55 protein-coding genes and 1 other RNA gene (2 of these 56 only partly in view) are annotated in these 55,105 nt (G+C 65.9%); 36 read left to right on the top strand and 20 right to left on the bottom strand.

Annotation, left to right across the window (positions count from 1 at the left end; genetic code table 11):
* The 4 genes from K7H93_RS04265 to K7H93_RS04280 all read left to right on the top strand — a co-directional run.
* A protein-coding gene (locus tag K7H93_RS04265) for a hydrolase (RefSeq protein ID WP_230782636.1) crosses the window boundary here: on the top strand, window positions 1–119 show its end. The gene continues 1,093 nt to the left of window position 1, outside the view; 119 of the gene's 1,212 nt are visible here — the last part of the coding sequence; the start codon falls outside the window, past its left edge; its stop codon occupies window positions 117–119.
* On the top strand, window positions 116–1,129 hold the full coding sequence (locus K7H93_RS04270) for an arginine N-succinyltransferase (protein WP_230782637.1): 1,014 nt from the start codon (window positions 116–118) through the stop codon (window positions 1,127–1,129). Before K7H93_RS04265 ends, K7H93_RS04270 begins: the two co-directional genes overlap by 4 nt.
* 115 nt (window positions 1,130–1,244) lie before the next feature.
* Window positions 1,245–2,495 (top strand): N-succinylarginine dihydrolase, encoded by a 1,251-nt coding sequence (locus K7H93_RS04275; protein ID WP_230782638.1) that lies wholly within the window; start codon window positions 1,245–1,247, stop codon window positions 2,493–2,495.
* Between the two features lie 123 nt (window positions 2,496–2,618).
* Window positions 2,619–2,870, top strand: a complete 252-nt coding sequence (locus K7H93_RS04280; protein WP_197637759.1) for a hypothetical protein — start codon at window positions 2,619–2,621, stop codon at window positions 2,868–2,870.
* Between the two features lie 193 nt (window positions 2,871–3,063).
* Here the strand turns inward: K7H93_RS04280 and ssrA are convergent.
* Window positions 3,064–3,418: a transfer-messenger RNA gene (gene ssrA / locus K7H93_RS04285) on the bottom strand.
* 130 nt (window positions 3,419–3,548) lie between these two features.
* A complete protein-coding gene (gene mscL, locus K7H93_RS04290; RefSeq protein ID WP_230782639.1) occupies window positions 3,549–4,049 on the bottom strand; it encodes a large conductance mechanosensitive channel protein MscL in 501 nt (166 codons plus the stop codon).
* A gap of 157 nt (window positions 4,050–4,206) precedes the next feature.
* Between mscL and K7H93_RS04295 the strand changes: the two genes are divergently transcribed.
* The 6 genes from K7H93_RS04295 (at window position 4,207) to K7H93_RS04320 (ending at window position 8,373) form a co-directional block, all read left to right on the top strand.
* Window positions 4,207–4,890 (top strand): LemA family protein, encoded by a 684-nt coding sequence (locus tag K7H93_RS04295; RefSeq protein ID WP_230782640.1) that lies wholly within the window; start codon window positions 4,207–4,209, stop codon window positions 4,888–4,890.
* Between the two features lie 11 nt (window positions 4,891–4,901).
* Window positions 4,902–5,414: a TPM domain-containing protein gene (locus tag K7H93_RS04300; RefSeq protein WP_054526235.1), complete on the top strand. Its 513-nt coding sequence runs from the start codon at window positions 4,902–4,904 to the stop codon at window positions 5,412–5,414.
* Entirely contained in the window at window positions 5,411–6,241 is an 831-nt protein-coding gene (locus K7H93_RS04305; RefSeq protein WP_230782641.1) for a TPM domain-containing protein, read from the top strand. Before K7H93_RS04300 ends, K7H93_RS04305 begins: the two co-directional genes overlap by 4 nt.
* Window positions 6,241–6,912: a TPM domain-containing protein gene (locus tag K7H93_RS04310; RefSeq protein WP_230782642.1), complete on the top strand. Its 672-nt coding sequence runs from the start codon at window positions 6,241–6,243 to the stop codon at window positions 6,910–6,912. The genes K7H93_RS04305 and K7H93_RS04310 overlap by 1 nt, the downstream gene beginning before the upstream one ends.
* Window positions 6,913–7,033: 121 nt before the next feature.
* Window positions 7,034–7,606, top strand: a complete 573-nt coding sequence (locus K7H93_RS04315; RefSeq protein ID WP_230782643.1) for an NUDIX hydrolase — start codon at window positions 7,034–7,036, stop codon at window positions 7,604–7,606.
* The gene (locus tag K7H93_RS04320; RefSeq protein WP_230782644.1) at window positions 7,591–8,373 is read left to right on the top strand and encodes an SDR family oxidoreductase; all 783 of its coding nucleotides are present in this window, start codon (window positions 7,591–7,593) and stop codon (window positions 8,371–8,373) included. The genes K7H93_RS04315 and K7H93_RS04320 overlap by 16 nt, the downstream gene beginning before the upstream one ends.
* Window positions 8,374–8,445: 72 nt before the next feature.
* Here the strand turns inward: K7H93_RS04320 and K7H93_RS04325 are convergent, their stop codons facing one another.
* From K7H93_RS04325 to K7H93_RS04335, 3 genes are all read right to left on the bottom strand, one after another.
* A complete protein-coding gene (locus K7H93_RS04325) occupies window positions 8,446–8,661 on the bottom strand; it encodes a PspC domain-containing protein (RefSeq protein ID WP_230782645.1) in 216 nt (71 codons plus the stop codon).
* A 151-nt stretch (window positions 8,662–8,812) separates the two neighbouring features.
* Window positions 8,813–8,926 carry a hypothetical protein gene (locus tag K7H93_RS04330; RefSeq protein ID WP_010234194.1) on the bottom strand — a complete coding sequence of 38 codons (114 nt, stop codon included), beginning with the start codon at window positions 8,924–8,926 and terminating at the stop codon, window positions 8,813–8,815.
* Window positions 8,927–8,979: 53 nt separating this feature from the next.
* Window positions 8,980–9,099, bottom strand: a complete 120-nt coding sequence (locus K7H93_RS04335; protein ID WP_010234192.1) for a hypothetical protein — start codon at window positions 9,097–9,099, stop codon at window positions 8,980–8,982.
* A 239-nt stretch (window positions 9,100–9,338) separates the two neighbouring features.
* On the opposite strand from K7H93_RS04335, the gene recF reads away from it, so the two are divergent.
* Complete coding sequence (recF, locus tag K7H93_RS04340; protein WP_230782646.1) at window positions 9,339–10,424, top strand: DNA replication/repair protein RecF; 1,086 nt, start codon at window positions 9,339–9,341, stop codon at window positions 10,422–10,424.
* Between the two features lie 13 nt (window positions 10,425–10,437).
* Here recF and K7H93_RS04345 read toward each other — a convergent pair whose 3' ends face one another.
* Together K7H93_RS04345 and K7H93_RS04350 are read right to left on the bottom strand one after the other, a co-directional pair.
* Window positions 10,438–10,887 (bottom strand): DUF805 domain-containing protein, encoded by a 450-nt coding sequence (locus tag K7H93_RS04345; protein ID WP_338080278.1) that lies wholly within the window; start codon window positions 10,885–10,887, stop codon window positions 10,438–10,440.
* Between the two features lie 188 nt (window positions 10,888–11,075).
* On the bottom strand, window positions 11,076–13,757 hold the full coding sequence (locus K7H93_RS04350; protein WP_230782648.1) for a TonB-dependent receptor: 2,682 nt from the start codon (window positions 13,755–13,757) through the stop codon (window positions 11,076–11,078).
* Window positions 13,758–14,170: 413 nt separating this feature from the next.
* Here K7H93_RS04350 and typA point away from each other — a divergent pair, with 413 nt between their 5' ends.
* A complete protein-coding gene (typA, locus tag K7H93_RS04355; RefSeq protein ID WP_010234183.1) occupies window positions 14,171–15,997 on the top strand; it encodes a translational GTPase TypA in 1,827 nt (608 codons plus the stop codon).
* Between the two features lie 6 nt (window positions 15,998–16,003).
* Here the strand turns inward: typA and K7H93_RS04360 are convergent, their stop codons facing one another.
* On the bottom strand, window positions 16,004–18,991 hold the full coding sequence (locus K7H93_RS04360) for a class I SAM-dependent DNA methyltransferase (RefSeq protein ID WP_230782649.1): 2,988 nt from the start codon (window positions 18,989–18,991) through the stop codon (window positions 16,004–16,006).
* 323 nt (window positions 18,992–19,314) lie between these two features.
* On the opposite strand from K7H93_RS04360, the gene putP reads away from it, so the two are divergent.
* On the top strand, window positions 19,315–20,811 hold the full coding sequence (gene putP / locus K7H93_RS04365; protein ID WP_230782650.1) for a sodium/proline symporter PutP: 1,497 nt from the start codon (window positions 19,315–19,317) through the stop codon (window positions 20,809–20,811).
* Here the strand turns inward: putP and K7H93_RS04370 are convergent.
* Genes K7H93_RS04370 through K7H93_RS04380 form a run of 3 tightly spaced genes read right to left on the bottom strand, consistent with a single transcriptional unit; the run spans window position 20,808 to window position 22,763 of the window.
* Window positions 20,808–21,782 carry an alpha/beta hydrolase gene (locus K7H93_RS04370; protein ID WP_230782651.1) on the bottom strand — a complete coding sequence of 325 codons (975 nt, stop codon included), beginning with the start codon at window positions 21,780–21,782 and terminating at the stop codon, window positions 20,808–20,810. The genes putP and K7H93_RS04370 overlap by 4 nt on opposite strands.
* Before the next feature lies 1 nt (window position 21,783).
* Window positions 21,784–22,452, bottom strand: a complete 669-nt coding sequence (locus K7H93_RS04375; protein WP_230782652.1) for an SdpI family protein — start codon at window positions 22,450–22,452, stop codon at window positions 21,784–21,786.
* A complete protein-coding gene (locus tag K7H93_RS04380; protein ID WP_010234167.1) occupies window positions 22,449–22,763 on the bottom strand; it encodes a metalloregulator ArsR/SmtB family transcription factor in 315 nt (104 codons plus the stop codon). The genes K7H93_RS04375 and K7H93_RS04380 overlap by 4 nt, the downstream gene beginning before the upstream one ends.
* Before the next feature lie 310 nt (window positions 22,764–23,073).
* On the opposite strand from K7H93_RS04380, the gene K7H93_RS04385 reads away from it, so the two are divergent.
* On the top strand, window positions 23,074–23,244 hold the full coding sequence (locus K7H93_RS04385; protein WP_230782653.1) for a VOC family protein: 171 nt from the start codon (window positions 23,074–23,076) through the stop codon (window positions 23,242–23,244).
* A gap of 87 nt (window positions 23,245–23,331) precedes the next feature.
* Window positions 23,332–24,342 (top strand): DUF4424 family protein, encoded by a 1,011-nt coding sequence (locus K7H93_RS04390; protein WP_230782654.1) that lies wholly within the window; start codon window positions 23,332–23,334, stop codon window positions 24,340–24,342.
* Window positions 24,343–24,345: 3 nt separating this feature from the next.
* On the opposite strand, the gene budC is transcribed toward K7H93_RS04390, so the two are convergent.
* Window positions 24,346–25,131: a meso-2,3-butanediol dehydrogenase gene (budC, locus tag K7H93_RS04395; protein ID WP_230782655.1), complete on the bottom strand. Its 786-nt coding sequence runs from the start codon at window positions 25,129–25,131 to the stop codon at window positions 24,346–24,348.
* A 135-nt stretch (window positions 25,132–25,266) separates the two neighbouring features.
* Between budC and K7H93_RS04400 the strand changes: the two genes are divergently transcribed.
* Window positions 25,267–25,932, top strand: coding sequence for an extensin family protein (locus tag K7H93_RS04400; RefSeq protein WP_230782656.1), 666 nt, complete (start codon window positions 25,267–25,269; stop codon window positions 25,930–25,932).
* On the opposite strand, the gene K7H93_RS04405 is transcribed toward K7H93_RS04400, so the two are convergent.
* The 3 genes from K7H93_RS04405 to K7H93_RS04415 all read right to left on the bottom strand — a co-directional run bounded on the left by K7H93_RS04405 (window position 25,933) and on the right by K7H93_RS04415 (window position 27,975).
* Window positions 25,933–26,760, bottom strand: coding sequence for an esterase/lipase family protein (locus K7H93_RS04405; protein WP_230782657.1), 828 nt, complete (start codon window positions 26,758–26,760; stop codon window positions 25,933–25,935).
* Window positions 26,761–26,846: 86 nt separating this feature from the next.
* Window positions 26,847–27,365, bottom strand: a complete 519-nt coding sequence (locus tag K7H93_RS04410) for a DUF3617 domain-containing protein (RefSeq protein WP_226661187.1) — start codon at window positions 27,363–27,365, stop codon at window positions 26,847–26,849.
* Between the two features lie 52 nt (window positions 27,366–27,417).
* On the bottom strand, window positions 27,418–27,975 hold the full coding sequence (locus K7H93_RS04415) for a DUF3617 domain-containing protein (protein WP_230782658.1): 558 nt from the start codon (window positions 27,973–27,975) through the stop codon (window positions 27,418–27,420).
* A 119-nt stretch (window positions 27,976–28,094) separates the two neighbouring features.
* Between K7H93_RS04415 and uvrB the strand changes: the two genes are divergently transcribed.
* The 6 genes from uvrB (at window position 28,095) to K7H93_RS04445 (ending at window position 34,094) form a co-directional block, all read left to right on the top strand.
* Window positions 28,095–30,272, top strand: a complete 2,178-nt coding sequence (gene uvrB, locus K7H93_RS04420; RefSeq protein ID WP_230782659.1) for an excinuclease ABC subunit UvrB — start codon at window positions 28,095–28,097, stop codon at window positions 30,270–30,272.
* 562 nt (window positions 30,273–30,834) lie between these two features.
* A complete protein-coding gene (locus K7H93_RS04425) occupies window positions 30,835–31,122 on the top strand; it encodes a type II toxin-antitoxin system RelE/ParE family toxin (protein WP_230782660.1) in 288 nt (95 codons plus the stop codon).
* Window positions 31,091–31,411, top strand: coding sequence for a HigA family addiction module antitoxin (locus K7H93_RS04430; protein WP_230782661.1), 321 nt, complete (start codon window positions 31,091–31,093; stop codon window positions 31,409–31,411). Before K7H93_RS04425 ends, K7H93_RS04430 begins: the two co-directional genes overlap by 32 nt.
* Window positions 31,412–31,425: 14 nt before the next feature.
* Complete coding sequence (locus K7H93_RS04435) at window positions 31,426–31,956, top strand: CIA30 family protein (RefSeq protein ID WP_230782662.1); 531 nt, start codon at window positions 31,426–31,428, stop codon at window positions 31,954–31,956.
* 60 nt (window positions 31,957–32,016) lie between these two features.
* Window positions 32,017–33,528, top strand: a complete 1,512-nt coding sequence (locus K7H93_RS04440) for a S10 family peptidase (RefSeq protein WP_230782663.1) — start codon at window positions 32,017–32,019, stop codon at window positions 33,526–33,528.
* Window positions 33,528–34,094 (top strand): hypothetical protein, encoded by a 567-nt coding sequence (locus tag K7H93_RS04445; RefSeq protein ID WP_230782664.1) that lies wholly within the window; start codon window positions 33,528–33,530, stop codon window positions 34,092–34,094. The genes K7H93_RS04440 and K7H93_RS04445 overlap by 1 nt, the downstream gene beginning before the upstream one ends.
* Here K7H93_RS04445 and K7H93_RS04450 read toward each other — a convergent pair.
* Window positions 34,030–36,105 (bottom strand): protein-disulfide reductase DsbD family protein, encoded by a 2,076-nt coding sequence (locus K7H93_RS04450; RefSeq protein ID WP_230782665.1) that lies wholly within the window; start codon window positions 36,103–36,105, stop codon window positions 34,030–34,032. The two genes, K7H93_RS04445 and K7H93_RS04450, sit on opposite strands and share 65 nt — an antisense overlap.
* Window positions 36,106–36,159: 54 nt before the next feature.
* Here K7H93_RS04450 and K7H93_RS04455 point away from each other — a divergent pair, with 54 nt between their 5' ends.
* Window positions 36,160–37,383, top strand: coding sequence for an FAD-dependent monooxygenase (locus tag K7H93_RS04455; RefSeq protein WP_230782666.1), 1,224 nt, complete (start codon window positions 36,160–36,162; stop codon window positions 37,381–37,383).
* Window positions 37,384–37,429: 46 nt separating this feature from the next.
* Here the strand turns inward: K7H93_RS04455 and K7H93_RS04460 are convergent, their stop codons facing one another.
* The 3 genes from K7H93_RS04460 to hemC are packed head-to-tail and all read right to left on the bottom strand — an operon-like array spanning window position 37,430 to window position 40,153.
* Complete coding sequence (locus K7H93_RS04460) at window positions 37,430–38,416, bottom strand: MICOS complex subunit MIC60 (RefSeq protein WP_230782667.1); 987 nt, start codon at window positions 38,414–38,416, stop codon at window positions 37,430–37,432.
* A gap of 56 nt (window positions 38,417–38,472) precedes the next feature.
* The gene (locus K7H93_RS04465) at window positions 38,473–39,213 is read right to left on the bottom strand and encodes a uroporphyrinogen-III synthase (protein WP_230782668.1); all 741 of its coding nucleotides are present in this window, start codon (window positions 39,211–39,213) and stop codon (window positions 38,473–38,475) included.
* Between the two features lie 10 nt (window positions 39,214–39,223).
* The gene (gene hemC, locus K7H93_RS04470) at window positions 39,224–40,153 is read right to left on the bottom strand and encodes a hydroxymethylbilane synthase (RefSeq protein ID WP_082379143.1); all 930 of its coding nucleotides are present in this window, start codon (window positions 40,151–40,153) and stop codon (window positions 39,224–39,226) included.
* A 45-nt stretch (window positions 40,154–40,198) separates the two neighbouring features.
* On the opposite strand from hemC, the gene tsaD reads away from it, so the two are divergent.
* The 11 genes from tsaD to K7H93_RS04525 all read left to right on the top strand — a co-directional run bounded on the left by tsaD (window position 40,199) and on the right by K7H93_RS04525 (window position 51,414).
* Window positions 40,199–41,227: a tRNA (adenosine(37)-N6)-threonylcarbamoyltransferase complex transferase subunit TsaD gene (gene tsaD, locus K7H93_RS04475; protein ID WP_230782669.1), complete on the top strand. Its 1,029-nt coding sequence runs from the start codon at window positions 40,199–40,201 to the stop codon at window positions 41,225–41,227.
* Window positions 41,227–42,216: an NAD(P)H-dependent glycerol-3-phosphate dehydrogenase gene (locus K7H93_RS04480; protein ID WP_230782670.1), complete on the top strand. Its 990-nt coding sequence runs from the start codon at window positions 41,227–41,229 to the stop codon at window positions 42,214–42,216. Before tsaD ends, K7H93_RS04480 begins: the two co-directional genes overlap by 1 nt.
* A 65-nt stretch (window positions 42,217–42,281) precedes the next feature.
* Entirely contained in the window at window positions 42,282–43,754 is a 1,473-nt protein-coding gene (locus K7H93_RS04485) for a lipopolysaccharide biosynthesis protein (protein WP_230783157.1), read from the top strand.
* Between the two features lie 87 nt (window positions 43,755–43,841).
* Window positions 43,842–45,566 carry a vWA domain-containing protein gene (locus tag K7H93_RS04490; protein WP_338080280.1) on the top strand — a complete coding sequence of 575 codons (1,725 nt, stop codon included), beginning with the start codon at window positions 43,842–43,844 and terminating at the stop codon, window positions 45,564–45,566.
* A 51-nt stretch (window positions 45,567–45,617) separates the two neighbouring features.
* Window positions 45,618–46,358 (top strand): OmpA family protein, encoded by a 741-nt coding sequence (locus K7H93_RS04495; protein ID WP_230782671.1) that lies wholly within the window; start codon window positions 45,618–45,620, stop codon window positions 46,356–46,358.
* Window positions 46,359–46,537: 179 nt separating this feature from the next.
* On the top strand, window positions 46,538–47,140 hold the full coding sequence (locus tag K7H93_RS04500) for a hypothetical protein (protein ID WP_230782672.1): 603 nt from the start codon (window positions 46,538–46,540) through the stop codon (window positions 47,138–47,140).
* A gap of 128 nt (window positions 47,141–47,268) precedes the next feature.
* Window positions 47,269–47,685: a response regulator gene (locus K7H93_RS04505; protein WP_054523588.1), complete on the top strand. Its 417-nt coding sequence runs from the start codon at window positions 47,269–47,271 to the stop codon at window positions 47,683–47,685.
* Between the two features lie 94 nt (window positions 47,686–47,779).
* Window positions 47,780–48,955, top strand: a complete 1,176-nt coding sequence (locus K7H93_RS04510; RefSeq protein WP_230782673.1) for an acyl-CoA dehydrogenase — start codon at window positions 47,780–47,782, stop codon at window positions 48,953–48,955.
* Between the two features lie 175 nt (window positions 48,956–49,130).
* The gene (gene maiA / locus K7H93_RS04515) at window positions 49,131–49,781 is read left to right on the top strand and encodes a maleylacetoacetate isomerase (protein WP_230782674.1); all 651 of its coding nucleotides are present in this window, start codon (window positions 49,131–49,133) and stop codon (window positions 49,779–49,781) included.
* Complete coding sequence (locus K7H93_RS04520; RefSeq protein WP_230782675.1) at window positions 49,778–50,788, top strand: fumarylacetoacetate hydrolase family protein; 1,011 nt, start codon at window positions 49,778–49,780, stop codon at window positions 50,786–50,788. The genes maiA and K7H93_RS04520 overlap by 4 nt, the downstream gene beginning before the upstream one ends.
* A gap of 80 nt (window positions 50,789–50,868) precedes the next feature.
* A complete protein-coding gene (locus K7H93_RS04525) occupies window positions 50,869–51,414 on the top strand; it encodes a DUF421 domain-containing protein (protein WP_230782676.1) in 546 nt (181 codons plus the stop codon).
* Here the strand turns inward: K7H93_RS04525 and K7H93_RS04530 are convergent.
* On the bottom strand, window positions 51,402–53,486 hold the full coding sequence (locus K7H93_RS04530; RefSeq protein ID WP_230782677.1) for a TonB-dependent receptor: 2,085 nt from the start codon (window positions 53,484–53,486) through the stop codon (window positions 51,402–51,404). The genes K7H93_RS04525 and K7H93_RS04530 overlap by 13 nt on opposite strands.
* Before the next feature lie 37 nt (window positions 53,487–53,523).
* Between K7H93_RS04530 and K7H93_RS04535 the strand changes: the two genes are divergently transcribed.
* Together K7H93_RS04535 and K7H93_RS04540 are read left to right on the top strand one after the other, a co-directional pair.
* Window positions 53,524–55,047 carry a flavin-containing monooxygenase gene (locus K7H93_RS04535; protein WP_230782678.1) on the top strand — a complete coding sequence of 508 codons (1,524 nt, stop codon included), beginning with the start codon at window positions 53,524–53,526 and terminating at the stop codon, window positions 55,045–55,047.
* A 7-nt stretch (window positions 55,048–55,054) separates the two neighbouring features.
* Window positions 55,055–55,105, top strand: the 5' end (the start) of a protein-coding gene (locus K7H93_RS04540) for a competence/damage-inducible protein A (protein ID WP_010234094.1). It continues 708 nt past the right edge of the window; the window shows 51 of its 759 coding nt (coding positions 1–51); it begins with the start codon at window positions 55,055–55,057; its stop codon lies beyond the right edge, outside the window.

Consider the following 55,105-nt stretch of genomic DNA (forward strand, 5'->3'; position numbering starts at 1 on the left):
GCGTGCGTGGCGGCAAGATCCACTCGCCAGATGAATTCATGATTGCGCCAAGCCTTGCAGAACGCGCCGCGCTGGCGGCGATGGTCCTGCACGGGCTTGCTACGGAGGATGTGCTGTGAGTTTCGTGATCCGCCCGTCGCGCGAAGACGACCTTGAACACCTGTACGAAATGGCCAAGCTGACCGGCGGCGGCTTCACCAACCTGCCCGCCGATCGCGATGCGCTGACGGGCAAGCTTGAACGATCGGCCAAGGCCTTCGCCAATACGGGCGACGAGCTGGTCGACGAGACCTTTCTGCTGGTGCTGGAGAATACCGAGACCGGCGCGGTGCGCGGCACTTGCCAGCTGATGACGCAGGTCGGCCAGCAATGGCCGTTCTATTCCTACCGCCTCAACACGCTGACCCAGTACAGCCAGGAACTGGACCGCACGGTGCGCGCAGAAATGCTGCATCTGGTGACCGATCTGGAAGGGTGCAGCGAAGTCGGCGGGCTGTTCCTCCACCCCAATGAACGCGCCGGAGGCCTCGGCCTGCTGCTCGCGCGCAGCCGCTACCTGTTCATCGCGATGCACCGCCAGCGCTTTGCCGAGCGCGTGCTGGCGGAGCTGCGCGGGATCATCGACGATCGCGGCGGATCGCCCTTCTGGGACGGGGTCGCCGGGCGCTTCTTCGGGATGACCTTCCAGGAGGCCGACTATTTCAACGCGATCAACGGCAACCAGTTCATCGCCGACCTGATGCCCAAATATCCGGTCTATGTCGCAATGCTGGACGACGATGCACGCGAGGTGATCGGCCTGCCCCACCCCACCGGCCGCGCGGCGATGCGGATGCTGGAGAAGGAAGGCCTGCGTTTCGAAGGCTATGTCGACATCTTCGACGGCGGTCCGACCATGCTCGCGCGGACCGACGATGTGGTCTCCGTCGCCGATGCCGCGCCGCGCACACTCGGCAAGACCGGGCTCGATGGCGGCGAGCGCGCGCTGCTCGCGTCCGGCAAACTGACCGATTTCCGCTGTTGCTACGGATCGCGCGAGCTCGCTGACGACAGCGTCGCAATCGACGCTGCGGGCGCGGATGTGCTGCAGGTCGGCGAAGGCGATACGGTGTGGAGCGTGGCGAAGTAGCGCGCCCCAACCAGACCCGTTCGGGCTGAGCCTGTCGAAGCCCTGCTCTTTTTCGGGCGCGGGTCCAAATGTCAAAAACAGCCCTTCGACAAGCTCGGGGCGAGCGGAGTCTGGAATGCCTCTCAAAGAGATCAATTTCGACGGGATCATCGGCCCCTCGCACAATTATGCGGGGCTGAGCCTCGGCAATATCGCCAGCGCGAGCCATCGCGGGCAGACCAGCCACCCGCGCGAGGCGGCGTTGCAGGGTCTCGCCAAGATGCGCGGCAACATGCAACGCGGCCTGCCGCAAGGCTTCCTGCTGCCGCTCCCGCGCCCCAATCCGGTGCTGGCAGATGCTCTCGCGCTCGACGAGACTGCCGATCCCGCGCTGCGCGCCGCGCCGTGGTCCGCCTCCAGCATGTGGACCGCCAATGCGGCGACCGTCAGCCCTGCGCCCGACACCGCCGACGGGCGCTGCCACCTGACGCCCGCCAACCTGATCACCATGCTCCACCGCGCGCAGGAGTGGCAGGACACCAAGGCCCAGCTCGATATCGCCTTCGGTGACCCGAAGCACTTTGCCGTGCACGATGCAGTGCCGCCAACCTTCGGCGACGAGGGCGCGGCCAACCACATGCGCCTGTGCGAGAGCCACGGCGAGGCGGGCGTCGAGGTGTTCGTCTATGGCAAGCCGGGCGGCAAGTTCCCCGCGCGCCAGCACGAACAGGCCAGCCGCGCGGTCGCGCGCATGCATGGGCTCGATCCGAAACGCACGGTGTTCATCGAACAGAACCCCGAAGCGATCGAGGCGGGCGCCTTCCATAACGACGTGGTCGCGGTAGCGAACGAGCGCGTGCTGTTTACGCATGCGCGCGCCTTCGCCGATCCGCAGGGGGCCTACGGCGCGATCCGCGAGGCTTTCCCCACGCTCGAACTGATCGAAGTGCCCGAGAGCGCGGTGAGTCTCGAAGAGGCGATCCGCACCTATCTGTTCAACGCGCAGTTGCTCACCCTGCCCGACGGCACCATGGCGCTGGTCGTGCCGAGCGAGTGCCGCGAGTCGACAAGCGTGTGGGGCTTCTGCGAGCAGATGACCGCGGGCAATGGCCCCATCCGGCAGGTGATCCCGGTCGATGTGCGCCAGTCCATGGCCAATGGCGGCGGCCCCGCCTGTCTGCGCCTGCGCGTGGTCGCCGACCCCGCGACGGTCGATCCGCGCTTCCTGCTCGACGAGGCGAAGGCGAGCCGAATCGAGGCGGTCATCGCCGAGCATTGGCCCGAAGCGATCGAACCGGCCCAGCTTGGCACCGATGCGCTGAGCGAACAGGTCCGCGCGGCACGCGGCGCGCTGCTCGACGCGCTCGATCTCACCGAATTAGGGTAAACGCTCTGGTTACCCTGTCGGGTAAGCTTACAACGGCCCGCGCGTTAACCAGCACGGGCCGCAGGAACCCTCATCTGGCACAGGCTTTGCGTAGGTAATCCGCCGGCCGCGTTAAGGATGAAGATGCTCCGCAAGATTTCCCGCCTGTTCGTGATCAAGACGCGCTTCGAGGCGTTCCTGATCATCTACGCGCTCGCGCTGGGCGCAACCGCGCGCGGGGCCAACTATCTGGAGCAATATCCCGGCTGGGGCGGCAAGCTGCTGTTCCTCGCCTGCTCGGCTGCGGTGTTCATGGCGGGGGCAAAGATCCTCGACTGCCTGAGGCACGAGAAGGCTGCGAAGGAGGCGCAAGGCCAATCCACGCAGGGGGGCTGAGATGCCGATAGCGGATTTTCATCATCTTTGGTCGAGATCGAGCCGAGAATGGTGATCGGCGAGAACCGGCGCGCAGCGACCATCAAGGTCGTGAGCACCGGAAGCGCAGCCGGTTGCCGTTCGCAGGCCGATATCGATCGAAGAGGGGGAAATCCAAGGTGGGGGATTCTGTTGCTAGGCTCCCCCGGGCCCCCGGTATCCGTTCTGTTGCCCGGTCGGTCCAACCGCGCTTTAGCTTTGTAAATTCAGGCCGTTAGGCCATCAAATTACGCAGCGAGAGCGAGTGCTTCGTTATCGTTGGCACTTGTGAAATAAGCTTTTTACGGAGTGCTCATTCCGGGCAAAAACGATGCCTTTCAACGCATGTCGATCCTGGTTCGGCCCCATCAGGAAGCCCGCCCCTCTCGCTATCGGGACCGGGCCTTTTGGTGGAGCCGCCGGGTACTGCCCCCGGGTCCATTGCGTCTATTATACACCGCCATTTATCACCATAGCCGGCCGAAACCGGCACCGACCTATATAGGCGCTGCGCGCTGAATGTGAAGTGTACCCGAACACCGTCACCCCCGCGAAGGCGGGGGCCCAGCTCCTTCGGTCGGAGACGCACATGCGCGGGTGATGGGCTCCCGCCGTCGCGGGAATGACGAATTCGGCCAAAGTAGCTCCTCGGCTTCCCCCTCAGCCCATCGGCCCCTTGTCCGGCGCGTAGTCCGCCCCGCCCCGCTCCGCCTTCAGCTCGGCCAGAATCTTCTTCAGCACATCGAGCTGCGGGTCGGTCGGCACGTCGTCGCTCTTGGAGCTATCCTCCACCTCGGCCTGCTTGCGCTGCATTTCCTCGGTCACGCGGTTCACGCCGCGCACCAGCAGGAACAGCGCGAAGGCGACGATCAGGAAATTGATGATCGCGGTGATCAGCGCGCCGTAGCCGATCATCGCGACGCCCGCTTCCTTCAGCTGCTCGTAATTGTCGAGCGAGCCTTCATAGCCTTCGGGCACCTGGCTCAGCCGCAGGAACCAGTTGGAAAAGTCGATATCGCCGAACAGCCAGCCGATCAGCGGCATCAGCACCCCGTCGGTCAACTGCTTCACGATCCCGCTGAACGCCGCGCCGATCACCACGCCGACCGCCAGATCGATCACGTTGCCACGCGCGATGAATTTCTTGAATTCCTTGAACATGCGAGAGGTGCCCCCTTGGTCTAGCGCTCCGTTGTCGCCCTTTTGCACAGAGGCCCGGCGCGCGACAATCTTGCCCCCGATTGCACCCACAAATCCTTGCACCGGCGGGGGCGTGTCGTATATTGGCAATACACCATTTTTCCGGAGAGATAATTCGATGGCGTTCCGCAATCTCGTTCGATCGATCCTGCTCGCGCTCGGCCTCGTGTCGCTTAGCGCATGCGGCATCAACTCGGTCCCCACGGCAGAGGAAGAGGCAAACGCCCGCTGGGCCGACGTGCAGAGCGCGTATCAGCGCCGCGCAGATCTGGTCCCCAACCTCGTCAACACGGTGCGCGCTGCCGCGGCGAGCGAAGAAGACATCCTCACCCAGGTGATTCAGGCCCGCGCCAGTGCCACCCAGACGCAGCTGACCACGGACGATCTCAAGGATCCGGCGGCGATCCAGCGTTTCGACCAGGCGCAGAGCCAGCTGGGCGGCGCGCTCAGCCGCCTGCTCGTGACGGTCGAGAAGTACCCCGAGCTGCAGAGTCAGGCGCGTTTCGCGGACCTGATGACCCAGCTGGAAGGCACGGAAAACCGGATCGAAGTGGCGCGCAACCGCTACAACGAGGCGGTGCAGAAATATAACACCACCATCCGCACCTTCCCCGCGACGATCGCCGCCAACGTGATCTACGGTGCGGAGCCGATGGAAGGCTTCAAGGCGCAGGCTGGCAGCGAGATCGCGCCCGAAGTGAACTTCGACGACATGAGCAGCCCCAGCGCCGCCGCGCCCGCCAACGACAACGCGGCAACCGGCGCTGCTCAGAACGGGGCCGCGACCGGCACCGACAATTGATCGGGCGGCTTATGCCTGCCCGCTGTGTCGCCATTGCGCCGCTGCTGCTGGCCGCCTGTTCGCTGCAAAGCGCAGCGACGCCGGTGGCGCAGCGGCCCGATGGCCCCGTACTGGACGAGGCCGATGTTTTCGCGCCCGAAGCCGAGGCCGCACTCGACCAGGACCTGACCGAGTACTGGCGCACATCGGGCGTTGCGTTGGTCGTTTTCACCGACGCATCGCTCGGCGGCGAGTCGATCGAGCACGTGGCGAACGAGACGTTCAACGAATGGGGCATCGGTGACGAGACAACCAAGTGCGGCCTGCTCGTCCTCGTCGCACCCGCCGAGAGGACGGTACGGATCGAAGTGGGCCTCGGGCTGGAAGGCGATGTCAGCGACGTTCGCGCGAAGCGCATCATCGAGAATGCGATGATCCCTCTCTATCGCGCAGGCGACATCGCCGGAGGCACGCTGGCCGGGGTCGAGGAACTCAAGCGCGCCGCCCCCAATCCCCCGCAATGCCGTGAAGGTGCCCCCTCGTGACCCTGCTTAGAACCCTGCTCCTGTTCGCCCTCGCGCTGCTCGCGCTCCCCGCAGCGGCGCAGGAGCTCCCGCCGCGCCCCGAAGGGCCCGTCTATGACGGCGCGAACATGATCGACGCCGCGACAGAGGCCAAGCTCGACGAGGAACTGCGCGCCTATAACAAGGCGACCGGCCGCGCGGTGACCGTCGCGACCGTTCCCAGCCTCGATGGCGAGACGGTCGAAGGCTATGCGGTCAAGCTGTACGAGACCTGGGGCATCGGCGGCGAGCAGACCGACGAGGGCGCGCTGCTGCTGGTCGCGAAGGAAGAGCGCAAGATCCGGATCGAGGTCGGCTATGGCTCCACCCCCACGCTGACCGACGCGATGTCCGGGCGGATCATCCGCAACACGATCACCCCCGCCTTCAAGCAGGGCGATTTCAGTGGCGGGATCGCGGCAGGCGTCGCGCAGATGATCGAGGCGCTCGACATGGACCCGGCAACCGCCAGGGCGATCGAGGAAGCGGAGGCCGCCGCGCGCGCGCAGGAGGGTGACGAGGTGACCGGCGCAACCATCGGCGGCGCGTTCGTGTGGCTGATCCTGATTTTCGCCTTCATCGCCATCTTCGGGCGCGGCAAGAAGGGTCGCAGGCGGCGGCGCTACGGCGCAGGCAGCGCGGTGGGCGATGTGCTTCTGTGGACCGCGATCAACTCCGCACTCAACTCGGGTGACGGCGACGGCTGGGGCGGCGGTGGTGGCGGCTTCGGCGGTGGCGGAGGCGGCGGTGGTTTCGGCGGCTTCGGCGGCGGCATGTCCGGCGGCGGCGGCGCGAGCGGAGGCTGGTGATGCAGATAACCCACGCAGATAGCGAAGCGGTGACCCGCGCGGTCGCCGAAGCGGAGCTGAAAACTTCGGGCGAGATCGTCACGGTCGTGGCGCAGGAGAGCGACGGCTATACCGACGTCGCACTGGCGCTGTCGGCCTTCGTCGCCTTCACCGGGCTGGTGCTGCTCGCCTTCTTTCCCGATCCCGTCACCGGGCTGGTGGATACGCTGTCGGGCGGATGGAACAGCGAATGGACCGCGTCGGGCCTGCTGGGCCTCGCCAGCGCGATCACCATCGTGCTGTTCCTTGCGACCTTTGCACTGACGCTCAGCCCCGCGGTGCGCTTCGCTCTCATCCCGGGCCGGGTGAAGACGTTGCGGGTGGAAGACGCCGCGATCCGGCATTTCAAGGTCGGCGCGGAACGGCGCACGCATGGCCGCACCGGGGTGCTGATCTTCGTCTCCTTGCGCGAACACCGCGCGCAGATCGTCGCCGATTCCGCGATTGCCGAGCAGGTGCCGCCCGAAGTGTGGGGCGATGCGATGGTCGACATGCTGCGCGAGATCAAGGCGGGCCAGCTGGGCGCCGGGATCGCGGCGGGCGTGCGCGACGTAGGCGAAATCCTCGCGCCCCATTTCCCCCGCGCCGACGACGACCAGAACGAGCTGCCCGACCGCCTGATCCAGCTTTGATGGCGGTGAACTCCCCTCCCTGTGGGGAGGGGCCGGGGGTGGGGGTTCGACCTCTCGGCCCCGAGTACTCCCTCCCCACCCCCTTCCCTTAAGGGAAAGGGCGTTTTAGGGCCCGCCTGACATGAGCTTCCCCCCCGATCACGACGCGCCCGAGGAAATCCGCTGGCAGGGCGACTATATCGTCGCGAAGCAGCGGGGCCGGTGGGAATATGCCAGCCGCCCGCGCAATATCCGCGCCGCCGCGATCATCGCGATCGACGCCTCCGATTCCGGGGCACACGTGCTGCTGGTCGAACAGTACCGCGTACCGCTGGGCCGCCGCTGCCTCGAAATCCCCGCCGGGCTGGTCGGCGACGATGACGGTGCGTCGGACGAAAGCGCCATCACCGCCGCGCACCGCGAGCTGGAGGAAGAAACCGGCTACCGCGCGGCCAAGATCACCGATCTGGGCGAGTTCTTCTCCAGCCCCGGGATGGTCTCGGAAGGGTTTTCGCTGCTGCGCGCCGAAGGCCTGACCAAGGTCGGCGATGGCGGCGGCGTCGATGGCGAGGATATCACGGTCCACCGCGTAAAGCTGGCCGAGCTGGCCGCTTTCGTGGACGAGAAACGCGCAGCAGGGGTTGCTCTCGACGTGCGCCTCGCCATGCTGCTGATGACACAGAAAATTGGAGAGAACGGATGGCTGGACGGGTAGCGGGCAAGCTTGCCCTGATTACGGGCGCGGCGCAGGGGCTTGGCGCTCAGGCCGCGACCACGCTGGCGCGCGAGGGTGCGCGGGTGCTGTGCACCGACATCAACGGCGACGGCGCGCAGGCGACCGCCGATGCGATCAACGAAGAGCTTGGCGCGGACACCGCCTTCGCAATGACGCACGACGTGACCCAGCCCGACCAGTGGGATGCGGCGATCGAGATGGCGGAAGACAAGCTCGGCGGGCTGAGCATCCTGCTCAACAATGCCGGCATCGGCGTGCGCGGCAATATCGAGACCTGCACGCTGGAAGACTGGCGCCGCGGCTTCGCGATCAATGTCGATGGGCCGTTCCTGGGCTGCCAGAAGGCGCTGAAGCTGATGAAGGACAATCAGCCCGGCTCGATCATCAATATCAGCTCGATCGCGGGGTTGATCGCGAGCGACACCATGCCCGGCTACAATGCCAGCAAGGCGGCGGTGTGGATGCTGACCAAGTCGGTCGCGCTCTATTGTGCGAAGATGGGCTGGAATATCCGCTGCAACTCGATCCATCCGACCTTCGTCGATACGCCCATTCTGGATGGGATCGGCAAGAATGCCGGGCTCGACAAGGAAGTGGTGATGGGCAAGCTGGCGCGTCAGATCCCGCTCGGGCGGGTCGGCAAGCCGCAGGAAATCGCCAATGGCGTGCTCTATCTCGCCAGTGACGAGAGCAGTTTCATGACTGCGGCGGAGCTGCGGCTGGATGGCGGCATTTCGGCAATGTGAAGAAGGCTTGGTGCGGGGGCGATCCACTCGCCCCCGACCGGGAGTTGTGGCCGGAGTGGGCCTCCGGCCGGGTCAGTCGGCGATCGCCCACAGGATGAGATAGGCGATCAGCGGGGCGCCGGTCAGGAAGATGGTCGTCAGCACGAAGGCGAGGCGGACCATGGTGACGTCCCAACCGAAATACTTGGCGATCCCTGCGCAGACCCCGGCGATCGAGCCGCGCTGCCTGTCGAGGCGGAACTCGCGGGCGGGCCGCGATGCGTGGCGGTCGGTGTCGAGCTGGCTCATGCGACCATCCCGGCAGTATCGACCATCACGGGCACGATGGCGAAGGCGAAGGCGAGGCCGGTGAAGGCGAGTGCCCCGGCGGCGGCGAGCAGGTTGCGGGTAAGCGATTGCATGGTGTCAGTCTCCAGTGAAAAATCTGTGGTGGGGTGGCTCAGGCGATGACCAGGCCGGTCGGGCTGGCAGGGATGATCGCGGTGGCGAAGAACATGGCCGAGATGCCGACTGCGAAGACGGCGGCGAAGGTGTTGCGGGCGATGGATTGCATGGTGAGTGTGTCCTTTGAAAAGCGGTTGGTGAGGTAGGTCAGACTGTGGCGGCTCAGGCGATAACGAGGCCGGTGGGGCTGGCAGGGACGATCGCGGTGGCGAAGAAAACGGCGGAGATACCCAGCGCCATAACGGCGGCGAACATGCGGCTGCGGAGGTCGGTGGTGGTCATGTGAGTAGTTCCTTTCACGTTTCCGGGGGACCATCCCGCCGGATATCGACTACTTTGCAGGAGCCGTGCCAAGTTGAAGAAATGGCGAAATTGCGTGGTTCTGAGGTGAGCCGGACGACAACCACTCGTTCACCTTTCCGAAAGCTTGGGAATTTTTCCCAACTCTTGGAGCCGGGCTTCTCGCGCATTCCGCTGGCCTGCATCCGCGCACCGCGCTAGGCCGGATTTCAAAGGCCCCCATGGCGCTCGACCGCATCTCGATCCTCGATTTTCGCAACCATCGGCAGACCGCGCTGGAAGACACCGCGCGGTTCAATCTGCTCGTGGGTGCGAATGGTGCGGGCAAGACCAATGTGCTCGAAGCGCTCTCCCTGCTCGCCCCGGGCCGCGGGTTGCGGCGGGCGAAACTGCCCGAGATGGCGCGGATCGACGGGCCCGGCGGATTCACCGTCGCCGCACGGCTCCAGCCTGCCGACGGCGCGGAGCCGGTCCAGCTGGGCACCGTGGTCGATGCGGCACAACCCAATCGCCGCCGGGTGCGTGTCAACGGGGCGGAGCGCAGCGCGCTGGGCCTGTCCGAATGGCTCTCGGTCCGCTGGCTGACCCCGGCGATGGACGGGCTCTTTACCGACAGCGCGGGCGCGCGGCGGCGCTATCTCGACCGGCTGGCGCTGGCGACCGCGCCCGGCCACGCCGCGCTCTCCAACCGCTACGAAACCGCGCTGCGCAACCGCAATCGGCTGCTGTCGGACGACGCGCCGCCCGATCCGCAATGGCTCGATGCGCTGGAGGCGCAGCTGGCGGAGCACGGCACCGCGATCGCCGCCAATCGCCGCGCGCTGGTCGAGGAGTTGAACCGCGAGCTGGAGGCGCAGGCCGATGCGCTCTTCCCCCGCCCTCTCCTGGCGATCGAGCCGACCGGGCCGGAAGAGCATGCCGCATTGGCCGATGCCCTGCGCGGCAATCGCCGGACGGAACGCCGCGCAGGCCGCACGCTGATCGGCCCGCATCGCGCGGAACTGGCGGTGACGCTGGCCGACAAGGGCGTACCCGCCGCCCGCGCCTCGACCGGCGAGCAGAAGGCGATGCTGATCGCGATCACGTTGGCGCACGGCGCGCTGGCGACACGCGGGCGCGCGGGGCTACTGCTGCTGGACGAGGTTGCCGCGCATCTCGACCCGCAGCGGCGCGAAGCACTGTTCGCGCGCCTCGCCGCCAATGGTGAGCAGGTGTGGATGACCGGAACCGAGCGGATGCCGTTCGACCCGATCCTGCCCGACGCCGCCGTGTGGGACGTGTCTGGCGGTTCGCTGCGGCGGATCTGAGGCCGCCGGTCGCTTACTCGAAGGTTTCTGCAGTGACATGTTCCTTGGGGCTGGGTCCGTACTTGTTCGGCCCCGGCGTGCCCGGCAGCGCCATCACCACGATGAAGGCTATGGACGCTATCAGGCCGAGCAGCGGAATAGCGCTCAGGATAATGAAACCCAGATACCACCAGCCGGTCATCTCGCGATCGTGCAGGCGGCGCACCGACACCGCAATGCTGGGGATCAGCACGACCAGACCCCACACGATAAACAGCATCCCGAAGCCGCCGAAGAGGATCGAATAGACCGATGCAGGATCGTTCGGGTCTGCCGCCCCCAGACGGTCCGCAGTCGAGCCGGTGGTCACGATCAGAATGCCGATGACCGCGTAGACGATCACGTTGAGCAGCGCGAACATCCAGAATTCGAGCCGCCTCGAACGGCCTTGAAAATCGAAGTACCGCTTAAACGGCAGGATCATCCACTGCATCATTCTTCCCCCAAGGCATTGGGCGTGCACCTGCCCGCCCGGACGTTACCCGGCGATATTGTGCATGGCCGCAACGCTGCCGCAAGGCCGAACACCGCCGCTTCCATGCATCTCGACGCAAAAAAGAGGCCCCGCAACGGGGGCCTCTTCTCCTGGTGTCCAATTCTCTTGCGAGAGGCTTAGAACTTGAAGCGCACGGTGCCGCCATAGGTGCGCGGCGCGCTGGGATAGCCGGAAACCGAGCCAGACTGCGCAACGCTGGGGAAGACCGTCAGGATGTAACGGTCGTTGGTCAGGTTGCGGACATAGCCGGCAATCTCGATCCCGTTGGCGAGCGCCAGCGTGAGCGAGGCGTTGACCAGGTTCACTTCGCGGCGGAAGTTGTTGTCACGCACCGACGAAAGCCCGTTGTTCACGAACACGTTGCTCTCGTGGTTGTAGTCCACACGGGCGATCAGCTGGTTGCCGCTGTAGCCGAAATCGTGGGTGTACGTCGCCGAGGTCGAGATCGCGAACTCGGGGATGCCACCCGGCCGCATGCCGGTCAGGTCGCCAACCGGGGAGTTGGCGAAGCTGTCGTACGTCGCGTCGAGATAGGTCATCGCGAAGGTGATCGCCAGCGGGTCCGCCGGGGTGATGACCGTGTCGAACTCGAACCCGCGGGTCGACTGCTGTTCGGCGTTGGACAGCGCGAAGCCGGTGCCGGTGAACAGGTTCGACTGGAAGCCCTTGAGCGTCTGGTCGAACAGCGCGAGGTTGAACGAGATGCCCGGGTAGTTACCCTTCAGACCGATTTCATACACTTCGGCATTTTCCGGCCCGGCGAAGCGGGTGCCGACCGTCAGGTTGGTGATCGGCAGGCCCGCATCGCGGATCGGCGAGGACGGCGAGAGGAAGCGGCTGCCGCCGACCACGCCCGGCACACCCGCAGGGAGCGTGGCGGGAATGTAGTCACCGAACACCGGCCGGCTGTCACGCGACAGGTTGATCGAACTTGCCTTGAAGCCGGTCGCGTAGGTCACATAGGTGTTCAGCTCCGGCGTGATCTCGAACGAGGCACGCAGGGTGTAGGTGAACTTGTCGTCGTGGGTCTTGCCCGGTTCCACCGCGTTGGGGACGCCAAGGAACGGCGGCAGGAACTGCAGCGCGGCGAGGCCGAGCAGCGGGTTACACACCGCCGGGTTGGACACGCCGGTGGGGCACGGCGTCACCGCCAGCTGCGACACCTGGCCGAACACGGCCTGCCCCAGAGGGGTGCCGACGAAGGCATTGAACTGGGCCGGGTCGGTCGCGTCGATCCCGGCCGCATTGGCCAGGGCGCCGACGATATAGGCATCCGCCAGGTTGACGTTCGCCAGCGGATCGAGCGAGCGCTGCGAAAGCTGGAAGTCCTTGCGGTCGTCGGTGTAGTTGAAGCCCGCACTCAGGGTCAGACGATCGTCGAGCATGGTGAAGTCGAGCGTGCCGAAGACCGACCAGCTCTCGTTCTGCATCGCGAAGCTTTCCCGCGTGCTCGGGCCCGCAGCGAAGCTCGAACCCACCGGCAGACCAAGCTGGGTCTCGACCGCCGCGAGCGTGCCCGGGGTGCCGCCACCCGCCAGCAGATCGAAGAACAGGCGACCATCCGCGCCGTTGGTGATGCCGCTCTGCTGGGTGACGTCGTCGTTGTAGTAGAAGCCGCCGAGCAGGAAGTTGAACGGGCCGTCGAAGTCCGAGGCGACCCGCACTTCCTGCGTGAAGGTCTTGGCCTTCTGGTCACGGAACTCGCGGATGAAGTCGAGCCCGGTGAAATCGACGTCCTGGTTGAAGAAGTTGTCGAGCACACGATACGCGGTGATCGCGGTGACCCCGATCGTATCCAGATCGAGGTCGGCCTGCCACGAGAGACCGTAGCTTTCGACTTCGTTGACCGGCAGGAGGTTGAGCGCCGCGGTATCGCCGAAGAAATCATTGGTGATGATGTTGCCGCCTGCGGCGAACACCAGCGGCGTGGTCGGCCCGGCGACAAGGTTGTTCACCTGGCAGCAGATCTCGTCGATCTTGGAATAGTCGCCGATCGCACGCATGCGCAGCGGGCCGCCATTGTCGAACAGCAGGTCCGCACGCGCGTTCCAGCGGTTGCGATCGTTCAGCTTCTCATCGAAGCCGATCACTTCGGCGTAGCCGTCGCGCTTGTTGAGCCCGCCGGAAATCGCGAAGGCCAGATCGTCGGTCAGCGGACCGGTAAGATCGCCCTTCAGCACGAACTGGTTGAAGTTGCCGTAGGTCGCGCTGACCGAACCGCCGAAGTCGAACTGCGGCTCGCGCGTGATGACCGAGACGACACCGGCGCTCGCGTTCTTGCCGAACAGGGTCGACTGCGGACCGCGCAGCACTTCGATGCGGTTCACATTGGCAAGGTCGCCGATGGCGCCGGCAGAGCGCGACCGGAACACACCGTCGATGAACACACCGACCGACGGCTCGACACCGAAGTTGTTGTCGCCGTTACCGAAACCACGAATGATGAAGGTGGTGGTGGAAGAGTTCTGCAATTGGCTGACGCGCAGCGACGGGGTGACCGTCTGCACGTCGATAAGGTCGCGGATCTCGGCGCGCTCCAGCGTTTCGCCAGTGGTCACGCTGACCGAAACGGGCGCTTCCTGAAGGGTCTGTTCGCGCTTGGTCGCGGTGACGACGATGGTGTTGCCACCCAGCGCCTGCTCCAGCTCTTCCGCGGTCTCGACATCCTCGCCGTTGTCGGACTGGCCGGCAGGCGCGTTGTCCTGCGCGTGGGCTGCGACCGGCAGCGCGAGCGCGGCAACACCGGCAAACAGGGCGTGGCGGGAAAATCCGGCGATGCCGGAGGACGAATGAGCCATCGAGTGCTTCCTCTCTCATGTGGTTTCGGTGCGCATGGTTTGCGCTTGGTTTCACCAGTAAACCGCGAGTTTCCCGCACTCAACTCCGAAAAGCGCAGAATCCGGCGGGCTCGCGCACAAGTGTTGCTCAAACGGCACAGGAAATGGCGCACGCTCGTGCATGCCGTAACGGAATGGGGCAGGTCGCCAAATGCTTTGCGATGAGCCGAAATCCTTGTCGCAGCACCATTTCCGTCCGATTCGCAGGCACGAGAGCACGACCGACCTCACACAAAGCCTCACACAGGCGTGGCCTAACCCGCCTGCACGCGGGTTTAACGCGCGCATCACTTGCTGCATCGCACCAAGGCGGCTAAGGGCGCGGCGCAACAGCGCCCCGCGCGCGTCTCCCTCCCCGAAAGCGAACCTCTCCCATGTCCCTGCGCAATATCGCAATCATCGCCCACGTCGACCACGGCAAGACCACGCTGGTCGACCAGCTGTTCCGCCAGTCCGGCACCTTCCGTGAAAACCAGCGCGTCGAAGAGCGGGCGATGGATTCCGGCGACCTCGAAAAGGAACGCGGGATCACCATCCTCGCCAAGTGCACCAGCGTCGAATGGCAGCACGGCGACGAGACCACCCGGATCAACATCGTCGACACCCCCGGCCACGCCGACTTCGGCGGTGAGGTGGAGCGTATCCTGAGCATGGTCGACGGCGTCATCCTGCTGGTCGATAGCGCCGAAGGCCCGATGCCGCAGACCAAGTTTGTCACCGGCAAGGCGCTGGCGCTGGGCCTGCGCCCGATCGTGGTCGTCAACAAGATCGACCGCGCCGACGCCCGCCCGCAGGAAGTGCTCGACGAAGTGTTCGACCTGTTCGCCAATCTCGACGCCACGGACGAGCAGCTCGAATTCCCCAGCCTGTGGGCCTCGGGCCGCGACGGTTATGCGAGCGAGGACGAGAACGCACGCGAAGGCGATCTCCAGCCGCTGTTCAAACTGATCGTCGACCACGTGCCCGCACCCGGCCTCGACACCGACGGCCCCTTTGCCTTCCTCGCCACCCTGCTCGACCGTGACAACTTCATGGGCCGTGTGCTCACCGGCCGCGTCCAGCAGGGCAAGATCAAGGTCAACGACCCGATCCACGCGCTCGATCGCGACGGCAAGGTGATCGAAGTCGGCCGCGCGACCAAGCTGATGAGCTTCGACGGGCTCGACCGCGTGCCCGTGGAGAGCGCGCAGGCGGGCGACATCATCGCGATGGCCGGCCTCGAAAAGGCGACCGTCGCCAACACCATCGCCGACCCTGCGGTGAAGGAACCGATCGCCGCGCAGCCGATCGACCCGCCCACGCTCGCGATGCGCTTTGCCGTCAATGACTCGCCTCTCGCGGGCCGTGAGGGCGACAAGGTGACCAGCCGCATGATCCGCGACCGCCTGAACCGCGAAGCGGAAACCAACGTCGCCATCCGCGTGACCGAAGCCGACGACAAGGATAGCTTCGAAGTCGCGGGTCGCGGCGAACTGCAGCTGGGCGTGCTGATCGAGACGATGCGCCGCGAAGGCTTCGAACTGGGCATCTCGCGCCCGCGCGTGCTGTTCAAGGAAGAGAACGGCCAGCGGCAGGAGCCTTACGAAACCGTCGTGATCGATGTGGATGACGAATTCTCCGGCACGGTCGTCGAGAAGATGCAGCGCCGCAAGGCCGAGCTGACCGAGATGCGCCCGTCGGGCCAGGGCAAGACGCGCATCACCTTCTCCGCCCCCAGCCGCGGCCTGATCGGCTACCACGGCGAATTCCTGTCCGACACGCGCGGCACGGGGATCATGAACCGCCTGTTCGAGAAGTACGACGCCTACAAGGGCCCGATCGAAGGCCGCCAGAACGGCGTGCTGATCTCGATGGTGCCGGGCGAGGCCGTGCCCTACGCGCTCAACGCGCTGGAAGACCGCGGCGAGCTGTTCATCGGCGGCGGCGCGAAGATCTACGAGGGCATGATTATCGGCGAGAACGCCAAGCCCGACGATCTCGAAGTCAACCCGATGAAGTCGAAGCAGCTGACCAACTTCCGCTCGACCGGCAAGGACGACGCCATCCGCCTCACCCCCCCGCGCGTGATGACGCTGGAACAGGCGATCGCCTATATCGACGACGACGAGATGGTCGAAGTCACCCCGCAGAACATCCGCCTGCGCAAACGCCACCTCGACCCCCACGAGCGCAAGCGCCACAAGCGCAAGATGGACTCGTAAGCAGCTTCAGGCGGAGGCTTCGGCCTCCGCCCTTTCCTGATTGAGCCGGAACAGGCGGGCGAGGATTTCGTCCTCCGCCCCGTCGATCCATTCCGGCAGCGCGTCCGGTGACGCCTTGTTCTTGAACAGGTTACCCCAGCCATAGGCATCGGCGACAGCTACATCGAGCGCGCGATGCGCGTTGTCGAGCCATGTCGGGCGAGCATTGTACAGGTTGGTGAGGGTGCGTTTCTTCAACTCCTTCGCCGCAGCCTCATCCTTCGGCAGGATGCGGTCGGGATAACCTTCAACCACCTCGGGCACACGCTCGATCCACTCCGGCGGGTTAAGCCAGTTTTCCCGCAGTTCGTTGAGCCGTGCCGCCGCTGCCGCAATGGCGTGCGCGCGCGGATCAGCGGCATAGTCGGCAGCGGGAATGTCGGGCGTCAGGCCTTCGGGGAATGGGAAAGTCTCGAAGGTTGTTGAGGGCGTGTAGCGAGGACGATCCTCGAGCGCCGTACCCATGCGCAATGCCCATAGCTCGTGGAAACGACTGTGCAGAATACCGAAGGTCGTGTCGTCATCGCGGGCTATTGCCACCGTGGCAGAGTCAGCAACGACCGCAGATGCGCGCCAAACAAATAGGCGGTGCTTCGATACCCTTGGAGTCACGATCTGTCTTTGCAAACCGCAAAGGGCGCCCCTGAGTTCAGGGCGAGCGCGCCACAGGCGCCACCAATATTTGTTGAGAGCCTCATTATCGCGTTTTGCCCTGAAGGGCTTCACCCGTTCAGCAGCTATAGTCCAAGGCCGTTCGTATAAAGATGCTGTTGTCTCGGTCGCGTCGTCCGCAAACGCAATGATCCATTGATCCGACGACCGGCGCGTAATGTCCTGCCCATTTGTCCACGGCCTAACCACATCACGATTAAATGATCCGTCCGGATTGCTCGGCTGCTGGACCAACTGCCGCGCTTCATCACCTGATATTTGGAATGGGCCATAGCTTATGACACCCTGAAACGCACACTCGCTATTTGAGGACAACTTTATTGCCTTGGTCAAATCGACGGTCTCAATTCCGCCAGTGAGGTCCGAATAGATTTGAGGAACTCGACAGCCATTAAGCAGCCCGGGCTCGCCATGAACCTTGTCGAAGCACACAATCGAGACTCGAACGGCAGCTCCATCGACTGTCCATTTTTCATCACTCAAGGCCTCGAAAACCCGCCCTCCGGCGACCACCGGCTTCAGAACTTCGCGGTTAGCACCGCCTCTGATTGAATTGGTTGCAACCAAACCTGCCCGCTCGAGTCGATTATCTCTTATCCTCTCCCATGCCTTAGCAAACCAATAGCAAACAAGATCGGCACCGCCTGGTACAGTGCCAGAGTATGCGTGTCGCAAACTTTCCGCATACTTCGCGCCCAGTTCAGGGACGATCTTGCGATCCCCGAGAAACGGTGGATTCCCGACCACCACGTTCGCTTCTGGCCATTCCGCTCGGCAAGGCCTACCCTCTTCATCCAGCACGGGGTCGCCCTGCTTGTCCGTCACCAGCACGGCATCGCGGTTCTCGATATTGCCGAGCGGTTTGAGAATGGGATTCTTCGCCGCTTCGAAGCCGTTCCGCCGCATCCACTGGATTTCGCCTATCCAGACAGAAACCCGCGCCAGCTCCGCCGCGTAGGTGTTCAGCTCAATGCCCAGCACACATTCTGGACCCACCGTAGGTGAGAACCGGCCTAAACCAAACTGTTCGGCTTCCAAGTTGACGAGGTGCTCAATATCCTTGAGTGCCAAAAGTGCCAGATACAGAAAATTTCCCGACCCACACGCTGGATCGAGCACACGAAAATTGCGAAGCCGGTCGATGAACGCTCCGTGCAACTCTTGTGCGCCTTTTAACGCCTTAGCCTCCGCCCGTCGCGCAGCGGCGTAGACTTTTTTCGCTTCACTCTGTCTGGCCGGAGTCCGGCTTCTGGCTTCTTCAGCTTTACGGATATTCGCTTCGATTTCGTTACGAATAGCCTCCCAATCAGCCGTGAGTGGACGAACAATCACCGGCTCTACGATCTGCATAATCTTGTCGCGGTCGGTGTAGTGCGCCCCCAACTGGCTGCGCTTGTCAGGGTCCAGCCCACGCTCGAACAAGGTGCCGAGGATTGAAGGGTCGATTTCCGACCAGTCCAGCGCGGCAGCGGCAATCAGGTTGTCAATGTCCGCGCGCTCCAGCGGCAAGGCGCTGTCATCGTCGAAGAGGCCACCGTTGAACCAATCGATGGGAGTAAAACCGACGCGCCCGTTCTTCTTGGCCATGGCCCGGAAAAGCTGGCTGGCATTCTCCGTGAAACTATCCGCATCGCCGATGCTTGCCTTCAGCATGGCGGTGAACATGTGGCCGGGCAGTAACCCGACGTCCTCGGCAAACATGCAGAAGACCAACCGGTTTACGAAGTGCGCGACGGCATGGGCCTCGTGCCCCCGCTTGCGCAGCCGCTGCGCCAGTTCGGAAAATTCCTCGGCAGCTTCCTCGGTTAGCATCTGCCGCGTCTTGGCAGGCTTCAATTGCTCGGGGTCGAGGAAGCAATTGCGCAGGAGGTCGCGCGTCGCGCCGTCCCGCAGATCGTCCAGCCGAACTTCGTGGACCTCCTGAACCGTGTTGGTCCAGTTCGTGTGAATGCGAAAGCGATCCATGTCGCACACGATCAGCAGCGGCGGATTTTCCAGCGCGATGGCGTATTGCTGAAGCTGCGCAAAGGCGCGGTCGAGGTCCTTCTTCTTGCCCTTGTATTCCCAGGCAAAGCATCCCTTGCGCCAGACATCGGCCCAACCTTCGCCGCCGCCGGTCTTCGACGCGCCCTTCTCGAAGGTGAACCACTCCCCCTTCGGGTCGACGCTGGCGGGCTTGGGGATGTCCAGCAGTTCGCATAGGTCGAGGAAGTGTTCCTGCGCCGCGCTACGCTCTTTCAGCTCTGCGGCGTGCCACTTCTTGATAAACTCGGTCGGTGTCACTCGCGTCTCCCTAATCTGGAAGTCTTAGCGCAGCGGAGTCGCCGGACAACCCGATGATTTTCCTACTCCCCCGCGCGGCGCTATAGCTGGCATTGCTCTTTGTCCGCTCTTTGTCATCGTCCCGCTCCGGCGTTCCTCGCCCCTCCCGCGCGTTGATCGAACCGCTCGATCAGTCGCGCACCGCTGATCGGTTTGATTTCTCCCTTTAGACACTGTGTCAGGTGTGTCAGGCCTCGGATCGACGCGCGCTCCGGTGGCCGCTTGCGGGGCACTTTCCAGCCCACGGTGGCCAAAGCGCTCAGCATCCGTTAACCAGCGCCGCCATGCAGACAGGCGTACTCATCTCACTCGCAGCCTATTTCGTCCTCATGCTGGCGATCGGGCTATTTGCTTGGAAGAAATCGACCGATACCTCGGAAGGGTATCTGCTCGCCGGACGCGGGCTGTCGCCGGGGGTGGCGGCGCTCTCCGCCGGGGCGTCGGACATGTCGGGCTGGCTGTTGCTGGGCCTGCCCGGCGCGCTCTACGCCGCCGGCCTGGTCGAAGCTTGGATCGGCATCGGCCTGTTCCTGGGCGCGGTGCTCAACTGGACGATCGTCGCGCCGAGACTGCGCGAACAGACCGAACGGCTGGGCAATGCGCTGACCATTCCGGAGTTCATGGCCAACCGCTTCCCCAGCCGCGCGGTGGCGCTGCGGGTGGTCTCCGCGATCGTGATCGTGGTGTTCTTCATGGTGTACTCCGCCGCAGGCCTGGTCGGCGGCGGCAAGCTGTTCGAAACCGCCTTCCCCGCGCTGCTGCCCGATACGGGGTTGAGCGACTACATGATGGGCGTGTGGATCACCGCGGGCGTGGTGCTGGCCTACACGATGGTGGGCGGGTTCCTCGCGGTGAGCCTGACGGACTTCGTGCAGGGGGTGATCATGCTGCTGGCGCTGGTGGTGATGCCGCTGGTGGTGATGTTCGGCCCCGGCGGGAGCGCGGGCGACAGCCTGACCGAGATCCAGCCCGGCTTCCTCAGCCTGACGCAGGGGCTGACCGCGATCGGCTGGCTCAGCGCGGTGACCTGGGGCCTGGGCTATTTCGGGCAGCCGCACATCATCGTGCGCTTCATGGCGATCCGCTCGATCCCCGAGGTCGCGACGGCGCGCAATATCGGGCTGATCTGGATGTTCGTGTGCCTGCTCGGCTCGCTGGGCATCGGGCTCGCGGGGCGCGCCTATGCGGACCGCAACGGGATCGTGGTCGACGATCCGGAGACGATCTTCGTGGTGCTGGCGGACCTGCTGTTCCACCCGCTGGTGACCGGCTTCCTGCTCGCCGCGCTGCTGGCCGCGATCATGAGCACGATCTCCTCGCAGCTGCTGGTCTCGTCCAGCTCGCTGACCGAGGATTTCTACCGCCTGTTCCTGCGCCGCGATGCGAGCGAGCGTGAGGCGGTGAACGTGGGCCGCGTCAGCGTGCTGATCGTGGCGTTGGCCGCGATCTGGGTCGCGAGCGATCCGGAAAGCGAAGTGCTGGGCCTGGTCGCCAATGCCTGGGCCGGGTTCGGTGCCGCATTCGGGCCGCTGATCCTGCTCGCCCTGGTCTGGCCGCGGATGACCGGGTCCGGCGCGCTCGCCGGGCTGGTGGTCGGCGCGCTGACGGTCGGTATCTGGATCGCGCAGGGCTGGAACAGCGAGTTCCTGGGCGGCCCGGGCGTGTACGAAATCATCCCCGGCTTCATCGCCTCGACCATCGCGGTCGTATTCGTCAGCCTCGCCACCAAGGAAGAGGATCTGGGCCACTACGCGGTCGAGGGCGAGCCCGAGGCAGCTTAGCTGGCGTCGCTCCCGGTCACGACCTCGACGATCGCGTCCACCACCCCGGGCGCGAGCGGCAGGTCGGGGGCGGCATAGGTAGCAAGGTTGGCCGCGCGGGTGTCGTCCGGCACCTGCTTGAGGACGTGGTTCACACGCTCGAGGATCACCAGCGTTGCATCGGGCCGCACGGAGGCCAGCGCCCGCGCGTCGGCGGCGGGCGTCTGCAGGTCCGCGGTGCCGTTGAGGATCAGCACCGGCAGATCATGCGCCGCGATCAGCTCGGCCGGCTCCTGCCGGAACACGCTGCCGAGGAAGCCCTGCACCTGCGGGGCGAACAGCGGCACGAGTGCGGGATGCATCCCGGCAGCCGGAACGCTCTCGCCCGCCTTCAGCTTAGCGATGATCGCGTCGATCTCGGGCAATATCGGAGCATTTGCGGGATTGGCGGCGAGCTGCGCCCTGAGGACATCGCCAAGGTTGCGCGCCACGCTCGCCACCAGCAACAGCCCGCAATAGCGCGACGGGTCCTTCGCCGCTGCCGCCATACCCATCAGTCCGCCCTCGCTATGGCCGAGCAGCCAGACGCACTGCCCGCCGCTTGCTTGGGAGATCGTGTCCGCCCAGCTCTCTATGTCGGCGACATAGTCGTCCACGGTCACTGCGTTGGGATCGGGCACCGCGGCCGCGCTGCCGAACATCCCGCGCTTGTCGATCCGGACCGAGGCAATGCCCCGCTGCGCCAGCGCCTCGGCAAGCAGCTTGTAGGTCTGCGCCGCGATGCCCAGCGGGCTGTTGCCGTCGCGGTCGGTCGGGCCGGAGCCGGGTACGATCAGCACTGCGGGAGTCCCTTGCGCGAGCGTGCCCTCCAGCGTGCCAGCAAGGTCGCCCTGCAAACCGGCATTGGTGGTGGTGATTGCCTCCTTGGCGAACAAGGGACTCGCCACTGCCGAGAGCATCAGCGCGGTCGCAAGCGTGATAGCTCTGCGCATCTTACGCCTCCTTCCCGGCGTGGCGGTGGCTGCGCCAGAACCACCAGCTGTAGACCACCGGCACCAGCGCGGCGAGCAGCGTGCCGCCGAGCATCACTGCCAGACGCAGTCCGGCAGACACATCCAGCAGCGCCGCGATCGCGAGTGCGACGCCCGCCAGCATGAACAGCTTGCCGCCCAGCCGATGGGTCGCGACCCAGTTGTCTTCATCGGTGATCGTCCACGGCGTCCGGATACCGACGAAGAACCCGGGGCGCGACTTGGGCAACGTGTTGCCGATCACCACGAACAGCAGGCCGACCAGCAGCATGATCGCCCCTGCACCGGGCGAATAGCCGAAGACCGGCGCCGCGATGATGCCCTGCAGGGCGACGAACAGCGCCATCATCCCGATCCAAACCGCGCGCAGCAGCGGCGCGGATTTGTCGAGCTTGTCCTGCAGCGGCTCCAGCATCGGAGTGACCGCGAAGACAAGCGCGACGAACAGGGAGACACCTGCGGGCATCAGCAACGCGGGCAGCGGGGCCATCGTCTGGTCGACTTCGCCGGCAGCGTTCCAGTGGGTCGGCAATTCCATCCCCACGGGCGCGATGCCCGCAACCCAGAAGGCAAACCCTGCCATCAGCGCGACGAGCAGCAGATTGACCAGCAACAGCGATCGTACCTTCATGTGCTTTCCTTTCCATTCAAACCGTCGCGCTGCGACACGGCGTCCGGTGCGGAGCCGATCCCGACACGTCCCATGAACCCGTGCAGCGCCTCTTCGAGCGTGGACATGTTGATCGTGTAGACCACCGATCCCCGGCGGTTTTCGCCCTGGATCAGCCCGGCTTCCTTCAGCTTGGCGAAGTGGCCGGACATGGTCGGCTTGGACACGGGGAAGCGATCGGCGAGATCGCCTGCGGTCATCCCGCCCGACTTGAGCAGTTCGAGCACTTCCCGCCGGATGGGGTGCGAAAGGGCATCGAAAACCTTGTTCATAGGCATTTAGCTAAATGCCTAAATGATTCGCGTCAAGATGCGCGTTAGGCGCACGGCCACAGGTGCGGTAGAATAGCGAAAGGTCGCGCAGGGAGAGGATGACGAGATGGCGAGAGTGACGGGCCTGGGCGGCGTATTCTACGTCGTGAAAGATCCCGCTGCGACACAGCGGTGGTATGAAGAAATGCTCGGCCTGACCGGCGATTAGGGCCCGCAGATCCCATGGTCGAACGAGCCGCACGCAGCGCCCTACTCGCTGATCAGCCACTTCGCGGACGACAAGTATATCGAACCCGGCAAGGGCGGCTTCATGATCAACCTCAGGGTCGATGATTGCGACGCGATGGTCGAGCAGTTGAAGGCCAAGGGGGTCGAGATCTTCGGTCAGGTCGATGAAGGCTATGGCAAGTTCGCCTGGCTGCTCGACCCCGACGGGGTGAAGATCGAGTTGTGGGAACAGGGCGACACGCGCGATTCCTGACCACTCGCCACTCAGGGTTCTCACGTGCTAGACCGGCGCGGGGTCGCGCGATTGGGGGGAGTTAATCCGGGTATGATTGCGCATCTGATGCCGCGCGCCGTGCTTCTGGCAACGGCTGGCTTCCTGCTCGCCAGCCCGATCGCCGCGAACGATTCCGAGGCCGAGATTTCGGTGGGCGGGATCACCCTCACCCCCTCGGGCGACCTCAGGCTGGTCAGCGAAGACCTGTACCTCTCCGCCGACAAGGTGACGGTCGACTACCTGTTCGAGAACCCGACCGGCCGTGCGATCACCACCACCATCGCTTTTCCGATGCCATCGCAACCGCGCGGGATGCTGGCGCGCGGGGGTTATTACGAGACGAGCGAGGACTGGTCGGGCTTCGGCTTCGCCACCCGGATCGACGGACGGCCCGTGCGCCTGCTGCAAATGGACCGCGCGAGGATCGGCGACCGCGACGTGACCGAACAGGTCATCGGCAACGGCTGGCCGGTCTACTGGACCGATACGATCGACGGCAATCCCTTCGCCAACGTGCCGGGCGCGCGGCTCGCCACACCGCTGGCCGATGGCATGGCGATCCGTGATCCGCTGTTCGAGGATCGGGTGGTGCCCGCGTGGGAGGGGATCACCTATTTCGTGCGAGAGCAGACTTTCCCGCCCAACTCGAAAACCCGCGTAAACCACGAATATGCGCCGATGACCGGCGGCAGCGTGGGCGGCGCGCTGTACCCGCAATATCGCGAGGACGACGAGTGGGGCACGCTGGCCGAATATCGCGGGCGCTACTGTGTCGACGACCATTTCCTCGCCGGGGTCGACCGTCGTCTGGCCAAGGCGGCGCGTGGCGCGCAGGACCAAGCATATATGCAGGAGACGTGGCTCGGCTACGTCCTGTCATCCGGGGCCAACTGGAACGGCCCGATCGAACGCTTCCGGCTGGTGGTGGACAAGGGATCACCCGACAATCTGGTCAGCTTCTGCATGGTTGACGTGACGAAGATCGGTCCCACGCAGTTCGAAGTCGTGAAGACCGACTTCGAACCGACGCGAGACCTGAATGTGCTTATCGTGGAATTCTACAGCCCAGCCGATTGAGGCCTACTGGAAAGCCTGGAAATTGGGCTGGCCGTTCGATGCGCTGACTCCGCCATCCACGGGCAGGTTCACACCGGTGACGTGGCGCGCATCCTCGCTGGCAAGGAAGGCGACCACCGCCGCGACATCCTCCGGCTCGCCCGCGCGGCCCAGCGGGATGCGGCGCAGGAAGGCGTTGTACAACTCGTCGTTATCACGAATGCCCTCGCTCATCTCGGTCTTGGTCATCGAGGGACACACCGCGTTCACGCGGATGCCCTGATTGCCCAGTTGCAGCGCAAGGCCGCGCGTCAGGTTCGTCACCGCGCCCTTGCTCGCGTTGTAGATCGGCATGGTCCAGTCGCCGCCGGTGCCAGACACGCTGGAGGTGTTGACGATCGAGCCGCCGCCGGGCGCGTCACTCTTGGCGAGGTGCGGGATCGCGGCGCGGCACAGGTACAGGACGCCCTTCACGTTGATGTCGATCACTGTGTCGATATCGTCGTCGCTCGCCTCGGCAAGTGGGCCTGCCGTCGCGGTGCCCGCATTATTGACCAGGCAATCGAGCCCGCCGAACCGCTCGACAGTGCGCGCGACCAGTTCCTTCGCGAAGGCGGCGTCTGATACGTCCCCCTCCACCAGCAGCGTGCGGGCATCGTCCAGATCGCTCGCCACGCTCTCCAGATCATCGCGGCTGCGGCTGTTGAGGACCACATTGGCACCCTCCTGCGCAAAGCGGCGGGCGATGGCTGCGCCGATCCCCTTGGAAGATCCGGTCACGATCACGGTGCGGTCGGTAAAGCGTTGCATGCATTCCTCTTTCTGGCTGCGTCACCTTGGCAATGGGCGGCCCCCGCGAATGTTTCCGGGCACCCGCCCTTAGGCCCGTGTTAACCAAGCCCCGACCATGATCGCACCGTCATGCACCTATCGAGATCCCTTCTTGTGGCCTGCATCGCGATCGGCCTTTCCGGCTGCCAGCTGCTGCCCAGCGGTGGCGGGCGCGCCGACCGGCCGGGACCGCGCACCCCGACCAGCGCACCGCAGACCGGCGCGGTCGCGCCGAGCCTCATCGGCCAGCAGTGCCTCGCCAAACTGGGTGCCTCTGGCGCGAGTTTCTCGCCCCTGCCCAACGCCTACGACGCGCCCGGCTGCACCCGGATCGACACCGTCTCGCTGAGCGATCTGCGGGGCGATGCGGGCCGCTTTGGAATCGCCAATATCGGACCGGTCACCTGCCAGACCGCGAGCACCTTCGCAGGCTGGGTCCGCTACGGTGTCGATCGCGCGGCGCGGGCCTATCTCGGCAGTCCGCTCGCCCGGATCGAGACGATGGGCAGCTATTCGTGCCGCAACGTCGCGGGCACCAGCAGACGCTCCGCCCACGCGCGGGCGGAGGCGATCGACGTCGCTGCCTTCGTGCTCGAAGACGGGCGGCGCATTTCGGTGATCGGGGACTGGAAGGGCGGCAGCTCGGACGAGCGCCAGTTTCTACGAGTGGTACGCGAGAGCGCATGCAAGCGCTTCGGCACCGTGCTCAGCCCCGATTACAACGCCGCGCATGCCGATCATCTGCATCTGGAAGTGGGCGACAGCAGCTTCTGCCGCTAGTCAGTCCTCGTCGGCCCAGTCTATCTCGCGGGCGACCGCACGGATCGCCTCGGGCGAATAGGAAAAGCCCATATGGCTGCAGCGCAGGGCAACCGCCCGGTCGCGCTCACCCGGGTAGCCGGCGGCCGAGCGCGGGCTGATCGCGCCGTCGCGCGGGCTCCACAGCGCCACGGTTTCGACCGGGGGCTTGCGTGAAAGCTGCGCGGCGATCTTCACATCGGCAATCCGGTGGCCGGCAACCGCCTGATAGATCCGCCACACATTGTTCGCGCGCAGATTGCCCGAAAAGGGCGAGCCCATCGAAATCACCTTCGCCACCGCATCGGGCTGACGCTTGGCCAGTTCGCGCGCGTAGAGCCCGCCGAGGCTCCAGCCGACCAGAACCACCGGTGCGCCCGCCCGCTGGCGCAGGTCGAGCAGGCGGTTTTCCAGCTGGCTGAACAGCTCTTCCGAAAAGCCCCAGTTATAGCCGCAACCCCAGCGCTTGACCGTATGGCCCGCATCTTCCAGCCGCCGCGCGAAATAGCGCATCTTGATCGGGTTGGTCCCGAAACCGGGCAGCACCATCACCATCCGCGGGGTTTGTGCCTTGGCTATGCGGAACGGTTTGAACAGGCTGCGGTAAAGGCGGCGCGCGGGTTCGATCATGTAGCCAAGCTCGCGCAGCAGCAGCCACAGGCGCGGGCCGGTAGAGCCGTCGGGATCGGGTTCGCTGGCAAGTTCGATGCGGCGCGCCCACTCGCTGTCGGCGAGCGCGGTGAACCCGTACACGCCGGTGCTGGGTGCTGGCTGAGCGGTGGCCTGTGGTATCCTGAAAAACCCTCGCATGCCTTCATAATGCGGCAAGAGGCTTAGAGTTTCACGAATGCGTCGACACTGGTCCTATGCGCAGGGCGCATGGGTGGTGCGCGCGCCTACTTCGCCTCGCCGGGGCACTCGCCGATCCGCTCGCTCGTCACGCGCATGTCGATACCGCCCTTACCGCCTTCGAACCCGGCGACGGTCATCCTCAGGTCGGTTGCGGTCTCGCTCAGCGTGCCCTCGATCCGGGCCTCCGTCTCCGGCTGGAACTGGTCACCCTTGCAGGTCATCACCGCGTTCAGCGTACCATCCTGCAGATCGTAGCTATCGAAGCGACAAGCATCGCGGCCCTGCATGTCGAGCAGCATCTCACGATAGCCACCAGCGACGTCCGCCTGTGTGAGACAGGTCGTATCGTCGGCAAACTGGCTGCCCGAGGCATCGCCGCCCGCCCCGCCGATACTCACCTGCATGCGGTACAGCCCGGGCTGGAGGACGACATCCCCATCCACCTTTTCGGGCGGCGCCTCGTCCTTGTCGTAGAGCGACTCCCCGCAGCCCCCCAGACCCAGCGCGAAGGACAGGGTCAGGAGCGCAACGATGCCGCCCCGGGGTACAACGCGCTTGGTCATGGTGTGCCTTTATCGCTTGCTTGTCAGTTTGGTCCGGTGGCGGGCGGCGTGACTAGGCCGGGCAGTCGCCGATCCGCTTGCCGGTGACGGTGCCCTTCATGGTGACATCGCCTGCACGCGTGCCGCTGATCCGGTTGTCCATGGTGAGCGTGAAGCTCTCGTCCCCGAACGTGCCGTCCATTGCGATTTTGGCCGTGCCGCCCTCATCGGTTGCGCAGGTCATCCGCAGGGTCAGGTTGCCGCCTGCATGGTCGAACTTGTCATAGGTGCAGTTGTCGTTCTTCTCACCGCCGAAGAAGCCCGCGTTGGGCCGGTCCGCTTCCTCCTGCGTCAGGCAGGATGTGGTCGTCATCGCGCTGCCCATCTGCTTGGTCATGAAGTCCTTCATCTTCTCGGGCACGCCGGGAATATCGAATTCGGTGAACTCGATCGTGTTTTCCCACTGGCCGGGGCGCATGGTGATCTCGTCGCCGGCAGCAGCGACTTCGCTGGCCATTTCCTCGCTGGTGAGTTTGCCATCGGCGTCGGCCTTGTCGGCATTATCGCTCGCGCCGTCGGAGCAGGCGGCCAGCAGGGCCAGGCAGGCGGAAGCGGCAAGAATGGTGCGCATGGTGTGTCTCCCCGGGAAGCATTGGTGGGCCGTAACCCGTCAGGCCATCACCCTAGGCAGCAGGGCCAAGCGCGACAACTGCCATTGCGACGGGCGTGCGATGCGCCAATATGAACGCCATGGCCGAACTCATCATCAGACGCGGGCTCGACGAGCCGGACACCACCGGCGAATTCGTGCCCCACAAGCCCGCACGCCCCGAAAAGAGCATGCCGGGCAAGCGGTTCGAACTCGTCAGCGAATACGAACCGGCGGGCGACCAGCCGACCGCGATCGAGGAGCTGGTGCGCGAAGCCGAAGGCGGCGAGAAGACGCAGGTGCTCCTCGGCGTCACCGGATCGGGCAAGACGTTCACCATGGCCAAGGTGATCGAGGAACTGCAGCGGCCCGCGCTGATCCTCGCGCCCAACAAGATCCTGGCCGCGCAGCTCTATGGCGAGTTCAAGAGCTTCTTCCCCAACAACGCGGTCGAGTATTTCGTCAGCTACTACGACTATTACCAGCCCGAAGCGTACGTGCCGCGTAGCGATACCTACATCGAGAAGGAAAGCTCGGTGAACGAGGCGATCGACCGGATGCGCCACTCGGCCACCCGCGCGCTGCTGGAGCGTGACGACGTGATCATCGTCGCTTCGGTCAGCTGCCTCTACGGTATCGGATCGGTCGAGACCTATTCGGCGATGATCTTCGACATCAAGGAGGGCGAGAGCGTCGACCAGCGCGAGCTGATCCGCAAGCTCGTCGCGCTGCAATACAAGCGCAACGATGTCGCCTTTGCGCGCGGCAATTTCCGCGTGCGCGGCGACAATCTCGAAATCTTCCCTTCGCATTACGAAGACACGGCGTGGCGGATCAGCTTCTTCGGCGACGATATCGAGGAAATCGTCGAATTCGATCCGCTGACTGGCAAGCCCGGCCGGAAGCTCGAAAAGGTGCGCGTCTATGCCAACTCGCACTACGTCACCCCCGGCCCGACGATGAAGCAGGCTTCCGAAGCCATCCGGTTCGAGCTGGCCGAACGGCTCAAGGAGCTGGAGGCTGAGGGCAAGCTGCTCGAACACCAGCGGCTGGAACAGCGGACCAATTTCGACCTTGAGATGATCGCCGCCACCGGCAGTTGCAATGGGATCGAGAACTACTCGCGCTTCCTCACCGGCCGCCTGCCGGGCGAGCCGCCGCCGACTTTGTTCGAATACCTCCCCGAAAACGCGCTGCTGTTCGTCGACGAGTCCCACCAGACCGTGCCGCAGATCGGCGCAATGGCGCGCGGGGACCACCGCCGCAAGATCACGCTGGCCGAATACGGCTTCCGTCTGCCCTCGTGCATCGACAACCGCCCGCTGCGGTTCAACGAATGGGACGCGATGCGCCCGCAGACCTTCGCGGTCTCCGCCACGCCCGGCGGCTGGGAGATGGAGCAGACCGGCGGCGTCTTCGCCGAACAGGTGATCCGCCCCACCGGCCTGATCGACCCGCCGGTCGAAATCCGCCCGGTCGAAGACCAGGTGCAGGACTGCATCGAGGAGTGCAAGGCGACTGCAGCCAAGGGCTACCGCACGCTCGTCACCACCCTGACCAAGCGGATGGCCGAAGACCTGACCGAGTTCATGCACGAAGCGGGCGTCAAGGTCCGCTACATGCACTCCGACGTCGAGACGCTGGAACGTATCGAGCTGATCCGCGACCTGCGGCTGGGCGTGTACGACGTGCTGGTGGGCATCAACCTGCTGCGCGAAGGCTTGGACATTCCCGAATGCGGGCTGGTGTGCATTCTGGACGCGGACAAGGAAGGCTTCCTGCGCTCCGAGACCTCGCTGATCCAGACCATCGGCCGCGCAGCGCGCAACGTCGATGGCCGCGTGATCCTCTATGCCGACCGCATCACGGGCAGCATGGAACGCGCGATGGCGGAGACCGAGCGGCGGCGCGAGAAACAGCGCGCGTATAATGAGGAACACGGGATCACCCCGACCACGATCCGCCGCGCCATCGCCGACATCACCGCCCACGCGACCAAGGGCGAAGATGGCGAACCCGAGGACGAGGCTACGCCGCTCGTGGGCCACAACCTGCGCGCCTACATCGAAGACCTCGAAAAGAAGATGCGCGAAGCCGCTGCGAACCTGGAGTTCGAAGAGGCCGGGCGCCTGCGCGACGAGATCCGGGCGCTGGAGGCGGACGAGCTTGGCTTGCCCGAGGGTGAGCAAAAGGCGGCTCGGGTGGGGCGGAGTAATGAGGGCAAGCCGGGGACGCGGAAGCTGCGGTACGGGCGGACGCAAAAAAAATTCAGTCGCTAAATCGAACAACTTTTGCGTGCTTAGCATCTGAAAACGCTATGGAGTCCTCTAACTGGTAATTAGACGCCGCTCCGGCAAGCGTCTGTTTTTGAAAGACATTCTCCTGCCTTCGCGTCGCACCGTGCGACGTGAGGACTTGTAGACTCATCGATATCTGGTGCTAATAAAGTTCTCGCCCTTTTGAGGACGAGCAAATGACCCCCTTCGAAATCGTCTCCCTGATCGTCGCCATCATCATGCTCGCAGGCGGCTTCACCTTTGCGGGCATCCAGATCGGCAAGTCGCTCGGCGAGAAGAAGTGAGCGCCCTTCCCCTCCCCGTCATGCTGAACTCGTTTCAGCATCCAGCCCTCCGCCTGATCCGGTCATCACGAGCCGAAGACTGGACCCCGAAACGAGTTCGGGGTGACGGCTTCGGTATGCCGCACAGATCAAGCTTTACACGCAGGCGATGCGAAGAGGTTATTTTGGCTTTTTCCGTGACTCACGGACTACCGCGAAATAACTATTGCTTTCGGAAAAACTGTGATTCAACTGAATGGCTGCCATTCGGAGCGTGCAGCATGATCGAGTCCTTCGCCGATCCCGAAACCGAAAGCGTCTTTCGCGGGTCGCGGAGTCGCAAGCTGCCGCCCGACATCCAGAACACCGCTCGGCGCAAGCTGCGTCAACTCAACCGGGCGGCAAAGCTCGACGACATGCGCATTCCAGGCGGCAATCGCTTCGAGAAGTTGAAAGGCCTCACACCTTCGCGATATAGTGTGCGGGTCAATGACCAGTGGCGGGTAACCTTCCGCTGGTCCGAAGGAGACGCGCACGATGTCCGCATCGAGGACTACCACAAGGGATGACGACCTGCTGGACAATGTCCATCCGGGCGCGATCCTGCGCGAGGATTTCCTGATCGGCACGGAAATTTCGCTGCAGGAAACGGCGATCGGTACCGGCCTTGCGAAAGAGCGGATCGAGGCGCTGCTCGCCGAAAGCGCAGCCGTCGACGCGGAAGCCGATCTGCGGCTGGCGCGGTACTTCGGAGTCAGCGAAGGGTTCTTCCTCGGCCTCCAGATCGACTATGATCTGGAGGAAGAGCGGCGCACGAATGGCGAAGCGCTCGACCGCATCACGCCACGCGCAGCCTGATACTCGCCCTCGCCATGAGCCTCGCCGCCATCGAACCCGGCACCTGCCGCACGCTGGTCGACTTTACCGATCCTGACGAATTCGCGCGGTGGGAAGTCATCAACGACGGCGTCATGGGCGGCCTCTCCAAGGGCCATATCGAGCAGGTCGACGACGCCCTTTCCTTCACCGGGACCATCAACACCAATGGCGGCGGGTTCACCTCGCTGCGGCGGACCTTGCCCGAAAGCGCAATGGCCGGGGCACGCTCGCTGCGGATCGTCTATTCGGGCGATGCGCGCACCTACGAGGTGACGCTGCGTTCCGATGCGAGGGAGCGGGGGCGGCGTATTGCCTATCGCGCGCCCCTGACGCCCGAGGAAAGCGCCGGGGAGTGGTCCGTCGCGGTGATCGATCTTGCACACTTGGAAACCTCGCTGTTCGGGCAGCAGGTCGACGCGCCCGCCTTCGCAACGCGGGAAGCGCACAGCATCGGCCTGATCATCGCCGACGGGATCGATGGCGATTTCGCGATGCGGCTCAGCCGGATCGAAGCCTGCGCATAGCGGCCATAGGCTGGCCGCAGGTGGATTTACGCGTGCGTGAAGGGCTGGCATAGCGCCGCCATGATCCTTCGCACGTTCAGCAATCTTGCCGCCGCAGCCGCGCTGGCAGCCGCCCTTCCCACCATCGCCATCGCGCAGGACAAGGCTGACGCCGCGAAGTCGGAAGCGCCGAGTATCGACCCGCAGGTCCGCACCCGCGACCTCAGCGGCACCTTCGGCGGGCAGCGGATCGGCTACACCGCGACCATCGCCGAGCACGTGCTGGCCAACGACGATGGCAAGGCAGAGGCGGTGATCGTCACCACCAGCTACGTGAAGAACCCGCGCGATACCTCGCGCCCGGTGTTCTTCATCTACAATGGCGGGCCGGGCTCTGGCTCGGTGTGGCTGCAGATGGGGGCGTTCGGGCCCAAGCGGGTGGCGATTCCCAGCGACGCGCGCGACGATGGTGCGCCGCCCTACCCGATCCTCGACAATCCGGACTCCCTGCTCGACGTCGCGGACCTCGTCTTCATCGATCCGCCGGGCACGGGCTTCAGCTACCTGACCAAAGGCACCGACCCGGAGAAATATTACGGGCTGGAGCAGGACGCGCGCGCCGTCGCCACGGTGATCCGCCGCTGGATCAACGACAATAACCGCTGGAACAGCCCCAAATATCTCGGCGGCGAAAGCTACGGCACCACCCGCACCGCAATGGTCGTGCGCGAGCTGGAAGGGGCGACCTACAACGATGTCGGACTCAACGGGCTGATCCTGATTTCGACCATCCTGGATTTCGCCGCGCGCGAGCCGACGCCGGGCAACGAGATGGCCTACGTGATGGCGCTGCCCAATATGGCGACCGCCGCCTACTACCACGGCAAGGCGCAGGCCCCGTCGGTGCAGGCGATCGCGGAGGAAGCGCGGCAGTTCGCGATCGGCCCCTACGCCACCGCGCTGCTGAAGGGGCAGGACCTGCCCGCCGCCGAACGCGCGAGCGTGCGCGCGCAGCTCTCCCGCCTCACCGGCCTGTCCGAAACCTTCCTCGACCAGGCGGAGCTGCGGGTGACCGACCAGCGCTTCTACAAGGAGCTGCTGCGCGACCGCGGCCTGACCATCGGCCGGCTCGACAGTCGCTATACCGGCACGGATTACGACAATGCGGGCGAATATCCGGACAACGACCCGAGCTTCTACGGCATCGATGGCGGCTATACCGCCGCGATCAATTCCTGGGCGCGCGATACGCTGGGGTTCGAGACCGACCGCGAGTACCAGGCGATCGGCAGCGATCCGGGCCGCTACTGGGACTGGAGCCTGTCGGGCCGGGGGCGCGGTGCCTATCTCAACGTCGCGCCCTTCATCGGCGATGCGATGCGCCAGAATTCGCAGCTGCGCACCTTCGTCGGCCAGGGATGGTACGATTTCGCCACGCCCTTCTTCGGCGCGGAATACTCATTGAACCGCGTGGGCATCCCGCAGGACCGGGTCGAGTTCCATTACTATGATGCAGGGCACATGATGTATATTCGCGACGAGGACCGGGCGAAGCTGTCGCGCGACATCCGCGCCTTCATCCGCGCCCGCTGATGGAGCGTCGCACCCTCGCCCTGTTCGCCGCGCTCCCGCTCGCGCTGGCGGCGTGCCAGCCGCCTGCGGCAGAGCGCTACGAAGAGCGTAACGATCCGCCCGCGCCGGAGAGCTTCGCCAGCGAGCCGCAGGCCTCGCCCGATGCGCAAGGCGCGGTGTGGGCCCCGAGTCAGACGCCGCTGCGCCTGCTCTACGGCATTCCCGGCCAGCAGCCCTTCGCCGCGATCGCGTGCGAGATGGAGGAGGAGACGCCATCGCTGCGCGTGACCCGCTTCGTGCGGGCGGACGAGGGCGCACAGGCGCTGATGGCGATGGTCGGCAATGGCCACAAGGAACGCTTTGCCGTCGATGCGATCGATAATGGCCGCGCCTTCCTGTGGGAGGGGACGATCCCGCTCGCGTCGGAAAAGCTCGACGTGCTGACCGGCCTGCGCCGGGTGGAGCTGACCATTCCGGGTGCGGGCACGCTGGCGCTCAACGCCAGCGATGCGCCGCGTAATCTTATCGAGAGCTGTCGTCTGGCCGCGCGGAAGCAGTCGCCAGATCCGGAAGAACCTGCGGAGTAAGCACCTGCGGCAGGCGCTGCGGCTCGCTCGCGCCCGGCGCATACCATAGGTAGAGCGGCACGCCCGCCACGCCCTGCTGCGTCAGGAACTCGGTGATCGCGGGATCGCGCCGGGTCCAATCGCCGCGCAGCACCACCGCATCGGCAGCGTCCAGCGCCTGCGCGCTCGCCCGCGTCTCGATCGCGACGCTCTCGTTCACCTTGCAGGTCAGGCACCAGTCGGCGGTGAAATAGAGGAACACCGGGCGGTTGGCTGCACGCGCCTGCGCCAGCGCCGCCTCGCTGAAGGGCTGGCTGTCGAGCATGTCGCTGGACGGGGTGCTTGCATCCGGATCGAACTGCTCCGCTGCGTGCATAAGCAGGAGGGGCGCGACGATCGCGAACATGGCAATCAGCGGGGTGCGCTTTGTCTGCTGCCGCTGCGCCGGAGCAAGCAGGACCGCGAGAAGCCCAAGCACGCTCGCCGCCGCGCCCACACATAAGACGAGGAACATCGTCCCGCCGGTTCGCCAAAGCAACCAGCCGAGCGCCAGCGCGGTCAGCCCCATCGGCAGCGCCATCCAGCGGCGGAAGGTCACCATCCACTTGCCGGGCCTCGGCAGGCGCCGACGGATGGCGGGCACGAAGCCGACCAGCAGGAACGGCAGCGCGATACCCAGCCCCAGCGCGGCGAACAGGCCGAGCGCGAGGGGCCACGGCAGCACCAGCGCCGCGCCCAGCGCCGCCGCCATGAACGGGCCCGTACACGGTGTGGCCACGAACGCCGCGAGCAGGCCGGTCGCGAAGGAGCCGCGCCCGCTCGCGCCGCCGCCGGTGATCGCCATCCCGGGAATCTCGAATGCGCCGAGGAAGTTCGCGGTGAGCGCCACCGCCAGCAGGAACAGCGCCACCACCACGCCCGGCTCCTGCAACTGGAACGCCCAGCCGACCGCCTCTCCGCTCGCACGCAGAACCAGCAGCAGTCCGCCCAGCGCAAGGCAGGCGAGCACCACGCCTGCGGTATAGGCCAGCGCATCCTTGCGCGCCGACGCCTCCGACCCGCCCGCCTTGGCCAGCGAGAGCGCCTTGAGGCTGAGGATCGGGAACACGCAGGGCATGATGTTGAGGATCAGCCCGCCCAGCAGCGCCGCACCCAGCAGCGCCCACCATGGCGGCAGATCGCTGCCCATGCGGATCGGCTCGCCCCCGGTCGGCACGGTGCCCGGCGCGCCTTCGAACTGTAGCCCGGTGCCATCGCCGAGACGCACGATCCCCGAAATGCCCGCGGGCATGGCCGCCCCTTCGGCGAGCGGGATCTCGGCCACAAGCATGTCGCCCGCGCGCGCAAAGCGCTGCGGCGCGGCGTAGCGGACCAGTTCGCGCGTTCCCACGAAGACATGCGGGGTGCCGACATCGAGGCTGGCAGGCAGGGGAATCGCGATCCGCAGGCTATCGCCCTCCACCGCGAAACGTGCCGGTTGATCGAGCGGGGCGGCAAGCGCGCTCTGGAATGCGGCGAAGCGGGGGTTGTTCTTCCCCTGACCCAGCCCGACCACCGCGCGCAAGCGCGCCTCCTGCGGCACGCAGATTGTGTCGGTGCAGGCGAGGTAGAAGGCCTTGCCGGTCAGCTCGAACGGGCCGTCCACCGCCGCATCCGATGCGACGCGCAGTGGCGCGACGACCGCGTAGTCGCCTTCGAACACGTGGTTCATCAACCCGCCGATGAGCAGCGTCTTGGGCGGAGGATATTGGAAGTCGCCGATGGTGACGCCTGCGGGCAGGTCCCACTCGACCTGCATTCCCAGCCCCGCATCGCCGGGATTGGACCAGTAACCGTGCCATTCAGCCGATTTGGGCGAGAACTCGATTGCGATCCGCGTCTCGCCGCCCTTCCCCACCGGCCCTTCGACCAGCAGGCGCGCGGCGATATTGGCGTCCTGTGCCTGCGCCGCACCGGGGAGCAGCGCCGCAAACAGTGCCGCAACGAACAGCGCCAGCACACGGCGAACCACGGGGAGGCTTGCGGAGGTCATCGCCAGCGGCCTAGGGCTGTCGCAACCCCAAGACAAGCGAGCGAGCGCCCAGCAATGCCCCAACCTTCAGATACGCGCGATCTCCTGATCCTCGGCGGCGGCCTCGTCGGCATGACGCTGGCGCTGGCGGCGGCGAAGAAGGGCATCGCCAGCCATGTGGTCGACCGCGCCGATCCGGCGAGCCTGACCGCCGAAGGGTTCGACGGACGCGCCTCGGCGGTCTCCACCGCCAGCTGGAACCTGTTCACCAATATCGGCCTGGCCGAATCGCTCGAGCCGTATGGCTGCCCGATCGCGAAGATCGCGGTGACCGACCAGCTCAAGCCCGGTCGGATCGACTTCGCGCCAGAGGAGCATGAAGGCTCGCTCGGCCGCATGTTCGCCAACCGCCAGCTGCGCCTCGCGCTGTTCGAAGCGGCCAAGGCAGAGCCTCTGATCGCGTGGCATGCGGGCGTGGACGTGGTCTCGCGCGAGCGTGGCGATCATGGCGTCAGCGCGACGCTGGCCGACGGGACCGTGGTGAAGGGCCGTCTGATGGTCGCCGCCGAAGGCCGCCGCTCGCCCACGCGCGAGGAGGCGGGTCTCAAGATCGCCAACTGGCAGTACAACCACCGTGCGATCATCGCCGGGCTGATCCATTCCCAGCCGCACGAGAATGTCGCGTGGGAAATCTTCTATCCCGAAGGCCCCTTCGCGCTGCTGCCGATGCTCGACGACGAGCAGGGTCGCCACCGCAGCGCGCTGGTGTGGACCGTGGACGAGAGCGATGGCGACGGCGTGCTCGCGATGGGCGACCGCGCCTTCGTCGCCGAGGTCGAGAAGCGGATGGGCCGCATCTTCGGCGATCTGCAGGCGAACGGCCCGCGTTCATCCTATCCACTGGGCTTCCACCACACCGCCAAGATCGTCGAGCACCGGCTGGCGCTGGTCGGCGATGCGGCGCACGGCATTCACCCGATCGCCGGGCAGGGTCTCAACCTGGGCCTGCGCGATGCGGGCGCGCTGGTGGAAGTGATCGCGGAGGCCAAGCGGCTTGGCCTCGATCCGGGCGATGCCGAAATGCTGGCGCGTTACGAGAGCTGGCGCGGGCTCGATGCCTTCATGGTCTCGCTCGCGACCGACGGGCTGACCCGGCTGTTCGGCGTTTCGGGCCCCGGTGCCTCGGCAATCCGGCGGCTGGGAATGGCTGGCGTGCAGCGGATCGAGCCGCTCAAGCGCTGGTTCATGGACGAAGCGCGCGGGGTGAGCGGAGACGTGCCTGCGCTGATGCAGGGCTAGGCTCGCCTCGCACCGGACGGCTACCCGGCCCGAGAGCGACTGTATACTACCGCTGCGGCTGCTGCTTCACCGGCGCGACCGCCGGGCTGGGCTGATCGATCCGCTCGCCCGACCCATCACGCAGCTTGCGCGGTTCGAGTACGGCGGCGGTTTCGATCAGGTCAAGCGCGCGCTGCGCGGCAGCGTAGCGGCGCACGTCCGCGACCCACTGGTCGGCGGCCTCTGCCCCAGGCATGTGCTGCACTTCCTCGATCGCGGCCTCGTAGCGACCAGTCTCCAGGAACATTCTCGCCCGTTCGATCCGCCGCTTCGGGCGAGGCGAAGGCGCACTCTGACGGCGAATGACGAACAGATTCGATAGCTCGCGCCGCAGGCGGTGCAAGCTCGGCTCTTGCGGCGACGACCGTAGCTTGGGCTCGAGTCCTTCGAGCCGTGCGAGAAGCTGGTCGAGCGTGACCGGATTGCGGCTCATATCGGTCAGCGTGCGCACCGCGTTGGGCAGCGCATCGCCGAACCGCAGGCGCAACTGGTCGGCCAGATAGCCAAGCTCTGCCCCACGCTCGATCGAGCGGCGGGTAGCGAAGGAGATCAGCAGACCCTCGGCCCGCGCGGCGTTGCCTGCGGCGGCCTGCGCCTGCAGGTCGAGCCGGGTGAGCCGAGCTTCGGCCTCGGCCAGCCGCTGCTCGATCCCGCCCTGCTGCTGTTCGACGCGCGCGGCGCTCGCCTGCGAAGCGGTTTCGCGCGCGGTGGGGGCACGGGTGGCGGCGGAACGGCGCGGGGTAGGAATGATCGTCGCGACCTGCGCAGGCTCGGTCATTGCCGGCGTTACCATCGGAGTGGCCCCCGCTTGCGCCGACGGCTCGCTCGAATCGCTGTTCTTGTCGGTCAGTGCGGCAACCGTTTCGGTATAGGTTTCGGGCCGCCAGACGAGAAACAATGCCCCCGCCGCGACCAGCAGCACGATTACCAGCACCATGCCCAGCCAGGCACGCGACGGACGCATGCTACCCTGCCGGACTTCATCCAAATCCATTACATTTCCATTCCCGTATGCTCCGTGATCCCGCACCGAAGCTTAGCGGTTATTGGTTAATGGCACATATCTGCGACCAGGGAAAGCAGCGCGGCGTCGCTGGTTTCGGGTGCCACGGCGACGTTTTTCCAGCCATCCGAAGCATGTGATGCAATACGCGGCGCGAGCGCGGCAAGCGACAGCTTCGCGCGATCCACACCTGCGCGCTGGCACTCGGCAGCGAAGTGGCGTGCCGCCACGCCCGAGTGCAGCAGCACGACCCCGCCCTCGCGCAGCCGCGCGGCATCCTGATCGTCCAGCGCGCGGTGCACAATGCGATAGGTGGTGCAGGTCTCGATCGTCACTCCCTCGGGCGGAGAGAGGGTCATGCGATCCTCGCCTGCAAGGCGCAGCAGCCGCAGCGGGGCATCGCGGGCCAGCGTGTCGAGCAGCTTCTGGAGCCCGCCCTCGCCGACCTGCGCGATCGGGAAGCGCAGTGAGCAGGCGGCCTGCGCGGTCGCCTTGCCCACCGCATAGACCGGCAGACGCGGCAGCATATCGAGGCCGGTATCCGCCGCGCTGCCGCCCATTGTCTCTGAAATTCGGCCCGCGCCCTTGCCCGCCCCCCTCTCGGCGTGGCGCAGCGCGTTGGCGCTGCCCAGCAGGATGCCGTCGAACGCGCCCTCGGGCACCTGCCAGGCAACCGCCTCGGCATGGCTCAGCGGCATCGCTTCCATCGCGAGGCCCCGCTTGCGCCCGCGTGCCAGCGTGGCGGAAAGGCCCGGTTCGGGCCGCAGCACGAAGACGGTCGCACCCATGGCCCTTCGCTCAGCTCGCGCCGGTGAACAGTGCGGTGATGCCCGGAGTGGCGCGCGCCAGCAGGTCGGCGGCGAAGGCGCGGATGGCCTCGTCGTCGCCCGGCGTCAGGTCGCTCGAACCATCGACCCGCTCCGCCCCGTCGGCGCTGAACAGCGCCGCGCGCATGTGCAGGCCTTCATCCGCATTCTCGACCAGCACGCCCACCGGGCTGTGGCACGAGCCGCCCAGCGCCTCCAGCAGCGCACGCTCCGCCTCGACCTCGCGCCGCGTGGGCGCATCGTTGAGCGCATCGAGGTGTCCGCGGGTCACGCTGTCCTCGGTCCGGCACTCGATCCCGATCGCCCCCTGCGAGGGCGCGGGCAGCCAGGTTTCGAGCGGCAGCGGCGTGCCGACCGATTCCTGGCCCAGCCGCTCCAGCCCCGCCGCGGCGAGCAACGTCACATCCGCCTCGCCCGCCTGCAGCTTGGCCATCCGGGTGGCGACATTGCCGCGAAACAGCACGGTTTCGATATCGGGGCGCAAGTTCTTCATCTGCGCGGCGCGGCGCGGCGCGCTGGTGCCCAGAGTCGCTCCCTGCGGGATCGAACGCAGCGAGCTTGCCCCCAGCAGCACGTCGCGCCGGTCCGCGCGCGGCAGAATCGCGGCGAGCGTGATCCACTCGGGCCGGATCGTCTCGACATCCTTGAGCGAATGGACCGCCGCGTCGATCCGCCCTTCGTCGAGCCACGCGTCGAGCTCGCGGGTCCACAGCGCCTTGCCGCCGACATCGGCCAGCGGGCGGTCCTGCACCTTGTCGCCCCCGGCAACCACCGGGACCAGTTCGACCGCGCTTTCGTCCCATCCATGGGCGGCGCACAGCCGCGCGCGAGTCTCGTGGGCCTGCGCCATGGCTAGCGGGGATCGGCGGGTGCCGAGGCGGATGACGGGTATCGCTTTCATAGGCTTTGCTTGCCCTAGCCCGGCGCAGCGTTAAGGGAAAGCGCCATGCCAGTGGTACTCGGGATTGAATCCAGTTGCGACGAAACCGCGGTGGCGCTGGTCGGAACCGATCGGCGGATCATCGCGCAGCGGATCGCATCGCAAGACGAAGCGCATCGCCCCTATGGCGGCGTCGTGCCGGAGATCGCCGCGCGCGCCCATGCGGAGCGGATCGCGCCGATGCTGGCCGAAGTGATGGACGAAGCCGGCATGCAACTCGGCGATCTCGATGCGATCGCCGCCACTGCCGGTCCGGGGCTGATCGGCGGGGTGATGGTCGGGCTGGTCAGTGCCAAGGCGCTGGCAATGGCGAGCGACGTGCCGCTGATCGCGGTCAATCATCTGGAAGGCCACGCGCTCAGCCCCCGGCTGGTCGATCCCGAACTCGAATTTCCCTACCTCCTGCTGCTCGTCTCGGGCGGGCACTGCCAGATCCTGCGCTGTGAAGGCGTGGGGCAATACCGCCGCCTGGCGACCACGATCGACGATGCGGTGGGCGAGGCGTTCGACAAGACCGCCAAGATCCTCGGCCTCGGCTTTCCGGGCGGCCCTGCGGTCGAGAAGCTGGCGCGCGAAGGCGATCCGAAAGCCGTGCCCCTGCCCCGCCCGCTGGTCGGCGGCAAGGAACCGCATTTCTCCTTCGCCGGGCTCAAGAGCGCGGTGCTGCGCGCGCATGACAGCGGCAAGTACTCGACCGCCGACATCGCCGCCTCGTTCCAGCAGGCCGCGATCGACTGCCTGACCGACCGGCTGGAGCGCGCGATCGCGACATCCGGCCATGCGCCCGCGCTGGTCGTCGCGGGCGGCGTGGCCGCCAATGCCAGCGTGCGCGCCGCGCTGGAGGCGCTGGCGGAGCGCCACGCGATGCGTTTCGTCGCGCCTCCGCCCAGGTTGTGCACGGACAATGCCGCGATGATCGCATGGGCCGGTTGCGAAAGGCTGGGCCAGAACGATCCGCTCGACTACAAGGCACGCCCACGCTGGCCGCTCGACCCCGAGGCAGAGCCAGCACGCGGGGCGGGAGTGAAGGCCTGATGGCAGATGTAGCAGTGCTTGGTGGCGGAGCGTGGGGAACCGCGCTCGCGCAGATGCTCGCCAGCGATGGGCGTGATGTGGCGCTGTGGGCGCTCGAGCCCGAGGTGGTGGCAGAGATCAACGCCGACCACCGCAACACCCCCTTCCTGCCCGATGCACAGCTCGCCCCGTCCATTCGCGCCACCGGCGATCTGGCCGATATCGCCGATGCGCAGACCATCCTGGCGGTCGCCCCCGCGCAGCACCTGCGCAAGGTGCTGGCCGAGATGCCCGAATTCTCCGGCGATCTGGTGATCTGCGCCAAAGGGATCGAGCAATCGACCGGCGCGCTGATGAGCGACATGGCGCACGAGACCTGCCCCAAGGCGAGCCTCGCCGCGCTGTCCGGCCCGACCTTCGCGCACGAAGTCGCTGCCGGACTGCCTGCTGCCGTCACCCTCGCGTGCGAGGGCGGTGAGGAGCAGTGGAAGCGGCTTTCCCCGGTGATCGCCCGCCCGACCTTCCGCCCCTATTACAGCGACGACCTGATCGGCGCGGAGATCGGCGGCGCGGTCAAGAACGTGCTCGCCATTGCCTGCGGCGTGGTCGACGGGCTCGCGCTCGGCCAGAATGCGCGCAACGCGCTGATCACGCGTGGGTTCGCCGAAATGGCACGGTTCGGCGCGGCGCGCGGGGCCAGTTTCGACACGATGACCGGCCTCTGCGGGCTGGGCGATCTGGTCCTGACCTGCTCTTCCACCTCCAGCCGCAACTTCTCGCTCGGCAAGGCGATCGGTGAGGGGCAGGCCGCGGCCGACCTGATGGCCAACCGCCAGACCGTGGCCGAAGGCGCACACACCGCGCCCGTGCTGCAGCGACTCGCCCGCGCCGAAGGAATCGACATGCCGATCGTCGACGCGGTGGTCGCCATGCTCGAAGGCGCCAAGGCCGCCGATGTCGCTGATGCGCTGCTCGCTCGCCCGCTGACCACCGAAAGCCGCTCCGCTTGAGCGCGAACGACACGACCGGAAATCCGCGCGACGAGGCTCCCGCCAAGGAAGCTCCGCGCGACGATATGGCTGCGCTCGCGCGCGGCGGACGGACCAATTTCTTCGGCTTCCTGATCCGCCTCGCGGCACGCATCCCGTTCCTGTTCATCGGCGGGCGCCTGTATGGCGACGAGATGTTGGGCCGCTTCGCCGCCGCGCTGGTGGTGATCGAGCTGGCCAGCCAGGTCGCGGTGCTCGGCCAGAAGCGCGGGCTTGCCCAGCAGCTGAGCGAGAACGACACGCGCGACCCATCGCACACCGTCGCCGATGCGCTGACGCTCAGTCTGGTCACTTCGCTGGTCTTCACCGGCCTGCTGCTGATCTTTCCGCAGCCGATGTTTCCCAGCGGCGCGAATGGCGACCTTTCGTGGCTGCTGGTCTTCACGATCCTGCCCTTTGCACTAACCGAGGTTGCGCTGGCGGCCTGCGCCTACCGGTTCGATATCGGCGCGACCGTGCGCAGCCGCGCGATCGTGGAGCCGTGGGCGATCTCGATCGCGGCAGGCGCGCTGTTCTTCGTGGTGCCCGACAGCGGGCTGGAACTGGCCTATGTCGTGTCGATCATCGCCGCATCGGTCGCCGCGTTCATGCCCGCGATCCATCATTACGGCCTGCCGCGCGGCTGGCTGCCGCATCCCGCGCGCGTGTTCCGCCTTGCGGTGCGCAACCTGCCGCTGGCAGGCGCGGACGCGATCGAATGGGGCACGCGCAAGCTCGACCTGTTCATCCTCGCCCAGTTCGCCAATCCCTCGCAGGTCGGCGTCTATTACGCGGTGCAGCAGGTCGCCACGCTGCCGCAGAAGCTCAAGACCAGCTTCGATCCGATCCTGGGCCCGGTGATCACCGCCGCGCTGAAGGTGGGCGACCGCTCCGCAATCGCGAAACAGATCTGCCAGGTCGGCTTCTGGATCGTCGCCATGCAGGCAGGCATCGCGCTGGCGCTTGCGATCCCCGGCGAGGCGGTGATGGGCCTTCTGGGGCCGGACTTCGTCAGCGGCACGGGCGCGCTGTCGATCCTGCTGGTAGCCGAAGTGGTCGCCGCGCTGGCGGTCGTCTCCGAAAGCGCGCTGATCTACATCGCGCGGATGCGCAACCTGATCGTCTCGATCGCGACCATCGCGTTCCAGGCGGTGCTGACCATCGGCTTCATGGTCGCGATCACCGAATATGACCTCGCCGAAAGCCTGCGTGCGCCCGCCGCCGCGCTGGCGCTGGCCATCTCGCTTGCTGCGGCGAGCATTATCAAGAGCGTGATGCTCGGCCGCATTCTGGGCGAGACGGTCAACAATTTCCGCTGGGGGCTGGTGATCGCCGCGATCCCCGCCGCGCTGGTCGGCTGGGGGGTGACGCAGCTGCCCGAATGGGTCGAGCTGGTGGTCGGCATTCCCGCCATTCTCGCGACCTATGCGGTGATCGTGTGGTTCGTCGGCTTCCGCGAAGACGACCGCGTGCTGTTCCGGCGCAACCTTGGCCAGGACGGAGAGACGCCGGCGAGCTAGCGCGACAGCATTCAGAGGGCGTTCACTGGCAAAGGGCGACCCCCTTCCCGGATCATACAAACGACAGGCATCATGGGGAGTTTGGTGATGGGAATGAAGAACGTCGCGGCGATCACGGTCGTCAGCCTGGCCCTGGCGGGCTGTGCAACCGCAGACAATGCCGACGAGATCGTCCTGACAGGCGCCAAGGCCGAGCGGTCGGCCGAAGTGCCGCCTCCGCCGCCTCCGCCTCCTCCCCCACCTCCTCCGCCGCCCCCACCCCCGTCGCCTTCGGCGCAGGCCTTCGCCGCCCCCAGCGCGATCATGGTCACCGGATCGCGGATTTCGCGCGAGGAGGCCGACGCGACCGCGCAGCCGCAGACCACCTCGCCCGATCTGCGCTACGTCCCCTCGATCGTCATTCCGACCGTGCCCGACCGGGAGCGGTACGATGGCAAGGACGTCTCCGAAGTCGCGGTGACGCTGGAACAGCCGGTCTCGACCTTCTCGGTCGATGTCGACACGGGCGCCTATTCCAACGCGCGCAGGATGCTGACCGACGGCCAGATGCCGCCCAAAGGCGCGGTGCGGACCGAGGAGTTCGTCAACTACTTCCGCTACGACTATCCGCGCCCCACCAGCGCGCAGGATGCGCCCTTCACGGTCAACATGGATGTCGCGCGCACGCCGTGGGATGCCGACACGCGGCTGGTCCGCATCGGTCTCGCCGGATACGAAGCACCCAAGGCGGAGCGGCCTGCCGCCAACCTCGTCTTCCTGCTCGACGTATCGGGTTCGATGTCGAGCGCGGACAAGCTGCCACTGGTGAAGACCGCGATGAAGACGCTGGTGGGTCAGCTGACGCCGAAGGATCGCGTTTCGATCGTGGTGTATGCGGGCGCGGCGGGCCTCGTGCTCGAACCGACCAGCGACTCGCGCGAGATCATGGCCGCGCTCGACCAATTGCAGGCAGGCGGCTCGACCGCCGGCGGCGCGGGGCTGGAACTGGCCTACAAGGTTGCCGAGGCAAGCAAGGTCGACGGGATCAACCGCGTGATCCTGGCCACCGACGGCGATTTCAACGTCGGCCTGTCGGACAACGACAAGCTGCTCGAATATGTCGAGGACAAGCGCAAGAACGGCATCGCGATGAGCGTGCTGGGCTTCGGGCGCGGCAATATCAACGAAGCGCTGATGGAGCAGATCGCCGACAAGGGTAACGGCAATTACGGCTACATCGACTCCGCGATCGAGGCGCGCAAGGTGCTCGGCGAACAGCTCGGCGCGACGCTCTACACCATCGCCAAGGATGTGAAGATCCAGGTCGAGTTCAACCCCGCAGTGATCAGCCAGTACCGCCTGATCGGGTACGAGAACCGCATCCTTCGCGAACAGGATTTCGATAACGACGCGGTCGATGCGGGCGATATCGGATCGGGCCATCAGGTCACCGCGATCTACGAGGTCGTGCCCGCGAATGCCGACGGCTGGATCGCCGAGCGCCGCTATCAGGACAAGATCCCGCAGGCGGCGAGCGACAAGGCAACCGAAGCCGCCTTCGTCAAATTGCGCTACAAGCAGCCGGACGGTGACACGTCGACGCTGATCACCGAGGCGCTGCCCGCACGGATGCTGGCCGCCGCGCCCGCCCCCTCGGGCGACTTTGCCTTCGCCACCTCGGTCGCCGCCTTCGCCCAGAAGCTGCGCGGCGACACGCTGCTGGACGACTATTCCTACGATGCGATCCGTGCCATGGCCGGGCCGCAGCGCGACTTCTACCGGCAGGAATTCCTCAAGCTGGTCGGCGTCGCCGAAGGGCTCGATCAGGAATAAGCCTGGCCCGCACGCTTGTCCTTTGGGGCAGGCACTGTCTATCGGGGTGGGGTGAGCAATCGCCCCATCCTGATCCTGATCGCCGGCGCGCTGCTTGTCTGTGCGCTGGCTTTGATCAGTGCCGCGCAGACCGGTCCGGCTTTTGTCGGTCGCCTGGCGGCCGCTACCGCTGCCCTGCCCGATCAGCAGGGCGCGGGCCGCAAGGTTTCGGTCCGCTTCACCACCGCGCGTGGCTGGCCGACCCGTCACCCGATGCTGACCCCCGCGCGCGATCTGACCGAGCTTGAGCGCGCGCGCATCGCACAGGCGATCGCCGCAATCCCGGGCGTTGGCGGGGTCCACTGGACCGACGGCACGATGCTCGCCTCGGGCGACATGGATATCGAATCGCTGCGCTGCGAGAGCGAGCTGCTCGGCGTGCTGGCCGAACGCACGATCCGGTTCGAGGAATCCTCCGCCGAATTCATCCCCGGCAGCGAGGAACTGCTCGACGAACTGGCCACCGCGATGCGCCCCTGCGTGGGCGCGATCGTCGCGATCTCGGGCCACACCGACACCTCCGGCTCACCCAAGGTCAACCTCGCGCTGTCGCAGGATCGCGCGCAGATGGTCCGCCGCGAACTGATCGAGCGCGGGATTCCGGGGCAGAACCTGATCGCCAACGGCTTCGGCTCCTCGCGCCCGGTCAAAGGCCTGAGCCCGGCGGACCCGGCCAACCGGAGGATCGAGTTCCGCGTGGTCTCGATGGAGACCAGCCGTCCGACCCCGATCGACACCCCGGCAGCACGGTAGGGAGCAGCGCGAAGAATGGCCATTTCCTTCGAACTCGTGCTGCTCGCGCTGGCCGCCTATGCCGTCGGCCTCGGGCTTGGCGCACTCGCCGCAGGTCTTTGGTCTTTGCGCAAGTGAGGCTTTCGCGTTAATGCGCGAGCAAGAATACGGCAAAAGACGCTAGAGAGGCTTAGCCCCACATGATTGAACTGATCGAGGCAAACTGGCTGCTGATCCTGCTGGCCGTGCTGGTCGGCTTCGTGGTCGCCTGGTTCCTGCTCTCGGGTTCGCGCAAGACCCGGATCACGCGCGAGGATACCGGCGAGGAACCGGGCGGCACGCGCCGTAACCAGGCGTTGATCGACGCGCCCCCCGCCGCAGCGAAGGACGCTGCACCGCCGCCCCAGCCGGAGCCGGAGCCGCAACCCGCCCCGTCTCCCGCACCGCCCCCGGTGCCCACCCCGCGGGCCGAACCCGCTGCCGCAGCAACCTCGCTCGGCGGCGCAGGCGCGGCCGTGAACACCGGCGTTGCGCAGGAAGAGGCGGCGCAGGCAGCGCCCGAGGGTGCAGACGACCTGACCCGCCTCAAGGGGGTCGGGCCCAAGCTTGCCACGCAGCTGAACACGCTGGGGGTCACCTCCTTCGCGCAGATCGCGAGTTGGAGCGAGGCGGATATCGACCGGATCGACGACCAGCTGGGCCGGTTCAAGGGCCGTATCCGGCGTGACAACTGGATCGAGCAGGCCAAGCTGCTCAGCGAAGGTGACACCGCCGCTTACGAGGCGCGCTTCGGCAAGCTCTGATTCTCCCCTCCCCCGGGCGCACCGGGGGCAAGTTTTCGCTTGCCATGCGGTGCGTTTTGGAACGATCATGGTTCAGGGTCGTTCTTTTACATTCCGATCGTGCCGTGGCGATCGCGATGGGAGAGTGTATGGACCAGCCTGTCATCCTGATCGCCGAAGACGAACCGATCGTCGGGCTGGACCTGTGCGACACGATTGCCGAGGCTGGCTACCTCGTCGAAGGCCCGCATGCCGATCTCAACTCGGCGATGCTCGCCTTTCAGAAGCGGCGGCCCGATCTCGCGATCCTCGACATTCGGCTGAACGACACGGTCGTCTATCCCTTCGCGGAAAAGCTGATCGCGGAGGATGTGCCGGTGATCTTCCATTCCGGCCACCTGCCGCTGGACGAGGTCGATGCGCGCTTCCCCGATGCGCCCGCGCTGTCCAAGCCTTGCCCGCCCGGCGAAATCCTCAGTCAGGTACATTCGACTTTGAATCCCTGCGATCAGGCCGCAGACGAGCCGATGATCGACGCCGCAACGCCGGACGCCCAGACCGTCTGATCGCGCCCCGGCGCAGGCAGGCGGGACGGCAGGGCTTGCCCGATGGGCCGTCCCTTTGCCATGGGCTGCTGCACATCTACTAGCGAGCCCCGATATGATCCCCTTCGACGCCACCGACCCCTTCCGCCTCGACGACCAGCTGACCGAGGACGAGCGGATGATCCGCGAGTCCGCGCACGCCTTCGCGCAGAGCGAGCTGCAGCCGCGCGTCATCGAGGCCTTCCGCGAAGAAACCAGCGCGCCCGAACTGTTCCCGCTAATGGGCAAGGCGGGCCTGCTGGGCGCGACCATTCCGGAGGAATATGGCGGCGCGGGCGCGGGCTATGTCGCCTACGGCCTGATCGCGCGGGAGATCGAGCGGGTCGATAGCGGCTACCGCTCGATGGCCAGCGTGCAGTCGAGCCTGGTGATGTATCCGATCCACGCCTTCGGCAGCGAAGAGCAGAAGAAGAAATACCTCCCCGGCCTCGCCAGCGGCGAGTTGATCGGCTGCTTCGGCCTGACCGAGCCCGATGCAGGCTCCGACCCGGCGGGGATGAAGACGGTCGCCAAGAAGGATGGCGACGACTACGTCATCTCGGGCAGCAAGACGTGGATTTCCAACTCGCCCTTCGCCGACGTGTTCGTCGTGTGGGCCAAGAGCGAGGAACACGGCGGTGCCATTCGCGGCTTTGTGCTCGAAAAGGGCATGGAAGGCCTCTCCGCCCCCAAGATCGAAGGCAAGATCTCGCTGCGCGCCAGCACCACGGGCATGATCATGATGGACGAGGTGCGCGTGCCCTCATCCGCCATGTTCCCCGAAGTGCAGGGCCTGAAAGGCCCGTTCAGCTGCCTCAACCGCGCACGCTACGGCATTTCGTGGGGCGCGATGGGTGCTGCCGAATTCTGCATGGATGCGGCGAAGCAATACGGGCTCGACCGGCAGCAGTTCGGCGTGCCGCTCGCCTCCAAGCAGCTCTACCAGCTCAAGCTCGCCGACATGCTGGCCGAGATTGCGCTCGGGCTTCAGGCGAGTTTGCGCGTCGGTCGCCTGATGGACGAGGGCAACTGGTCGCCAGACATGGTCTCGATCGTGAAGCGTAACAATGTCGGCAAGGCGCTGAACATCGCGCGCGTCTCTCGCGACATGCATGGCGGCAACGGCATCAGCGAGGAATATCAGGTGATCCGCCACATGGTGAACCTGGAAACGGTCAACACCTACGAGGGCACGCATGATGTCCACGCGCTGATCCTGGGCCGCGCCATCACGGGCATTCCGGCGTTCTGAAGACTGCCTGTCCTACATGCGCCAGCCGTGCGATGGGCGGGGAATGCAGCCCTCCCCGCCCGCACTGACCGAGACCGGCAAAGGTTCGGAACCGGAGGCCGGTTTTTCGTCTTAGGACTGTGTGTCAGGTGTGTCAGAGCCGCGAACCCAGCGGCCCGGCGCAGGAGAGGATGAGATGAAACTCTACGGCTACTTCCGCAGCTCCACGAGCTACCGCCTGCGGCTCGCCTTGCAATTGAAGGCCCTCGAATACGAGAATTGCCCGGTCAATCTGGTCGAGAGCCAGCAGAAGGACGAGGCGTTTGCCAGCCGCAACCCGTTTGCCACGGTCCCGATGCTGGCAGTCGATGGCAAGGACCGCGTGCAGTCGATGGCGATCATCGAATGGCTGGACGAGGCATACCCCGAAAACCCGCTGCTGCCCTCCGATATCGAGCAGCGCTATCTCGCGCGCGAACTCGCCTATGCCATTGCAACCGAGCTGCACGCCCCGCTCAACCTGCCCGTGCTCAAGTACCTGACGAGCGAATACGGGCAGGATCAGGACGGCGTGAACACCTGGTACCGCCACTGGCTCGCGCGCACATTGCAGCCGATCGAACGAAGGCTCGCGCAGCTGAACACCGGCGACTTCCTGTTTGATGCGCCCGGCTTCTTCGAAGTCGTGCTGTTGCCGCAAATCTACAACGCGCGCCGCTTCGGCTACGATTTCTCCGACGCGCCGCACACAACCCGGATCGAAGCCGCCTGCCTCGCATTGGATGAAGTGCAGCGGGCGCACCCCGACAACCAGAACGACACCCCCGAAGGAGAGACAGTCCAATGAAACTCGCGACGCTGAATAACGGAACGCGCGACGGCAAGCTGGTAGTCGTTTCGAAAGACATCACCCGCTACTGCGCGGCGGACAATATCGCGGCGACCATGCAGGACGCGCTCGACGACTGGGCCAATATCGCGCCCAAGCTTGAAGCGCTCTACCGCGATGTGAACAACGAAGCCGTTCCGTGCGAACGCTTCCACGAGCGTGAGGCGCATTCGCCGCTGCCGCGTGCGTACCAGTGGGCCGACGGCAGCGCGTACATCAATCACGTCGAACTGGTGCGAAAGGCGCGCGGCGCCGAGGTGCCCGAAAGCTTCTACCACGATCCGCTGATGTATCAGGGCGGCAGCGACGATTTCCTCCCCCCGCGCGCCGATATCCCGCTCAAGGACACGAGCTGGGGCTGCGACATGGAAGGCGAGATCGCCTGCATCACCGATGATGTGCCGATGGGCGTCTCTTCGGACGAAGCGGCGGATCACATCAAGCTGCTGATGCTGGTCAACGACGTAAGCCTTCGTGGCCTGATCCCGGGCGAACTTGCCAAGGGCTTCGGCTTCTTCCAGTCCAAACCCGCGACCGCGTTCAGCCCCGTCGCGATCACGCCCGACGAGCTGGGCGATGCGTGGAAGGGCGCGGTGATCCAGCTGCCGCTGATGGTCGACTATAACGGCGATCCCTTCGGCCGCGCCGATGTCGGCCAGGATGCGACCTTCAGCCTCGCCGATCTGGTCGCGCATGCGGCCATGACGCGCAATCTGGGCGCGGGCTGCATCATCGGATCGGGCACGATCTCCAATCAGGGGCCCGACGGCGACCCCGGCAAGCCGGTCAGCGAAGGCGGCAAGGGCTATTCGTGCATTGCCGAAATCCGCATGATCGAAACCATCGCCAGCGGCGAAGCCAAGACGCGCTTCATGCACCCTGGCGACACGGTGAAGATCTGGATGGAAGACGAAAAGGGCCATTCGATCTTCGGCGCGATCGAGCAGAAGGTCGTCGAAGCCTAGGAATTCATCCGCCTCCCGTTCCCGGTGAGCTTGTGGCGCACCGGGAACGTCCTCTCTCAGTCACCACAGGAGGCACGCACATGTTCTTCGACGATACCACCTACGACCTGATCGCCCGCGGTACGATCCTGACCGCGATCGGGATCGTCTATGTCATCGCGCTGACCCGGATCGTCGGCCTGCGCAGCTTTTCCAAGATGACGAATTTCGACTTCGTCATCACCGTCGCCAGCGGCACCGTGCTGGCCGGGATGGGCCGCGCGACCGACTGGCAGGGTTTTGCGCAGGCAGCTGTGGTGATGTTCGCGCTGTTCGCGGTGCAGTTGGTCATCGCGAAGGTCCGCAAGAAATCCGAGACCTTCGAGGAAACGATCCAGAACGATCCCGTGCTGCTGATGATCGACGGCCGCTTCTGTACCGAAGCGATGAGCAAGACCCGCGTGTCGCGATCCGACATCATCGCCAAGCTGCGCGAATCGAACACCATGAGTTTCGACGAGGTGCGCGCGGTTGTGCTGGAGACCACCGGCGATATCTCGGTGATGCACGGGCCGAACCTCGACCCAGCAATCCTCGAAGGCGTGGACGACGTGCGCGATCCCTCGCCCGAACTTCAGAAGCCGTAGCGCAGCCCGGCCCAGACGGTACGCGGCGCGCCTAGGTCCAGATCGCCGCCATCGTTGCGGGTGACGATCGTCTCGTCGAACAGGTTCTCGGCCCGCAGCACGAGATCGAGCTGTCCTACAAGCGGCACCTGCGCGTATGCCCCCAGCGTGGTGAAGGCGGGCAGGACATCGGTTTCAAGGTCATCCTCGAACTGATCGCCGACATGGCGCAGCGAGAGCGCGATCCGGGTCCGATCCGACGGAGCGTAGGCGATGCTCGCCGCCGCCATCCAGCGCGGGCTTTGCGGCGGGCGGTTGCCGTCGAGCGCAAGCGACGCCCCCTCGCCCTCGACGCGCGGGTCGGAGTAGCTCACGCTGCCGTCGAAGCGGATCGGCCCCCGCGCCACACGCAGTCCGGCTTCGACCCCGCGCGTCTCGATCTTGGGCAGGTTGCGGCGCTGGCGCAGGTTAGGCGCGATGGTGACGTTGGCGATCGCGTTCTCCAGCCGGTTGTCGAAAGCGGTCAGCGATAGCGCGACCCCTTGGAGCGGTCGCCAGTCGAGCCCCAGCTCGACCCCGCGCAGCTGCTCGTTAGCGAGGTCCGCATTGGCCTGCGTCACAACAGGGAACACCACGAAGGGGCGGTACAGCTCGTTCAGGGTCGGCAACCGGAGCCCGCTATAGGCCGCTGCGCGCAGGTCGAGCGAAGGCGTCGCCCGCAGCAGCGCGCCGCCACGCCAGCTCAGCGTCCAGTCGCGGCGGTCGGCGAAGGCGGTGTCGGTCACCACCGCATCGGCCGCGTTGCTCTCGCGGTAGAAGCCGTCGGCGATCACCGTCCGATCGGCACGCAGCCCGCCGGTCAGGACCAGCTGTCCTACTTCCCAGTCGTCCTCTACGAAGATCCCGAGATCGCTGGTGACCCCGCCTGCACGCCGCCGCGCAGTGACCTGCCCGGTAAACGCACTGATCGGGGTCTCCTGCAATTCTCCCGACGCCCGGCGATAGTCGATCCCGACGCGCAAAGTATGCGCATCGCCAACGGGCGGGCGGACCTCGATCTTGCCGCCCAGCCCGGTCGAGGGCGTGTTGCGCTGGTCGAGCACCGGCACGAACCGGCTCGAACTGACGATCAGGTTGGAGAAATTGCGTGTCTGTACATAGCCCAGCGCATCGACCTGCCAGCGCCCGCGCCCGACCAGGCGGACCGAATAATCCTGCCCGCTCGCCGAACTGTCCGCCCCGGCGAAGCGCAGCGTGCGTGCATCGTCGAACGCCAGCACCCGCGCCTGCAGTTCCAGATCGCTCGCCAGCGGCACCACCGCCCGCAGCTGGCCCGAGAGGCTGTCGAACCGCGCGGGCACGCTGGCAGCGACGCGCTGGTCTTCGGGGGCCGTATAGAACCCCGGCCCGCGATCCCAACGGACCGCGCCGGTCGCGTAGCCTGCGCCAAGCGCCTGGGAAAACGAACCCGCCGCCTCGGTCCCACCGCGATCGTTCACCAGCACGCTCGCCCCCAGCGGGGCCTGCATCTCGGGCGACAAGCTCTCGATCGCGATCCTCCCCGCCAAGGCACCTGCGCCGAATGGGCCGGAGCCACCGCCGCGCGTCACTGCGATCCGCCCGACCTGTTCGGGCAGCAGCGCAGCGAAGGGGACGTAGCCGAAGAACGGGTCCGCCATCGGCACCCCGTCGAGCGTCACCAGCGCGCGACTGGTCGCGTTGCCGCCCAGCGCGCGCAAGGTCACGCCCTGCGCGGTCGGGTTGGAGGATCGGCTGTCCGAGCGGCGGAATTGCTGGAAGCCTGCGACGCCTGCCAGCGCCTCCTCGATCCGGCCCGACGGAGTGCCCAGCACCTCCTCCCGGGTGATCTCGACCGTGCCATATGCAGGCGCCGCGGGAGTTTCCTCCAGCCCGCGCCCGGTGACCACGATCACCGTGTCCTGCGCGCCATCGGTCGCCTCTTGCGCCAGTGCGGGCGTGGCGAGGCCAGCGGTGGCCAGAAGAGCGAAGCGGAGCGGGTTCCAAGGCATGTTCAACGCCCTAGCCACGATGCGCAGCGGCGTCAGCCACCCTCTCGCCATCGGGCGGATCATGCGATAGGTTGCGAACAAAGACGGAGAGTGATGGGCGATGGATAGCAGTGACACCGATTTCGACGTGCTGATCGTCGGCGCGGGTATTTCCGGCATCGGGATGGCCGCGCATCTGGAGATGGAGTGCCCGGACAAGCGCTACGCGATCCTCGAGAGGCGCGAGCGGCTGGGCGGCACTTGGGATCTGTTCCGCTACCCCGGCGTGCGCTCGGACAGCGACATGCACACGCTCGGCTTCATCTTCGAACCGTGGAAGCACGAGAAGAGCATCGCCGATGCCTCCTCGATCCTCGAATACCTCAACCGCATCGTCGACGAGCGCGGAATTCGGGAGAATATCCGCTTCGAAATGATGGTCGAGAGCGCCGATTTCGACTCATCGACCGCACGCTGGATCGTCACCGTCGTCACCGCCGAAGGCGAGCGCAAGCGGCTGACCGCGAACTGGCTGTATCTCGGCTCGGGCTATTACGATTACGACGAGCCCTACGACCCCGGCTTCGAACTGGGCGAATTCGAGGGTGAGGTGGTCCACCCGCAGTTCTGGCCCGAAGACCTGTCTTACGAGGGCAAGCACGTGGTGGTGATCGGATCGGGCGCGACCGCTGTGACGATCGTGCCTGCAATGGCGAGCAAGGCGGCCAAGGTCACCATGCTCCAGCGCACGCCCACCTGGATGTTCAGCCGTCCCGCGCGCGACGGGCTGGCCAATTTCCTGCGCAAGATCCTGCCACAGGAGACCGCGTACAAGATCACCCGCTGGAAAAACGTGGTCATGCAGGACATCGGCTTCAAGCGCGCGCAGAGCCAGCCGGAGAAGGTCAAGGAATTCCTGACCAAGAAGATGCAGGGCCATCTCGGCGACAAGTACGACCCGGCCGCCTTCACCCCGCCCTACGACCCGTGGGACCAGCGGCTGTGCCTGGTGCCCGATGCCGACCTGTTCGAGGCGATCAAGAGCGGCAAGGCCGAGGTCGTGACGGGCAGGATCGCCCGCTTCGCCAAGGACGCGGTGGTGCTGGAGGACGGGCAGGAAATCCGCGCGGACATCATCGTCACCGCGACCGGCCTCAAGCTCGCGGTGGCGGGCAAGATCGCGATCTCGGTTGACGGAGAGGCGGTCGATTTCTCGCAGCGCTATTACTACAAGGGGTGCATGTTCTCGAACCTGCCCAACCTCGCGGTGGTGTTCGGCTATCTCAACGCCAGCTGGACTTTGCGTGCGGACCTCAACGCGGCCTATGTGTGCGATGTGCTGAACATGATGGACGCCAAGGGCATGGACATCGCGGTGCCCGCTCTCTCGGCGGCAGACGAGGCCGCGCTGGAGGAGGACGACATCTTCGATTTCTCGTCCGGCTACATCCAGCGCTCAAAGGCGATCATGCCGAAGAACGCGGTCGGCTTCCCGTGGCGGCTCAACCAGGACTACCGGGTCGACCGCAAGCAGATGAAGAGCGATCCGGTCGACGATGGTATCCTGCACTTCCGCGCGCTGCCCCACGCCCCGGCGAGCGACGCCGCACCCGCCCGGACGACCACCGCCGGCAGCACCAGCTGAGAGCATTATGAGCGAACGTATCTGGACCGCAGGGCTGGTCGTCATCGGCGACGAGATC

It is taken from the genome of Citromicrobium bathyomarinum, assembly GCF_021021475.1.
Taxonomy (GTDB): Bacteria; Pseudomonadota; Alphaproteobacteria; order Sphingomonadales; family Sphingomonadaceae; genus Alteriqipengyuania; species Alteriqipengyuania bathyomarina.

What these genes read in the sequence shown, in the direction of transcription:
- K7H93_RS04460 (WP_230782667.1), bottom strand. Translation starts at nt 38,416, where the DNA reads ATGGATTTGGATGAAGTCCGGCAGGGTAGCATGCGTCCGTCGCGTGCC.
- K7H93_RS04510 (WP_230782673.1), top strand. Translation starts at nt 47,780, where the DNA reads ATGATCCCCTTCGACGCCACCGACCCCTTCCGCCTCGACGACCAGCTG.
- budC (WP_230782655.1), bottom strand. Translation starts at nt 25,131, where the DNA reads ATGCAACGCTTTACCGACCGCACCGTGATCGTGACCGGATCTTCCAAG.
- K7H93_RS04370 (WP_230782651.1), bottom strand. Translation starts at nt 21,782, where the DNA reads ATGCGCAGAGCTATCACGCTTGCGACCGCGCTGATGCTCTCGGCAGTG.
- putP (WP_230782650.1), top strand. Translation starts at nt 19,315, where the DNA reads ATGCAGACAGGCGTACTCATCTCACTCGCAGCCTATTTCGTCCTCATG.
- K7H93_RS04390 (WP_230782654.1), top strand. Translation starts at nt 23,332, where the DNA reads ATGCCGCGCGCCGTGCTTCTGGCAACGGCTGGCTTCCTGCTCGCCAGC.
- K7H93_RS04455 (WP_230782666.1), top strand. Translation starts at nt 36,160, where the DNA reads ATGCCCCAACCTTCAGATACGCGCGATCTCCTGATCCTCGGCGGCGGC.
- K7H93_RS04375 (WP_230782652.1), bottom strand. Translation starts at nt 22,452, where the DNA reads ATGAAGGTACGATCGCTGTTGCTGGTCAATCTGCTGCTCGTCGCGCTG.
- K7H93_RS04530 (WP_230782677.1), bottom strand. Translation starts at nt 53,486, where the DNA reads ATGATCCGCCCGATGGCGAGAGGGTGGCTGACGCCGCTGCGCATCGTG.
- K7H93_RS04300 (WP_054526235.1), top strand. Translation starts at nt 4,902, where the DNA reads ATGCCTGCCCGCTGTGTCGCCATTGCGCCGCTGCTGCTGGCCGCCTGT.
- tsaD (WP_230782669.1), top strand. Translation starts at nt 40,199, where the DNA reads ATGCCAGTGGTACTCGGGATTGAATCCAGTTGCGACGAAACCGCGGTG.
- maiA (WP_230782674.1), top strand. Translation starts at nt 49,131, where the DNA reads ATGAAACTCTACGGCTACTTCCGCAGCTCCACGAGCTACCGCCTGCGG.
- K7H93_RS04295 (WP_230782640.1), top strand. Translation starts at nt 4,207, where the DNA reads ATGGCGTTCCGCAATCTCGTTCGATCGATCCTGCTCGCGCTCGGCCTC.
- K7H93_RS04500 (WP_230782672.1), top strand. Translation starts at nt 46,538, where the DNA reads ATGATTGAACTGATCGAGGCAAACTGGCTGCTGATCCTGCTGGCCGTG.
- K7H93_RS04440 (WP_230782663.1), top strand. Translation starts at nt 32,017, where the DNA reads ATGATCCTTCGCACGTTCAGCAATCTTGCCGCCGCAGCCGCGCTGGCA.
- K7H93_RS04415 (WP_230782658.1), bottom strand. Translation starts at nt 27,975, where the DNA reads ATGCGCACCATTCTTGCCGCTTCCGCCTGCCTGGCCCTGCTGGCCGCC.
- uvrB (WP_230782659.1), top strand. Translation starts at nt 28,095, where the DNA reads ATGGCCGAACTCATCATCAGACGCGGGCTCGACGAGCCGGACACCACC.
- K7H93_RS04480 (WP_230782670.1), top strand. Translation starts at nt 41,227, where the DNA reads ATGGCAGATGTAGCAGTGCTTGGTGGCGGAGCGTGGGGAACCGCGCTC.
- K7H93_RS04525 (WP_230782676.1), top strand. Translation starts at nt 50,869, where the DNA reads ATGTTCTTCGACGATACCACCTACGACCTGATCGCCCGCGGTACGATC.
- K7H93_RS04505 (WP_054523588.1), top strand. Translation starts at nt 47,269, where the DNA reads ATGGACCAGCCTGTCATCCTGATCGCCGAAGACGAACCGATCGTCGGG.
- K7H93_RS04385 (WP_230782653.1), top strand. Translation starts at nt 23,074, where the DNA reads ATGATCAACCTCAGGGTCGATGATTGCGACGCGATGGTCGAGCAGTTG.
- K7H93_RS04380 (WP_010234167.1), bottom strand. Translation starts at nt 22,763, where the DNA reads ATGAACAAGGTTTTCGATGCCCTTTCGCACCCCATCCGGCGGGAAGTG.
- K7H93_RS04410 (WP_226661187.1), bottom strand. Translation starts at nt 27,365, where the DNA reads ATGACCAAGCGCGTTGTACCCCGGGGCGGCATCGTTGCGCTCCTGACC.
- K7H93_RS04520 (WP_230782675.1), top strand. Translation starts at nt 49,778, where the DNA reads ATGAAACTCGCGACGCTGAATAACGGAACGCGCGACGGCAAGCTGGTA.
- K7H93_RS04310 (WP_230782642.1), top strand. Translation starts at nt 6,241, where the DNA reads ATGCAGATAACCCACGCAGATAGCGAAGCGGTGACCCGCGCGGTCGCC.
- K7H93_RS04445 (WP_230782664.1), top strand. Translation starts at nt 33,528, where the DNA reads ATGGAGCGTCGCACCCTCGCCCTGTTCGCCGCGCTCCCGCTCGCGCTG.
- K7H93_RS04405 (WP_230782657.1), bottom strand. Translation starts at nt 26,760, where the DNA reads ATGCGAGGGTTTTTCAGGATACCACAGGCCACCGCTCAGCCAGCACCC.
- typA (WP_010234183.1), top strand. Translation starts at nt 14,171, where the DNA reads ATGTCCCTGCGCAATATCGCAATCATCGCCCACGTCGACCACGGCAAG.
- recF (WP_230782646.1), top strand. Translation starts at nt 9,339, where the DNA reads ATGGCGCTCGACCGCATCTCGATCCTCGATTTTCGCAACCATCGGCAG.
- K7H93_RS04275 (WP_230782638.1), top strand. Translation starts at nt 1,245, where the DNA reads ATGCCTCTCAAAGAGATCAATTTCGACGGGATCATCGGCCCCTCGCAC.
- K7H93_RS04450 (WP_230782665.1), bottom strand. Translation starts at nt 36,105, where the DNA reads ATGACCTCCGCAAGCCTCCCCGTGGTTCGCCGTGTGCTGGCGCTGTTC.
- K7H93_RS04490 (WP_338080280.1), top strand. Translation starts at nt 43,842, where the DNA reads ATGGGAATGAAGAACGTCGCGGCGATCACGGTCGTCAGCCTGGCCCTG.
- K7H93_RS04430 (WP_230782661.1), top strand. Translation starts at nt 31,091, where the DNA reads ATGTCCGCATCGAGGACTACCACAAGGGATGACGACCTGCTGGACAAT.
- K7H93_RS04315 (WP_230782643.1), top strand. Translation starts at nt 7,034, where the DNA reads ATGAGCTTCCCCCCCGATCACGACGCGCCCGAGGAAATCCGCTGGCAG.
- hemC (WP_082379143.1), bottom strand. Translation starts at nt 40,153, where the DNA reads ATGAAAGCGATACCCGTCATCCGCCTCGGCACCCGCCGATCCCCGCTA.
- K7H93_RS04465 (WP_230782668.1), bottom strand. Translation starts at nt 39,213, where the DNA reads ATGGGTGCGACCGTCTTCGTGCTGCGGCCCGAACCGGGCCTTTCCGCC.
- K7H93_RS04335 (WP_010234192.1), bottom strand. Translation starts at nt 9,099, where the DNA reads ATGACCACCACCGACCTCCGCAGCCGCATGTTCGCCGCCGTTATGGCG.
- K7H93_RS04350 (WP_230782648.1), bottom strand. Translation starts at nt 13,757, where the DNA reads ATGGCTCATTCGTCCTCCGGCATCGCCGGATTTTCCCGCCACGCCCTG.
- K7H93_RS04320 (WP_230782644.1), top strand. Translation starts at nt 7,591, where the DNA reads ATGGCTGGACGGGTAGCGGGCAAGCTTGCCCTGATTACGGGCGCGGCG.
- mscL (WP_230782639.1), bottom strand. Translation starts at nt 4,049, where the DNA reads ATGTTCAAGGAATTCAAGAAATTCATCGCGCGTGGCAACGTGATCGAT.
- K7H93_RS04535 (WP_230782678.1), top strand. Translation starts at nt 53,524, where the DNA reads ATGGATAGCAGTGACACCGATTTCGACGTGCTGATCGTCGGCGCGGGT.
- K7H93_RS04325 (WP_230782645.1), bottom strand. Translation starts at nt 8,661, where the DNA reads ATGAGCCAGCTCGACACCGACCGCCACGCATCGCGGCCCGCCCGCGAG.
- K7H93_RS04435 (WP_230782662.1), top strand. Translation starts at nt 31,426, where the DNA reads ATGAGCCTCGCCGCCATCGAACCCGGCACCTGCCGCACGCTGGTCGAC.
- K7H93_RS04425 (WP_230782660.1), top strand. Translation starts at nt 30,835, where the DNA reads ATGATCGAGTCCTTCGCCGATCCCGAAACCGAAAGCGTCTTTCGCGGG.
- K7H93_RS04280 (WP_197637759.1), top strand. Translation starts at nt 2,619, where the DNA reads ATGCTCCGCAAGATTTCCCGCCTGTTCGTGATCAAGACGCGCTTCGAG.
- K7H93_RS04345 (WP_338080278.1), bottom strand. Translation starts at nt 10,887, where the DNA reads ATGATCCTGCCGTTTAAGCGGTACTTCGATTTTCAAGGCCGTTCGAGG.
- K7H93_RS04485 (WP_230783157.1), top strand. Translation starts at nt 42,282, where the DNA reads ATGGCTGCGCTCGCGCGCGGCGGACGGACCAATTTCTTCGGCTTCCTG.
- K7H93_RS04330 (WP_010234194.1), bottom strand. Translation starts at nt 8,926, where the DNA reads ATGCAATCCATCGCCCGCAACACCTTCGCCGCCGTCTTCGCAGTCGGC.